This window comes from Lampropedia hyalina DSM 16112, assembly GCF_900129055.1.
Classification (GTDB): Bacteria; Pseudomonadota; Gammaproteobacteria; order Burkholderiales; family Burkholderiaceae_C; genus Lampropedia; species Lampropedia hyalina.
In genome coordinates this window covers 1-42,325 of sequence record NZ_FQUZ01000029.1, presented here as the reverse complement: position 1 = coordinate 42,325, position 42,325 = coordinate 1, and the positions used below count along the sequence as shown (strand labels likewise).

Here is a 42,325-nt window from a genome sequence, read left to right as displayed (position 1 = left end):
GCCAGCGTTCAATCTGAGCCAGGATCAAACTCTATAGTTCGATCTTGTTAAACTCACTCAAAACGGAATTGAAGTGGATTTGTAAATCATAAGACTTACACACTTCATGTTCTGTTCATGAGCGTTTGGCTTTCCATATATAATGGTTGCCAGGCATCTCTGCCTTTGTTCCTAAGAACTTGAGCAATTACCAAACGCCCACGCTTATCGGCTGTATGTTTTTAACGAACACCAAAGAAAACAAACTATCTAATCCGTCTTCTTTTTTAAGAACCTCACCGCGATCAGTGAAGCCCTCTACTATAACACAACTTTCAGAAGCTTTTGAAAATAATTTGAAGAATTTTTGCAAGCTCTTCAAATCAACTCTCAACCCCTCGGCACATCAGCTTAAAGCCAAACTGCCAAACAAGACTTCGAAGCGTCTTCACACTTCTTCTGTCCCGCGAAAGATCGATACTATACCACGGGTTTTCGGTAGTAGATCAGAAATTTTTCAAATTTTGAAAATTTCTTCTCTCCCTGTGCGTCAGCAGGGTGCCGATTGTACCCGCAGCAATGATGAGCCCTATGCCAATGAACGTGAAAATATCAACCGCCTTGGCAAATACCAGCCAGCCCGCGAAAGTGGCAAAGGGTAGTTGGATGTACAGATAAGGGGTCAGCACGCTGGCAGGTGCGTACTGGTAGGCACTGACCAGCAGGATATGACCGCAGCTGGCTGCAACGGCCCCCAGTGCCAGGACGCTCCACATGAGAGCAGATGCGTCCACACTCCAATAACGGGGCAACAGGATGCTCAAGACGATAACCCCCAGAAGCCCGCTGTAGAAATGAGTGCTCAAAGGGGTGTCCTTGGATGCCAGTCGGGAAGTGACGATCAGAAAAAAGGTGTTGCTGACCAATGCGCCCAGCGGATACAACAGCATCCATGAAATGGTGTGGCTTCCGGGCCGGATGACGGTGATCGTTCCGGCCACAGAAACCGCCAGCAAAACCCAGCGAAGTGGGCGAACTGCTTCACGGGACAGGAAGGCGACCAGTACGGAGACGACGACGGGGGTCATCATCATGACGGCAGCAAATTCACCTACCGACACATGGCGCAGACTGAGGAATGCAAAAATGCTGGTCAGGACAAACAGCAGGCCACGAAATATCTGCAATCCCGGTTCTTTGGCTTTGGGCAGCAATCGCCCTTCCAGCCGGTATACGGCCACTGCGCTGAAGGCGGTCTGGATGCAATAGCGTACCCAGAGGGCCATGACCACAGGAATGGCAGTAGCGACATACTGCATGCTGGTATCCAGCATGGCAAAGAATGCAGTTGCCAGAACAGTCATGCCAATGCCTCTGAGAGAGGGATTGGCAGCAAGGATTGGGGGCATATATTTGGAGGGAGAAGCGGGCAGATGCCGCAGGTGAATTCTCATCCAAAAGTTTCTGCGGCGCACTCATGCGCAGTCAATCACTCCCAAACTGCTACACATTCCGGCGGCAATGCAGGTAGGCTTCCAACGTCCACGCGCGATTCCTTTGGGCAGTGAAAATCACTGCCTCGGGAGGCTTTCAGGCCAAAGTATGTGGCCTGGGCAGCATAGTGACTGTACTCGGATGGTTGCTGACTGCCGGTAACTACTTCAATGGCCGTTCCGCCACACTCCTTGAATACGCAAAGCAATGCGTATTCCTGCATATCGGTCAGCCGATAGCGGGCAGGGTGGGCAATCACTGCCAGACCGCCTGCACCAGCAATCCAACCTACTGCGTCTTGCAGACTGGCCCATTGGTGGGGCACATAACCGGGACGGCCTGGCACAAGGTATTTCTGAAATACCGCGTGGATGGTGGGGCAGATGCCCTGCTGCACGAGGTAACGGGCAAAGTGGGCGCGCGAGACGGTTTCCGGGTGGCTGGCAAACCGCATGGCTCCTTGCCAAGCATCAGGAATTCCTGCCACTTCCAGCGCGGATGCCATCGCCTGGCCTCGTTGCCAACGGCCCCGGCGAATGTGCTCCAGGCCTTGTTGCAAGGGCAGGTTTTGAATATCCACCCCCAAGCCCACGATATGGATGCTTTTGCCAAGAAAGGATGCTGATATTTCCACGCCTGTGAGGTAGGACAAACCCAGGGCCACGGCTGCATTTTGTGCGCTGACCTGACCATCGAGGGTGTCATGGTCGGTCAGCGACCAAAGGGTGACACCGTTTCGATGGGCACGACTCGCCAAGGCTTCGGGAGTCAATGTGCCGTCCGAAAACACCGAATGGGAATGCAGGTCAGCATTCATGTGAGCACAATCCCTGTTCTACATGGACATACCGGCAATCCTCCCGTAGAAAAAGCATCATGAAGTGGTTTTTCCAGCATCGCCCTGTGGGGGCAGTAGACGAGGGCGGCCGTTTTCGTCAATCGCCACATAAGTGACCAGTGCCTCAGTGACCTTGACATATTCCTGTTGGCGGTGGATGTGTTCTGCAAAAACTTCCACCAGCACCTGAATGGATGTGCGGCCGATTCTGGTGATCTTCGAGTAGAAAGAAAGCACGTCACCAACATGCACCGGCTGTTTGAATACGAATTCATTGACAGCTACCGTGGACATACGTCCGCCAGCATAACGAGTGGGCAGCACGGAAGCAGCAATATCGACTTGTGCCATGACCCAACCACCAAAGATGTCACCATTGAAATTTTGATCCTTGGGCATGGGCATGACTTTGAGCACCAGTTCCATATCGACAGGCAGTTGTACGCACTGATGAATATAGTGTTATTCTTTGTCTTGCATATTTCACACCCTAGGGAAGGTCTGCAAAACCCGTTGCGCCGCCCACATCCCGCCACTGGGCGCATCGCCGCGTTGGATTTTGCGGTCAATAGCCCCGCTATTGACCGCAAAATCCGCCTTGCGCTGCATCCCATTGGCGGGCGCGGGCTTACCGCAAGAGTTTTGCAGACCTTCCCTAGTAGAAAATGCAGTTTCGCCCCAGGCTTTTGTCCAGTGTGCCCGCCCGCACTTGGTGTGTGGCTCACAGCACACTGAGCGGGCATTCTCACGACCAAGGAGCTTGCAATGAAAAAACACATTTTGGCATTGAGCATCACCATTCTGGCCGGCGGTGCCGCCTATGCACAGAGTGGTGACACACTGGCAAAGATCAAGAACAGCGGAGAAGTCACACTCGGCGTTCGGGAGTCTTCAGGTCTGGGCTACACACTGGGCAACGGCGTGTATGTGGGCTTCCACACCGAGATGGGCGAAAACATCATCAAGGACCTCGAAAAGACCGTGGGCCGCCCCCTGAAGATCAAGTACCAGCCCGTGACATCCCAAAACCGCATTCCACTGGTGACCAATGGCAGTGTCGATCTGGAATGCGGCTCCACCACCAACAACACCGCACGCCAGCGTGAAGTGGACTTCGCCTACACCACCTATGTGGAAGAAGTGCGCATGGCCGCCAAAGCCAACTCGGGCATTGCCTCTGTGGCCGATCTGAATGGCAAAAACGTGGCCGTGACCACCGGCACCACTTCGGTGCAGACACTGCGCCGCAACAAACGGGCGGAAAACATCAACTTCCGTGAAGTCATGGGCAAGGATCATGCGGACAGTTTCCTGCTGCTGGAGACTGGACGGGCCGATGTATTCGTGATGGACGGCTCGATTCTGGCGGCGAATATCTCGAAGTCTCGCAATCCAGCCGACTTCAAGATCGTCGGCGAAGTGCTGAATGTGGAGCCGATTGCCTGTATGTTGCGCAAGAATGACGGAGCATTCAAAGCTGCTGTGAACGAGAGCATCAAGCGTCAGATTGCCGATGGCACACTGGAAGTGCTGTGGGACAAATGGTTCCTGAAACCCACTCCACCGGCCAATACCGTCATTGGCCTGCCGCTTTCGGAAGCCACCAAAGCCGCATGGGCCAACCCGAATGACAAGCCCATGGAAGCCTATGTGATCGACTGAGTGCATCACCGGCATTCACCGTGGAGGGCGTGGCATTGCCCTCGTGCAAGCCATGTCCTCCACAGCCCATGCCAGTCCCTGCGGCAGTCATTGGCATGAAGCATGCTTTCATGCGCTGGCACACTCAAAGGCCCACTGGCAACATCCACAAGCCTTCAGACTCGCACACGGAAAGGACTCCAAAATGAACTGGGATTGGCAGTTTTTCTGCCAGGACACGCTGGACATGCACGTCGTGCAAGGCTGTTTTGGCAAAGATGGCGAGATCACCTATCTGGACTGGATGCTGTCGGCCTGGGGCTGGACGGTATCGGTGGCCCTGCTGGCCCTGGTGCTGGCCCTGGTGGTCGGGTCGGTGATTGGCATTCTGCGCACCCTGCCCGGCAGCCGCTTCTGGGCGACCTTCGGCACAACCTGGGTGGAAGTGTTCCGCAACATTCCGCTGTTGGTACAGATTTTTCTCTGGTACCACGTTCTGCCTGCCTTCATCCCCGTGTTGCAGGGACTGCCGGGGTTTGTGCTGGTGGTGCTGGCACTGGGCTTCTTCACCTCCGCCCGCATTGCCGAACAGGTGCGCTCCGGCATCGAGGCACTACCGCGTGGCCAGCGGTATGCAGGCATGGCACTGGGCTTTACCACGGCACAGTATTACCGCTATGTGCTGTTGCCCATGGCCTACCGCATCATCATTCCGCCGCTGACCAGCGAATCGATGAACGTGTTCAAGAATTCTTCTGTGGCTTTTGCCGTTTCGGTGGCGGAACTGACCATGTTCGCCATGCAGGCACAGGAAGAGACCGCGCGTGGCGTGGAAGTCTATCTGGCAGTGACCGCACTCTACATCCTGTCGGCATTCGTCATCAACCGCATCATGGCCCTGATCGAGAAGCGCACCCGGGTGCCGGGCTTCATCGCGGGTGCATCGGGAGGGCATTGACATGGATTTCGACTTCTCCTTCTACACCTGGAGCCTGATCAGTGATTACGTCTGGAAAGGACTGGTGTTCAGTGTCTGGCTGACCGTCATCGCCACGGCGGGCGGCATATTCTTCGGCACCTTGCTGGCCCTGATGCGGCTTTCCGGGCAGAAATGGCTGGCCGTTCCTGCCACCATCTATGTGAACGGCATGCGCAGCATTCCACTGGTGATGGTGCTGCTGTGGTTCTTCTTGCTGGCTCCCATCATCACCGGGCGACCGGTGGGCGCAGAACTGTCGGCCATCATCACCTTCATTGCATTCGAAGCAGCATACTTCAGCGAAATCATGCGGGCAGGCATTCAGTCCATTCCGCGTGGCCAGGTTTTCGCGGGCAATGCACTCGGCATGAGCTACAGCCAGAACATGCGCTTGGTGATCTTGCCGCAGGCTTTGCGCAATATGCTACCCGTGTTGCTGACACAGACCATCATCCTGTTTCAGGACACCTCGCTGGTGTATGCCATCGGTGCGTATGACATGCTCAAAGGCTTCGAGACTGCCGGCAAGAACTTTGGCCGCCCGATGGAGGCCTATGTGGCGGCTGCGGCCATCTACTTCGTCATCTGCTTTGGTCTATCGTGGCTGGTCAAGCGGCTGCATCGCAAAATTGCCATCATCCGCTGAACGCAATGGAAGGAAAACATCATGATCGAACTGAAGAATGTCTCCAAATGGTATGGCCAGGTACAAGTGCTCAACAATTGCAGCACCCGCATCGAAAAAGGTGAAGTGGTGGTGGTGGCTGGCCCCTCGGGTTCGGGCAAATCCACACTCATCAAAACCATCAACGCGCTGGAGCCATTCCAGAAGGGGGAAATCTGGGTCGATGGTGTGCCCGTCCACGACCCCAAGACCAACCTGCCCAAGCTGCGCAGTCGCGTGGGCATGGTGTTTCAGCACTTTGAGTTGTTCCCACACCTGACCGTCACCGAAAACCTGACGATTGCGCAAATCAAGGTGCTGGGCCGCAGCAAAAGCGACGCCCTGGCGCACGGCCTGAAATACCTGGAGCGCGTAGGTCTGCTGGCACACAAGGACAAGTTCCCCGGCCAGCTCTCGGGTGGCCAGCAACAGCGCGTGGCCATTGCCCGCGCCCTGAGCATGGACCCCATCGTCATGCTGTTCGACGAGCCCACCTCCGCACTCGACCCCGAAATGGTGGGCGAAGTGCTGGATGTCATGGTGGGCCTGGCCAACGAAGGCATGACCATGATGGTTGTGACGCACGAAATGGGCTTTGCCCGCAAGGTTGGCAGCCGGGTCATTTTCATGGATGTAGGCGGCAAGATTCTGGAGGACTGCTCCACCGAGGAATTCTTCGGCCACCCCGATGGCCGCCAGCCCCGCACCAAGGAATTCCTGCACAAAATCTTGCAGCACTGATGAGGGCGTGTCTGCGACAATCGGCTGCCATGAATACACTGACCCTCACCCGCCCCGATGACTGGCACCTGCACTTGCGCGATGGTGTCTTCCTGCAAACCACGGTAGCCCATGCCGCACAGCAGTTTGGCCGTGCCATCGTCATGCCCAACCTGCGCCCACCTGTCACCACTGTGGAGCAGGCACTGGCATACAAGGAACGGATTCTGGCCGCCATTCCCGCAGGCATGCAGTTCGAGCCACTGCCGACGCTGTACCTCACCGACAACCTGGCCCCAGCCGAAATCGTCAAGGCGCGCCAGGCAGGTATTCTGGCCTGCAAGCTTTACCCCGCTGGAGCCACCACCAACAGCGATGCCGGGGTCACCAGCCTGCAAAAAATTCATCCGGTGCTCGAAGCCATGCAGGCCCAGGGCATGATTTTGCTGGTACACGGCGAAGTCACCGATCCGGCCATCGACCTGTTCGACCGTGAAGCCGTCTTCATCGATCAGCAACTGATACCACTGCGGCGCGACTTCCCGGAACTGAAAATCGTGATGGAGCACATCACCACCCGCGAAGCCGCCCAATACGTCACCCAGGCCGATGACCGACTGGCTGCCACCATCACCGCCCACCATCTGCTCTACAACCGCAATGCCATCTTCACCGGCGGCATCCGACCCCATTACTACTGCCTGCCGGTACTCAAACGCGAAACCCACCGCCAGGCTTTGGTGGAGGCCGCCACATCCGGCAACGCCAAGTTCTTTCTGGGCACCGACAGCGCGCCCCATGCCGCCCACCTGAAGGAACATGCCAGCGGTTGCGCAGGCTGCTACACCGCCCATGCTGCGCTGGAACTGTATGCCCAGGCATTTGAAGCGGCGAATGCGCTGGAACAACTCGAAGCCTTTGCCAGCTTCAACGGCCCGGACTTCTACAACCTGCCACGCAACACCAACACCGTGCACCTGGAAAAACAGCCCTGGGTCGTACCAGAAAGCTACTCCTACGGCGAAGCCCAGCTCAAACCGCTGTGCGCCGGGGAAACATTGTCATGGAAGCTGGTTTCCTGACCTTGCCAGCATCTGCACTTCAATAAGCATCCATATCCCCCCGCGCCAGATTCTCGAAGCGCGTCTGATTCTTCTGAAAATACAGGTTGATGGCTCCGGTGGGGCCATTGCGCTGCTTGCCGATGATGATCTCGGCCTGGTTCGGGTACTTGCTGTTCTCGCGGTTGTAGTAATCGTCGCGGTAAATGAACATGATGAGGTCGGCATCCTGCTCGATGGCCCCCGATTCACGCAGGTCGCTCATCATCGGACGCTTGTCCGTGCGGGTCTCCACACTGCGGTTGAGCTGCGACAGGGCGATCACCGGGCAGGCCAGCTCCTTGGCCAGCATCTTCAAGCCGCGCGAAATCTCCCCCAGCGTGGTGGCCCGGTTTTCTTCCGCCCCCGAACCGGAGCCACTCATCAGTTGCAGGTAATCCACCACAATCAGCCCCAGCTTGCCGCACTGCCGCGCCAGCCGCCGGGCATTGGCCCGCAGTTCGGTGGGAGTCAGCCCTGGGGTTTCATCAATGTGCAGGTTCACCGTGCGCAGGCGTTCGATGGCCTCGGTCAGGCGCGGCCATTCCTCATCGGTGAGCTTGCCGGTGCGCAGACGGGTCTGGTCGATGCGGCCAATCGAACCCACAATCCGCACCGCCAGTTGCGCCGCGCCCATTTCCATCGAGAAGATGGCCACCGGCATCTGCTCATGCAGGGCCACATGCTCGGCGATGTTGATGGCAAAGGCCGTTTTCCCCATGGAAGGGCGTGCCGCCAGCACGATCAGATCGCCGCCCTGCAAGCCCGAGGTCATGCGATCCAGATCGATGAAGCCGGTGGGCACGCCAGTGATGTCGTTGGGGTTGCCCGCCATCTCCTCGACGCGATCGAGCAAGTCCACCACCAGCCGCTCCATCGGCTGGAAGCCCTGCTTCATGCGGGCACTCTCCTGGGCAATCGCAAAGACCTTCTGTTCGGCTTCATCCAGAATCTGCCCAACCTCACGACCACGCGGACTGAAGGCAGAAGCCGCGATTTCATCGCTGGCCGTGATGAGCTTGCGCAGTACCGCCCGCTCCCGGATGATCTCGGCATAGCGGCGGATGTTGGCCGCGCTGGGCACATACTGGGCCAGCATGTTCAGGTAGGCAACGCCCCCCACTTCCTCGGCCTTGCCAATGCTGCGCAGTTGCTCGAACACGGTGATGACATCGGCGGGCTTGCCCGCATCGATGAGAGTCATCATCGCCGTGAAAATGTGCTGGTGTTCGCTGCGGTAGAAATCGGACTGACGCACCAGATCGGACACCCGCTCCCAGCCCTGGTTGTCCAGCAACAGGCCGCCCAGCACGCTCTGCTCGGCCTCGACGGATTGCGGCGGCAGGCGCAGATCGGCAATCTGTGGGTCACTGCTGGGGGCAAAGTGACCTGCCACAGCCTCGGTTGCTTCAAAAGCGGGATGCAAGGTATCGGGGTTCATGGAAAGTGAGCCAATGTAGAGAGGATTTCAGGCCACACCCGCAAGCCATCTGGGATACGGTGCAGAAACGTTCAAGGTTATCACCGGACTGCCCCAACGGCAGGAACACGGGAAAGAAAAAAACCGCCTGTCAAAAGGCGGTTTTTTCAGGGAATCAGCGAGGATGGCCGATCAGACACCATACGGAACCATATCGGAAAGACCCACCATCCACACCATTCAGGCCAATGGCATCAGGCAGTTTCGCCGAACACAGCCACCTGAATTTCCACGTCCACATCGGTATGCAACGCCACAACCACTGTGGTGTCGCCCACGGTCTTGATCGGGCCATTGGGCAAACGCACTTGCGACTTGTGAACTTCAAAGCCTTGCTTGACCAGCTCGGCAGCGATGTCGTGGTTGGTCACGGAACCAAACAGACGGCCATCGACACCGGCTTTCTGGGAGATGCGCACCACTGCGCCATTGAGCTTCTCGCCAGCAGCCTGGGCCTGGGCCAGCTTCTCGGCAGCAGCCTTTTCCAGCTCGGCACGACGGGCCTCGAACTCGGCCTTGGCCTGCACCGTGGCGCGACGGGCACGGCCTGTAGGAATCAGGAAGTTACGGGCATAACCGTCCTTGACGGTCACGATATCGCCCAGGTTGCCCAGATTGACGACTTTATCCAGAAGAATGATTTGCATGTGATGGCTCCCTGTCAGATTTTGTGCTGGTCTGTGTAAGGCAGCAGAGCCAGGAAACGCGCACGCTTGATGGCCGTGTTCAACTGGCGTTGGTAAATGGCGCGAGTGCCGGTCAGGCGTGCGGGGATGATCTTGCCGTTTTCGGCAATGAAATCACGCAGGGTATCGACATCCTTGTAGTCGATCTCTTCCACGCCTGCCACCGTGAAGCGGCAGAAACGCTTGCGCTTGAACAGCAGGTTCTGGTTGTTGCGCTTGGGGCGACGGTCTTTGTTGAAACGTTTGGGTCCAGCCATGATTGGCTCCTGAAATCGAAATAAAAAACGACCAACTTGCTTGGGCCTGCACCTTGTTCACAAGGCACAACGCAGGCTCGGGCAAGCCAAGAAAGTGAAAGAGCGTCAGGCCCGATCCTGGGTCTGGGTCTGCTCGGCAGCCTGGGCGGACTTGCGGGCTTCTTCGCGCTCAACAGCCTTGAGCATCAGCGAAGGAGTGGTTTCCGCCTTGTCTTTCTTCACGGTCAGTTGGCGCAGCACGGCATCGTTGAAACGGAAAGCGTGCTCCAGTTCGTCCATGACGGTCTGGCTGGCTTCGATGTTCAGCAGCAGATAATGTGCCTTCACCAGTTTGTTGATAGGGTAGGCCAATTGGCGACGACCCCAGTCTTCTTCACGGTGGATGGCACCGCCGCCCTCGGTGATGAGGGTCTTGTAGCGATCCAGCATGGCTGGAACCTGCTCGCTTTGATCCGGGTGGATGAGCAGGATGATTTCATAGTGACGCATGAATACTCCCTTGTGGAATGAAATGCCACGGCCGCGTCAACAGCCCTTGTGGCAAGGAAACCAGCAATTATATCCTGCCAACTGCTTGGCAAACAAGCACATTATCGATAGACCCATCACCCCAGCTCTTCCCAGGTCTGATGGTTACAGACCACATTTCCAGTCCACTCTCTGCCAAATTTGGCAGAACATCGTAAAAACCCCTACACCAATGCAATTGAGGCTCATTAATATAGGACTTCGCCATTTCTACTCTGTATCACTGAAAGGATTCGTCCATGCTGAAAACGATTGTGAGCTTTTTTCTGGCATTGTTTGCCACTGCACTTTTTGCTGCCACCGATGCCAACCAAGCCAGCGCAGAAGAACTGACCCGCATCAAAGGCATCGGCCCCGCCACGGCGGAACGCATCATCGACGAAAGAGAGAAAGCCCCCTTTCAGAATTGGGATGATTTCATTCAACGCGTCAAAGGCGTGGGAGTCAGCAAAGCCACCACGCTGTCGGCATCAGGTTTGACCGTGCAAGGACAAGCTTATGCTCCAGCTGCTGCACCAGCCCCTGCTCCCGCCACCCCTGCGGCGGAAACAGCCCCATCTGCTGCAAGCAATACCACAAACCCAAAGAAATGATGATGCAGCGGACTGCACATCAAGCATGAAGGAAAGACCTGCACAAACCTCGTGTGATTGACCGTTTTTGCAGGCCTTTTCTCATCATCCAAGAACGTGTTTACGATCTCGGCGCGAGTGCTGTTGTACCTCAAGAACCATAGCTGCAAGGCGAAAACCGCAGTCGGGCTGGTGGCCCGGCGAGGATTTTCAACGCCGCAGATGCGCCTCTTGAGGGGCAACCCATAGGGTATGGCGTAGCCATACAGCTTCGCGCAGAGATCGTAAACACGTTCCAAGTCAGCGCGACCCGGCAGGTTGCAATCGCAGTTGCCCTGAATGGGCCAATTCGGCACTGACATCGCGCTGCACGGATTGCGCACGCGGAACCAGTACCGCAGACCCTGTGGCCACCAGCATGTCCGATGGAATGCGGTTCACGCTGCGCAATACATCCTCGTGGATACCGAAGTGCTGTGCAATCTCTGTGGCGTTCATTGTGCGAGGGGTCTGCCACACCGTCCAGCTCGCCAGCTTGCCATTGCGGTGGCGACGCAGATTGTTTTTGTAGGTTTGCGCATTGTCCCAAGGCAATAACACCTCCTTGGTTGCTGCCGCAAAAATCACCGGCCCGTTGTGTGCAGGATTCAATGAACGAAAATCCTGTACGGAAATGCCTGCCAGCCGCGCCACCAGATCGACATCCATGTCGCGCTGAACATCCACAGTTTCAAAATAGGGATGGTTTCCGATTTCCGCCAGATCAACCCCATACTTGCTGGGATTGCTCACAATCTCCTTCAATGCTTGCAGTTTGGGGATGTACATGCGGGTTTCTTCAGGCATGGACAAATCCAGGTATTGCGTACCCAGCCCCTTGTCCTGATTGCTGGTGCGGGCACGCGACACATTGCCTTGCCCCCAGTTGTAAGCAGCCAACGCAAGATGCCAGTCGCCAAAACGATTGTGAAGTTGCTCCAGATAATCCAGTGCTGCACGGGTCGATGCCAATACGTCACGTCGGTCATCCCGGAACACGTTCTGCCTCAAATCCAGCGATGCGCCAGTGGCTGGCATGAACTGCCACATGCCAGCCGCCTTCGCATGGGAAACCGCTTCAGGATTGAAGGCACTCTCCACAAAAGGCAGCAAGGCCAACTCCGTGGGCATATTGCGCCGCTCCAGCTCTTCAACAATGTGAAACAGATACTTGCTGGAACGCGCAGTCATGCGCTGGAGGTATCCAGGGCTGCGCACGTACCAACGAATGCGATCTTCCACCTGCTGGGTCTGCAAGTCAGACATGGCAAAGCCCTGCCGAATACGCCCCCACAAATCTTCCGGCGGTTGCAATCCAGGCACCAACGAAGACTCCAAACGAACCGATGCAATCGGGCTCAATCCTGTCCGTGCAGACTGTGCCTCCAGTCCCGCCCTCTGCCGCTGGGCAGTCGAAGCTGGATGGGCAGGTGCACGACTGACCTTGCCAGTGGAAATCGTCGTCGCCAAGGTCAGTGAAGCCGGCTGCGACACCGCATCGGCCCGCACGGGAGCAGCCCGATCCGTAGTGCTGCTTTTCTCCTCAGGCGTAGACACAGTCTGGCAGGCAGACAGCACCGAGACGGCCAGCAGGCATGAAAACAGCCTGGCAGGCCGACGCAAAAAGGAATCCGACATACAAAAATCCAGGTTACTAAAAATTGTTTTTCCATTCACGCAGGGCGGCAAAAACAGCCATATCATCGTATGGCATGGAGCTACTGAAACGCTCTGATACACGATCCCGCACCGAAGGCCAATGGATTCGCAAAAAAGGATTCACCTGCAATTCCCGTTCCAGCGAGGAAGGCAATGTGGGCAAGCCCCGATCACGCAGAGATCGACAATGCAACAAATAGTTGCTTGACGCATCATTGTCCGGCTCCACCACGAGGGCAAAACGCAGATTCTCCAGCGTGTACTCATGACCACCATACACCAGCGTTTCCGGTGCAAGTCTCATCAATTTCTGCAACGAGTGCAGCATTTGCTCTGCAGAGCCTTCAAGCAAGCGGCCACAACCTGCCGAAAAAAGGGTATCTCCACAAAACAACAGCGGAGCGTCCAGACGCTCCCGATTGGAACCCGTGCAATCCGCATGGAACGCAATGTGTCCCTGGGTATGGCCAGGCACATCCAACACAGCAAAATGCACTCCCAACACATCCAGCACATCGCCCTCGGCCAAGCCCTCGAACGGCACCGGAAGACGCTCCCGTGATGGACCATACACTGCCAAATTCCTGAACACCTGCTGCAATGCAGCAATGCCCCCGGTATGATCGTGGTGGTGGTGAGTCACCAGCACAGCCTGCAACGCCAGATTCTGCTGCTCCAGCGCATGCAAAACCGGCCTGGCTTCACCAGGATCAATGACCAGTGCATTTTGCCCATCGTGCAAAAGCCAGATGTAGTTATCATGGAGTGCAGCAACGGCCTGAATTTGGAGTTTGGCATTCATGACCTCTGCGATTATAAATTTGGATGACTGGTTCACCAATACCCCAGCAGGACGCTATGCCTTGGCTTGGCAACAACAGCAATATGATGAAGTCGTGCCGAACATCTTCGGTCAGTGTGCCCTGCAACTTGGCACACCCAGCATTGGGGGCTTGCACCACAGCCGCATCCTCCACGCCTGGGTGACAAGCCAGAATCCTGACGCCACCACCAAGCCACCTGATCCCCCTGGCACATCGACATCTTTTCCGGCACTGGTCGCGCATACAGAAGCACTGCCATTTGCCACAGAGCAATTCGATCTGGTTCTGTTACCCCACACACTGGAGGCCAACAAGCGACCTCACTACACCTTGCAGGAAGCGAACCGCATACTTCGCCCTGAAGGCCGCCTGATCATCAGTGGCTTCAATCCGCTTCGAATCTGGGGAGTTCGTCCTGGCCATCATGAATTGCATTGGGGATCATCCGTTAGCCCCTTGCAGGTTCGCAATTGGCTGCGCCCATTGGGCTACGAAATCAACCGCCTGCATACAGGATGCTGCCTGCCAGGTTTTCAACGGGCCAGCTGGATTAGGCACTTACAATGGATAGATCATTTTGTTACATCCAGGTGGTGTGTATGGGGAGGAATTTATTTTTTAGTGGCAACCAAACATGTACATGGCTCTAAAATTCTTGGATTATCTCAATTGCATCATAAACCCTGTATCGCATCTGTCACAGCCTAAAAAACACTATTTCAACCAACTTTACATCATTTATTAAAAACAACGAGCAAAACATCCATTCAATATGAAGTTAAATTTCACCACAACTCCATTCGTTCTCTCGCTCTCTGCAAAACCAGCTATTTTGCAAACATCCTGAAGGAAATATTGATGGCAAGCGAAGATATCAGCAAAAAAAAATCAGTTCCGACTCCCATCGTACCCAGCATTGCGCGTGCATTGATTGCGGCACAGAAACTCACGGAACAACAGGTTCTGCAAATTCTGCAACAAATGCAGAAAGAAAAAAAAGAGTTCATTGATATCGCCCTAGAAGAAAAATTTCTCAGTGCAGGCGACTTGGCGCAAACCATTTCAGAAGTTTTTGATGTCCCTTACCTTGACCTCTCTGCCGTCGATGCCCTGCGACTCCCACAAAATTTACTTGAACATAAACTCTGTCTTTCCTATCGAGTCGTGGTACTGGGAAAGCGTCCCAATCGCCTGATTGTGGCTTCAGCAGACCCCACCAACCGGGATGTAGCTGAAAAAATAAAATTTGCTACCCAGACACCTGTGGAATGGGTCGTGGTCGAGCTTCCGAAAATCACAGCCATCCTAGACAGTATCGGGAAATCCTATGCGCAGGATGCACCATCGGATGACTTTGAATTCGGTGAGCTTGCTATAGCAACATCCAACCAGGAAGAGGAAGATTCGGACCAAGTCGATGCGGATGATGCCCCGGTGGTACGGTTTCTACAAAAAATGATTGTCGATGCCTACAAAATGGGAGCATCCGACCTTCACTTCGAACCTTACGAATTCAATTACCGCATCAGGTTTCGGATAGACGGGGAGCTACAGGAACATGCCAATCCTCCTGTAGCCATCAAAGAGAAACTGGCTTCACGCATCAAAGTTATTTCACGCCTTGATATTTCTGAAAAAAGAATTCCTCAAGATGGAAGAATGAAAATGAAAATCGGTGGAAAATCGATTGATTTTCGTGTCAGTACACTACCCACCTTATTCGGAGAAAAAATTGTTATTCGTATATTGGACTCCAGCAGTGCCAAAGTCGGAATTGATGCGCTAGGATATGAACCCATCGAAAAAAATCGTTTGCTCACTGCCATCGAACGCCCTTATGGAATGGTCCTGGTTACCGGACCCACAGGCTCAGGCAAAACCGTATCTCTATACACATGCTTGAATATTTTGAATAAACCTGGGGTCAATATTTCCACAGCAGAAGATCCGTCTGAAATCAATCTCCCTGGTGTCAATCAAGTGAATGTCAATGAAAAATCGGGATTGACCTTTGCAGCAGCATTGAAATCTTTTTTACGTCAGGATCCCGACATCATCATGGTTGGTGAAATTCGAGACCTTGAAACAGCCGACATTGCGATCAAAGCTGCACAAACAGGTCACATGGTTCTATCTACTCTACACACCAATGATGCACCAACCACACTGACCCGTCTACGAAATATGGGAATCGCACCATTCAATATTGCATCCAGTGTCATTCTGATCACAGCACAACGGTTGGCCCGTAGACTTTGCAAAGAATGCAAAGAAGTCGCAGATATTCCAATGGAAGCATTGATTGATGCAGGGTTTGATTACGAAGATCTGGATGGCAGCTGGGCTCCATATAAAGCAGTAGGCTGCTCAGCCTGTAACAACGGCTATAAAGGGCGCGTCGGTATCTATCAGGTCATGCCCATCAGTGAAGAAATACAGCGTATCATCTTACGCGATGGATCTTCAATCGAAATCGAAAAACAAGCCATCAAGGAAGGGGTACGTACCTTGCGGCAATCAGGCTTGCAAAAAATAAAGGCTGGCACTACTTCATTGGAAGAAGTTCTGGCTGTTACCAACGCATAAATACCATTTAAATCCCAGGACCCCATACCATGGCCACCCTCAGTTCAAAAACATCCAATAAAGTCAAAGACTATCTTTATCAATGGGAAGGAAAAGACCGCAATGGCCGCACGATAAGAGGAGAAATGAATGCTGCTGGAGAAAACCAGGTTCGCTCTAGTTTACGCCGTCAAGGAATCTTGGCAAACAAAATCAAACGCCAACGACTGAAAACCGGAAAAAAAATAAAAGGCCGAGACATTGCCATATTCACACGGCAACTTTCCACCATGATGCGTGCCGGCGTTCCACTGCTACAAGCATTCGATATTGTTGCAAAAGGCAACCCAAACCCAAGTGTGACCCGTTTGCTTAACAATATCAAGGCAGATGTGGAAACCGGCAGCTCCTTGAGTGCCGCCTTTCGAAAATATCCTCTTTATTTTGACAATCTATATTGTAATTTGGTGGAAGCAGGAGAAGCGGCAGGTATTCTGGAAGACTTATTGGATCGTCTTGCTACATATATGGAAAAAATGGAAGCCATCAAGTCAAAAATCAAATCAGCCTTGATGTATCCAGTAGCAGTCATGATTGTGGCTGCTCTGGTTTTGACCGTTATTATGTTGTTTGTGATTCCTGCCTTCAAAGAAGTTTTCAGTAGTTTTGGCTCTGATCTCCCTGCTCCAACCACATTGGTCATTAATATGAGTGACTTTATTGTCAAATGGTTCTGGTTGATTGCGATTATTTTGGGAGCTGGTGGATACTTTATCTTTCAGGCATGGCGCAGAAGCGAGAAGATTCAAAATATGGTTGATAGAGCCATGTTGAGATTACCCGTTTTTGGTGAACTCGTCAATATGTCCAGTGTGGCACGCTGGACTCGTACCATGTCCACCATGTTTGCAGCAGGTGTGCCTTTGGTTGAATCACTGGATGCCGTCGGTGGAGCATCTGGAAACTATGTTTATCAAACTGCGACGGAGACAATCCAGAAGGAAGTAGCAACAGGTATCAGTCTCACAACCGCCATGACCAATGCCAATGTATTTCCAATGATGGTGATACAGATGGCCGCAATTGGCGAGGAGTCTGGTGCACTGGACCATATGCTTGGAAAAGCCGCTGACTTTTATGAGGCAGAAGTGGATACCAAGGTGGAAGGACTTTCTTCTTTGCTGGAACCCATCATCATCGTGGTGCTTGGTACGTTGATTGGTGGCCTTGTGGTTGCCATGTATCTCCCTATCTTCAAGCTCGGTCAGGTGGTTTAACGTGTCACAAATTCTGGCTGAACCATTGGTTTTTGGTTTTTTTGGCTTACTGATTGGCAGTTTTCTCAACGTGGTCATTTACAGACTTCCTGTTATGCTGCATCGCAACTGGCAGGAAGAAAGCATCCATTTTCTGAAAAGCGAAGGCATCGCCGTTCAATCTCCAGACGATAACTCTATAAAAATATCTCATAAACAGCCATTCAATCTGATGACGCCACGTTCACGGTGTCAGAATTGTGGCCATGCTATTTCTCCATGGGAAAACATACCGGTTTTCAGCTATCTGCTATTGGGAGGGAAGTGCTCTTCCTGTAAAGCTAAAATAAGCATACGTTATCCTTTGATTGAACTCACAACTGCAATCAGTTTCATGTTCTGTGGCTACCAATGGGGCATCGGACTGGAAGCAATTGCATGGTGCTTCTTTTTTTCCTGCTTGATTACTCTCATCATGATCGACTGGGATACCACACTGCTTCCCGACAATATTACGCTTCCATTGTTATGGGCTGGTTTATTGCTTTCATTGACGGGGATAATTGACACCAGGCTGGAAGATGCTTTATGGGGTGCAATGTTTGGCTATCTTTCGTTATGGTCTGTCTACTGGGTTTTCAAACTACTCACCAAGAAAGAAGGTATGGGCCATGGGGATTTCAAGTTTTTGGCAGCCTTGGGAGCATGGCTTGGATTCCAGGCCATCTTGCCCATATTGCTGGCATCCTCAGTGATTGGTGCCGGATTTGGTATTTTTCTGAAAATCCGCAATCACCTTCGTGAAGGGGGTTATATGCCTTATGGCCCATTTCTTGGTGGAGCAGGGATATTCGTGACAGTAACAGGAACCCAATGGTTCTACCAATTTCCATAACAGATGTCCTTTTTTCTTGAAAAAAACAATCTACCCTGCTGGGGTTTGACAGGTGGAATTGGCAGTGGCAAAAGCACCGTCGCCAAGATATGGATAAAGCTTCAAAATATATCATTAATTGATATTGACTCCATATCCCATTCCTTAACAGCCCCGGGAGGGGATGCCATCGATGCGATTGCGAAAAATTTCGGCTGCGAGTTCATAGAACAGGATACCCATTCATTGAATCGCACCAAAATGCGACAATATGTTTTTGGAAATTCTGAAGCACGTCAGAAGCTGGAATCGATTATTCATCCCTTGATTCATCAGAAAGTCCAGCAAGCGGTGACCGATTCAGCCCAACATGGTTACGATGCTGCTTTGCTGGATATTCCATTATTGGTTGAATCCGGTTTCTGGCAACATCAGCTGGATGCCGTGATTGTGGTGGATTGTTCAGTCGCCACCCAGATTCAGCGAGTCCAGGCCCGGAACCAACTCAGCATAGAAGCAATTGAAGCCATTATTGCGGCCCAGGCCACCCGGGAACAGCGTTTGGCAATGGCCGATGTGGTCATTGACAATGGCGAGACTGTGACATTGGCTTCGCTGGAAGCAGCTGTCCAATCTGCGATTGCATGCTTGACGCAACGCTTTCAAATCCCCTTCAAATCATGAAAATGGCGATCCTGATACGGTCTTCATCCAACAATGAAGGCTGTATTTCAGAGGATGCCGATCAACTTCACTTCAAATATGACGGGATGTCCTGCCAGAGGATGATTGAAATCGAACAAGACTGCGCCATCTTCACGCACTTGCAAGGCGACACCAGTGAAGCCACGCTGGCCCTCGGACACCGGGAACTGCACTACATCACCCAAGACGTATTCCTGATCAGGATCGCCCATCTCATCCAGCAATGTACGGGCCACCCATTGCAGCAGTTCCGGTTTTTTTTCACCAAATGCCTCGCTTTGGGCCAGTTCGATGGTGGTGTGAGTGCCTTCTGGCAATCCGATTAAACGATCTTCCAGAGCGGGGGAAAGCTGGCCTCCCCCAAGCGACAATGTGGAAGGCTGACCTCCAAATGTACTGACGATCTCCCCCGCAGGGCCTGCGAGTCGGTAATGCAATGTCAAGAATGAACCTGGTTGGACAACAGGAAGAGAAGATGCAGACATGAAACACAAGCTTTCTTGTGGAGTATGTAAAAAGGGAATGCCAGATACTTGCCGCGTTGAGGCAAAGACCAGTATGCACAACCGACCAATACGGAGTCAGCCTCAATCAAGAACGAGGTCGATCATCAGCATCTGAATTGCACGTAAGACATGCAATTCTCTGCATTTTCACGAATTTTCTTCGTTTTCCAGGCGTTTGCTCTTCCAGTACACCTCTCCTGCACCATGGTGCAGATTGAGGTAACGCGCCAATACGAAGAGCAGATCAGACAAACGATTGAGGTATTTGCGGGGCACGCCATGCATGCTTTCCAACTGCTCGACTGCGACCACACTGCGTTCTGCTCGCCGCGCCACAGTACGGCACACATGAGCCTGTGACGCTGCACGCGTGCCAGCAGGAAGAATGAATTCCCTCAGGCTGGGCAAGTCTGCATTGAGTGCCTGCACCGCTGTTTCCAGATCCAGCAGGGCTTCCTCCTGTATCAATTGATATCCGGGCATGGATAACTCCCCGCCCAGATTGAACAATTGATGTTGTATCTGCTGCAAAAGCAACTGGGTGTTTTCTGGCAAGGGTTCCGTCAGCAAGAGGCCTATGTGAGAGTTGAGTTCGTCCACATCACCAATTGCTTGGATACGCAAGGAATTTTTTGCCACGCGTGTGTTGTTGCCTAAGCCGGTCGTGCCATCGTCCCCAGTGCGGGTGGTGATTTTGGACAATCGATTTCCCATTCGTGCCTCCTTGAAAAGCCGCTTATTGTGCCGCAAAGTGACGTTTTACACAGACAAAAAATTTGCCTTTATTTTAATCTTATAGTTTATTTAAAAATATAGTAGTCATAGTAGAGTCTCGCATGAATTGTGAATAAGAAGTTTTTTTTGTTAAAAAACATCTACTTATGATTTTGAAAACTCATGAATAAGTGTGCTTTTGGTCTTGCTGGAAATGTGCATAACTTTTGCATTTGACTTGTTGTTGTGTATAAATTGCATTTTTTCTTTATGTTATCAACAGGCTTGCGCACATGGGTGATGAGGCGAAGAGATTGCCAACGGTAAAATGGCGGGATGAAACATGTGAACACCCCTTTGGATGGTTTTGATGCTGCCCGTGCCTGTCGCTTGGGAAGGCAGGCCGTGCAGACTGAAATTCAGGAACTGGAAGCGGTGTTGTCGCGTCTGGATGATGGCTTTGCCCAGGCCGTTCATCTGCTGTGGCAATCCACTGGCAGGGTGGTGGTCATGGGTATGGGCAAAAGCGGGCACATTGGCCGCAAGATTGCAGCCACCCTTTCTTCCACGGGAACACCGGCCATGTTCGTGCATCCGGCAGAAGCCAGTCATGGTGATCTGGGTATGGTGACGCGTGAAGATGTAGTGCTGGCTATTTCCAACAGTGGTGAGACGCAGGAGTTGATTGATATTTTGCCGGTGCTCAAGCGGTTGGGCAGTCCGTTGATTGCGCTGACCGGAAAAGCCACTTCCACGTTGGCCCGGTATGCGGATATCGTGCTTGACAGCCGCGTCAGCAAGGAGGCTGATCCGCTCAACCTGGCTCCTACGGCAAGCACTACGGTGCAACTGGCATTGGGTGATGCCTTGGCGGTGGCACTATTGGATGCCAAGGGTTTTCAGCCCGCTGATTTTGCCCGCTCCCATCCAGGAGGGGCACTGGGGAGGCGTTTACTGACGCATGTCCGGGATGTGATGCGCACGGGGGATGCGGTACCCCAGGTGACAGCGGATGCCGGTTTTGCCGAATTGATGGCACAGATGAGCAGCAAGGGAATTGGAGCAACGGCGGTGGTGGATGCGCAGCGGCACTTGCTGGGAATTTTCACGGACGGTGATCTGCGTCGGCATCTGGAGCTTGGGCGTGACTTGCGCCAGTTGCGGGCACAGGATTTGATGCATCCGTATCCCAAGACGGTTCAGGCCGATGCCATGGCTACCCAGGCAGCCGAGTTGATGGAACGCTACCGTATCACCAGCCTGTTGATTACCGATAGCAGCAATGTGTTGATTGGGGCCCTCCATGTGGGTGATCTGATGCGTGCAAAGGTGATCTGACATGCCTGCCATACCCATTGCCGAGCGTTTTTGCCATGAGTTGCTCCAGCAGGCCCAGTCCATCAAGGTGGCTTTTCTGGATGTGGACGGTGTATTGACCGATGGTGGTCTCTATATTGGTGCCGATGGTGAGGGCTTCAAGCGTTTTCACACTTTGGATGGCCATGGATTGAAACTGTTGCGCCAGGCAGGCATCGAGCCAGTGGTGATTACGGGGCGGGACAGTGCGGCTTTGCGCCATCGTCTCGCAGCATTGGGCATACGGCATGCAGTTTATGGTACGGAGCAGAAATTGCCTGCTGCTGTACAGATGTTGCAGGTATTGGGGCTGGACTGGGAGCAGGCCGCCGGCATGGGCGATGATTGGCCCGACTTGCCGGTATTGCAGCGTTGTCGTTTGGCCGTGGCCCCGCCGCTGGCCCATGCAGAAGTGCACCATGTCGCCCATTACGTCACCCGGGCAGGTGGAGGGCAGGGTGCGGTGCGTGAATTTTGTGATCTGTTGCTCATGGCCACTGGCCACTATGGTGCATTCTTGCAGCAGGCCCAGTTTTCCTCTTGATCCGGCATACCATGAAGTTTTCCCCGCGCAGTCTGAACTATGGGATGGACAAATTCTCCGTCTATCTGCCCCTGTTTGTCATGGCACTGTTGGCGTTGGCCACCTTCTGGCTGGCCCGCAATGCCCCGACTTTCGTACAGGAAGCACAGGTTGATCTGACCAGTACCGATCCTGACTATGCGATGCGGGATTTTGCAGTGCGTACCTATGCCGGATCGGGAAATCTGATGGTACAAATCCACGGAGAAAGTGGGCAGCATTACCCAGTGAGAGATTTGCTGGAAGTGCACCGCATCCGTGTCCGTTTCGTGGCCGATAACGGGCGTGTCACCACTGCGAGTGCCCAGACTGGCACCAGCAATGGCAAGGGAACGGAAATGAGCCTGAGGGGCAATGCCGTGGTGGTTCAGGAGCCATTGGCCCAGTCGCCCCGATTGGAGTTTCAGGGGGAGGAGCTGCTGTTGTGGCCCGAGGAAAGCCGGGTGCAATCGAATCTGCCAGTGACCCTGCTGCGTGGTGCCGACCGCATGAGTGGCGACACTTTGTATTACGACAAGAATCGACAGCAGATCGAGATCAAGGGGCGTGTACGCACCACACTTCAACCCTGAGAGGTGTTTTCTGCTGATTCACTGGATAGGTAACGTTTGCGCTTGTTGGGCTTGAGATGGTGCAGGTCGATGGCCGCCAGGCCGTCGATGCAGTCAGAAAATTCCCGATCCACGTGGAATGCACCAAACTGCACCCCACCTGCCTCGCACAATTCCACATACTGTTTGTAGAGTGGCGGAATGGAGCATCCCGATTGCGCCAGTTCGGCCTTGAGATGGGCCAAGCCTGCCTTGTAATCGAGTGATTCCCATGGGGTAGGGGCCTGTGTGGTGTGGCTGCCGAAAGGTGTGCGTGCGTTGGCCCAGGTGAACGGACTGGGAAAATAGTGCTGATAAAAGCCCACCAGCAGTGCCTGTGCCTGTGGCGGATAGCGGTTGCTGATGCTGACCGGGCCAAACAAATAGCGCACTTGCGGGTATTTCTGCAGGTAGGCTCCGATGCCGCGCCACAACATATCCAGTCCGTTCTGTCGCCAGTAACGGGGCTGGACGAAGCTGCGCCCCAGCTCGACGCCCTGGCTCAGATACTCCTGGGCACTGGCGTGGTATTCGAACAGGGTATGGCTGTAGAGGGGCTGCACACTGGCAGACAGGTCGAAGTTCGCTGGCACCGCGTCGCTGTGGTCGGCGCAGCCCAGCACGCGGCGCAGGCGGTAGGCTCCCACCAGTTCCAGCGCATCATCGTCCCACAGCACAATGTGATCGTAGTGTTTGTCGAAGGTGTCGATGTCACGGCGTTTGCCGCTGCCTTCACCCACGGCCCGAAAGCTCACTTCCCGCAGTCGGCCAATTTCCCGCATGACGGGAGAATCCTCGCTGTATTGGTACAGCATGATGTGCAGACCTTCGCGGGTCTTGCCCAGACGTTCGCACTGGCGGATGGCCTTGCGCAGGAGCTGGCGATCTTCTGGAGGGGCAATGCTGCGCGCGCCATCCCGGAACAGGGCCTCTCCTTTTTTCTTGCCGATCTTGTAGACATGCCGCTTGAACAGCTTGATGCGTGCGCGCCCCTGCAATGGCAGCTTGTCGTAGGTCTCGAAGGCAATGGCATGGCCAATGTGGATGCGAACCGTGTTGTGGCTGTGCTTGAACATCTCGCGTACCAGCCACCAGGTGGACATCGGCTTGGACAGCACCGACAGCCCATAGAAAAACACCGAGTTGCGGGCGTGAATGAAGATGGGCAGGATGGGGGCCTGAGTCTTGGTGGCGAACCGCAGAAACCCCTGCTGCCATGGGCCGTCACGCACTCCCTTGGGGCTGATGCGCGAGACCTCGCCGGCGGGAAAGATAATGACAGCCCCTTCCTGCTGCAAGTGCTGTTCGATGGCACGGAGATTGCCGCGCACGGTCTGGTTGCCCATATTGTCCACGGGCAGCAGCAGGTTCTGCAATGGCTCCAGGTAGCTGAGCATATCGTTGGCTACCACCTTCACATCCCGGCGCACTTGCCCCACCATTTTCAGCAGGGCCAGCCCATCCAGACTGCCAATGGGGTGGTTGGCCACAATCACCACCTTGCCCCATGTCGGAATGCGTTCGCGTTCGCGGTCGCTCACCGCCACACCGAAATCGAAATGCTCCAGCACCTGTTCCACAAATTCAAAGCCCTTCAGGTGCGGGTAGCGTTGGGCGAATGTCTTGAACTCTGCTTCCTTGAACAGCATTTGCAGCAATGCCAGCAGGGAGCGATAGGCTTTGGGATTCTTGCGTGGCAGATCGGGAAAACGCGTGTGGATGACGTTTTCAATCGAGATCATGGCGGACAACTCCTGTCGGACTTTGCGAAAAAGTGCGCTGGCAGCCCGCTCTGGTTCCGCGCCGCGCAGGCGGACAGAATGCCAGGCCGTGCTTTCACCAGCCTTGCGCACTCTATGTGCTGCGTGTGACAGTTTGACGACCCAGGGAAGGTTTGCAAACTCCTTGTCCGTCGGGGGTTGTTGTGTGTGTGCAAAGGTTGAGGTGCTACGATAACAGCTATGAATACAACACATTTTGGCTTTGAATCGGTGGACGAAAAAGACAAGGCAGGCAAGGTGCGCCAGGTCTTTGACTCCGTGGCTCCAAAGTATGACCTGATGAACGACCTGATGTCCGGGGGCTTGCACCGCGCCTGGAAGGCCTATGCCGTGCTGGTGGCCAATCTGCGCGAAGGCGACAAGGCACTGGACATTGCCGGTGGAACCGGCGATCTGGCACTGGCCTTTGCCAGGAAAGTAGGGCGTACCGGCACGGTCGTGCATACCGACATCAACTTTGCCATGCTCCACACCGGGCGCGAACGGCTCATCAACAAGGGCGTGGTTCTGCCTACCACCGTGTGCGATGCCGAGCATTTGCCATTCGAGGATGGGACATTCGATCTCGTCAGCGTGGCGTTTGGCTTGCGCAACATGACGCACAAGGACAAGGCCCTGGCCGAAATGAACCGGGTGCTCCGGCCAGGCGGCAAACTGCTGGTGCTGGAATTCTCCAAGGTGGCCAAGCCCCTGGAAAAAGCCTACGACTGGTACTCGTTCAATATCCTGCCGCGTCTGGGCAAAGCCATTGCCAACGACGCCGACAGCTACCGCTATCTGGCCGAATCCATCCGTATGCACCCTGGGCAGGCAGAACTGAAGAAGATGATGCACGAAGCTGGCTTTGGGCATGTGGATTACCACAACCTGACCGCCGGTGTGGCGGCCTTGCATGTGGGCATCAAATGCTGAACCTTTGTATCTGCTGCCCCTCCATCCATCGTGTCTTTCGGCATGCCCAGCGTTTGCGACTGTAGCAGAGCAAAGACCGCTTATCGCTTGATGATGGAATGCAGTACGGATACAGATTGAACAGGAGAAGAAAATGCAATTGACGATGAAAAAATGGACGGCTTTGTTTTCCGCCATGTTGATGGTTTTGCTGATGGTGGTGCACATGGATGCCGATGCCCGCCGCATGGGCGGTGGCAAATCGGCAGGTCGCCAATCCAGCAATGTCACCCAGCGCGAAGCCACTCCCCCGGCCGCGCCCGGCCAGAATGCGGCCACCAACAATGCCACCCGCCAGCAGCCCAATGCGGCGGCCAATGCCGCCAATGCACGACCACGCAGCCCGATGATGGGCATGCTCGGTGGTCTGGCCGCTGGCCTGGGACTGGCATGGCTGGCCAGCAGCCTCGGATTCGGTGAGGAGTTTGGGGCCATCATGCTCATGATTCTGCTGGGCCTGGTGGTGGCGGCAGCCGTGGGCATGTTCCTGCGTTCGCGCAATCGCACGGCCGCACAAGGTGCGGGCCTGGGACTGGCCGGCGCATCGGCAGGGGCTGCACCCGGACGAGGCACTGATCCTACTGCCTACCGTGAAAGCCACACCTACAACCCCAAGAACGTCGGAAACGATGCCTCTGCCCGTCCGTTCGATCAGCAAGGCTATACGGCAGCAGCTCCCGCAGCGGGCGGCTCGATGATCGGCTCTGGCATTGGCTCGGCACTGGTGGGCAATCAGGGCTGGGGCATTCCGGCAGACTTTGACACTGCCGGCTTCCTGACGGCAGCCAAGCACCATTTCACCAGCTTGCAAAAAGCCTGGGATACCAGCGACCTCATCACGCTGCGAGCCATGATGACCGACGAAATGCTGTCCGAAATCCGCCAGCAACTGGCGGAACGGGATGCCAGCAGCAACGGCCAGCCCAATCACACCGAAGTCATTACCCTGGATGCCCATTTGCTGGGCATCGAGGAACTCAATGATGTGTACATGGCCAGCGTCGAGTTTTCCGGCCTGATTCAGGAAGACCCAGCCGAAGGCCCCACCGCATTCCGCGAGGTCTGGAACATGACCAAGCCCCGCAACGGTGGCTCCGGCTGGCTGGTGGCAGGCTTGCAGGCACTGCAATAAACATGGCGGGCCTGTTCCTCCGGATCGGATGACAGGCGATTTTGCTACGCAAAAGAGGCTCCTTCAGGAGCCTCTTTTGATGTGTAGCCAGCGTGAATCGTGCGGGCTTGTCCATGTCAGCATGCGAAAGTCCTTCAAATTCAACGGAATTTTTCAGGGAAAAGCAGACCTGAATAAAATCCAGGCATTGTTTTCAACCCAACCGGAAGGATTTCCCCATGAGTAACCCACGTTTTGATTTTCCCGCTGCGGGCGGTGCGCATTACGGCGCGACCGTTGGCACGCGCAATCGCGTGCTGCGCAACACCTACCTGCTGCTGGCCATTTCCATGGTTCCCACCGTGCTGGGGGCCTGGGTGGGCCTGAAGACCGGCATTTCCGCCTCCCTGAGTGGTTGGATGGGCCTGGTGGTGTTCTTTGCCGGAGCATTTGGCTTCATGTACGCCATCGAGCGCACCAAGCATTCCAGCGCAGGCGTGGCCGTGCTGCTGGCCTTCACCTTCTTCATGGGCGTGATGCTTTCGCGCATGTTGGGCTGGGTGCTGGGCATGGGCAATGGCACGCAACTCGTCATGATCGCCTTTGCCGGAACCGCCGGGGTGCTGGCGGTGATGTCTTCGCTGGCCACCGTCATCAAGCGCGATCTGTCGGGCGCAGGCAAATGGCTGTTCGTCGGCGCGCTGGTGCTGATCGTGGCCTCGCTCATCAACGCCTTCCTGATCGAATCCACCGCATTGATGGCCGCCCTCTCCACGGCCGTGATCGCGCTGTTCTCGTTCTGGCTGCTGTATGACCTCAAGCGCATCATTGATGGTGGCGAGACCAACTACATCAGTGCCACCCTGGGCGTGTACCTCAGCCTCTACAACATCTTCAGCAACCTGCTTGCACTGCTGGGCATTTTCGGTGGCGATGACTGATTGATCCGAGTTTCCTGATGGATGCAAAGCCTCCTTCGGGAGGCTTTTTTTCGGCAAAAAGAGCCTGCCGCTCACTGTCAGCGGCCATGCAGAGTGCGAATCGGTCAAAATACCGCACCGTTTCTGATTTTCCGGGTATTCCAACGTGACCGAATTCGTTCTTTCCATCCAGTCCCATGTGGCCTACGGCCATGCGGGCAATTCCGCAGCGGTATTTCCGTTGCAACGCCTGGGGCATGAAGTCTTGCCCGTCCACACCGTGCAGTTTTCCAACCACACGGGCTATGGAGCCTTCCGGGGGCAGGTGTTCGATGCCGCCCACATTCGCGACGTGCTGGCCGGGCTGGATGATCGAGGCATTCTGCCGCGCATCGGCGCGGTGCTTTCCGGCTACATGGGCGACAGCAGCATTGGCGATGTGATTCTGGAAGCCGTGGCCCGCATCAAGGCTGCGAACCCGGCCGCGCTCTACCTGTGCGACCCCGTGTTTGGCGATGTGGGACGCGGTGTGTTCGTGCGCCCAGGCATTCCCGAATACCACCGCAGCCACACCGTCAAGGCGGCAGACATCATCACGCCCAACCAGTTCGAGTTCGAGCAGATTTGCGACAGCACCATCACCTCGGTGGAGCAGGCCGTGGCACAGGCGCGGCAACTGGCGCAGGCCACGCACAAAACCGTCGTGGTTACCAGCCTCACCACCCCCGATGTGGGCGATACCCAACTGGGCACGCTGGCCGTCACGCCCGAACGCGCCTGGCTGGTCAGAACGCCGCAAATCCAGCTCACGCCCTTGCCCAATGGCATGGGCGATGCGTTCTCGGCCATTCTGCTGGGGCATCTGCTGCGGCGTGTCGCCCTGCCGCAGGCACTGGAGCTGGCCACGGCCAGCCTGTATGCCCTGGTCAAGCACACCCAGGCCGGATCGCGCGACCTGCCGCTGATCGAGGCGCAGCAGCAGATCGTCGAGCCAGCCGAGCGGTTCGAGGCCGTCGAGGTCTGAGCCGCTCTGACATTCCATCACCTTACCGAAAACGAGCCGACATGCTGTTGAGCAATACCGAATACATCCCCGGCCATGCCATCTCCCGCCATCTCGGGCTGGTGCAGGGCAGTACCGTGCGGGCCAAGCACGCCGGGCGTGACATCATGGCCAGCCTGAAGAACATTGTGGGTGGCGAACTCAAGGGCTACACCGAGTTGCTGAATGAATCGCGCCAGGAGGCACTGGATCGCATGCAGGAACAGGCCCGGCACATGGGCGCGAATGCCGTCATCAACATCCGCTTCAGCACCTCCAACATTGCCGCTGGGGCATCTGAAATTCTGGCCTATGGCACGGCCGTGGTGCTGGAGCAGCGCGTGCCGCCCGTGCCTGCCGGGCACTGATTGCATCCACAGGAGAAACCGGCATGGAATGGCTGTTTCAGATCGGCTTGTTTCTGGTCATGCTGCTGGCCGGACTGGTGATCGGCACGCTGCTGGAGCGGCGGCACTACCGCTCGATTGTGCAGCGCGAAAAGGCGTTTCGGCACATCAAGGTCTTCAACGAAAAGCGCACCCCCATTGAACTGGCCGGGCAGCCTTTCTACCTGGTGCAAGGCTCGGTGGTGGTCTCCAGCGACTACTTCAAAACCGTGGCCGCCGGGCTGAAAAGCCTGTTTGGTGGCCGTTTGACTAGCCTGGAATCGCTGCTGGATCGCGGTCGCCGCGAAGCCATTCTGCGCATGAAGGAACAGGCCCACCGCAAGGGTGCGAATGTCATCTTTGCCGTGCGACTGGAAACCGCGACCCTGCACGAACAGAATGGCCGTGGCATTGCCTGTGCCGAAGTGCTGGCCTACGGCACGGCCTGGAAAGTGCCCCGCAAGAGCCGCCCGGCGGAGCAGCCATAGGCTCCCATGCCCATCACGCCCGCCACATGCCCCAGTCGCGCAGGGCACCCAGCAGGGCTTCTGTGAACGCGGCATAGCCCTGCGCGTTGGCGTGAACCTGATCGGCGCGCAAACTGCTGTCCGACAGAATGCGCGACCACGTCCCTTCCAGCAGGGCGACAGGCAGATCGCTGGCAATATCGGCATACAGGCGGTGGTCTTTCAGCACCCCGGCTGCCGCCAGCAGATTCAATGCCGGCACGGCCACCAGCACCACCTGTGCCCCGGTGTCCAGGCATTGCTGGCAGATGGCGCGAATGTTCTGCTCGGCCACGCTGGCGGACTGGCGGCGCAGAAAATCGTTGCCGCCAATGCCCACAATCACCAGTCTCGGCTGGTGTGCCTGCAACAGGCCCGGCAGGCGTTGCAGGGCCTGTGCCGATGTATCGCCCGACACTCCCGCATTCGTCACATGCCAGCCAGTGGCCTCGGCCAGCCGGTGTGGATACGCCTGCGTTGCCGATGCACCCACCCCGTGCGTGAGCGAATCTCCCAATGCCAGCACCGATTCCCCTGCGGCAATCGCTTTACCTTGAGGGCCACTGGAGCGACAGGCCGCCAGCGACAGCCCGACCGACAGGGCCGCCGGAGTGGCCAGCAACTGACGAAGAAAGCGACGGCGGGGCAGGGGGGATGCCGGGGCAGTGGAATGAACGGATGGGTGCATGGTGGCGGTGTGGTGCAGGCTGTTAAGATGAACGAAGCAAAAGGTTTTCATAGGGAAGGTCTGCAAAAGCCGCCTTGCGCTGCTCCCATTGGCGGGCGCGTGCTCACAGCAAGAGTTTTGCAGACCTTCCCCAGTATTTTCCCCATTTCCACATACCACCATGAGCAAACGCATTTTGGTCATCCTTGGCCATCCCCACGGGGAAAGCCTGTGCGCGGCACTGGCGCAGGCCTATGTGCAAGGCGCGACTGAAGCCGGGCACGAGGTTCGCTTCGTCGATGTCGCGGCCCTGAACTTCGACCCCATCCTGCACCATGGCTACCGCCGCATCCAGGAGCTGGAGCCTGATCTGCTGGCCGTGCAGCAGTCCATCCTCTGGGCGCAGCATCTGGTGTTCGTCTATCCCATCTGGTGGGGGGCCATGCCCGCGTTGCTCAAGGGACTGATCGACCGCATTTTCCTGCCCGGATTTGCCTTCAAATACCGCGAAAATTCGGTATTCTGGGATCGCCTGCTGACCGGACGCAGTGCCCACCTCCTCACCACGATGGACACACCACCGTGGTATTTCCGCTGGGTGAACCGCATGCCCGGCCACAACCAGATGCGCCGCACCATTCTGGGCTTCTGCGGCATCAAGCCCATGAAAATCACCAATTTCAGCCCCGTGCGCTATGCCGATGAAAGCAAGCGCGCCCGCTGGCTGGAGCAGGTGCGGGGGCTGGGGCGCAAGGCATAGGGAAACGCTGAATAATTCCTCCCGGCCCCCGCATCCCCCTCTCGGGCGGTCTGCTGCGTTGGATTTGGGGGTCAATAGCACCACTATTGACCCCCAAAACCGCCTTGCCGCCCATCCCGACAGGGGGCACGGCGACTCGGGCGGAATGAATCAGCGTTTCCATAGGGGAAAAGTTCTGCGAATGTCTGTCACAGCGCAATCCATGGGCAAAAGATGGCATCGTCACGGCCTCAAACACCACGGCATTGTCACCCCGGCATGGGACAATCACGCTCCATGACGACCCCACAGCAGTACGTACAACAAAAGGCCGCCGAAGCTGGCAGCAGCTTCTATTACGCATTTCTTTTTCTGCCGCAGGACCGGCGCGCGGCCATCACGGCGTTCTATGCGTTCTGCCGCGAAATCGATGATGTGGTCGATGAAGTACATGATGCAGGCGTGGCCGCCACCAAGCTTGCGTGGTGGCGCAAGGAGGTCGTGCAGTCGTTTGCCGACCAGCCCAGCCACCCGGTGATGCAGGCACTCATGCCCTGCGCGTCTGGCTACGGCATCGAGGCCCGTCATCTGCTGGCGATCATCGAGGGCTGCGAGATGGACTTGCAGCAAAGCCGCTATCTAGACTATCCGGGCCTGCAACGATACTGCCATCTGGTCGCTGGCGTGGTGGGCGAGGTGTCGGCCCGAATCTTTGGCCAATCCCAGGACGGCACCACTGCCTATGCCCACACGCTGGGGCAGGCATTCCAGCTCACCAACATCATCCGTGACGTGGGCGAGGATGCCATGCGCGGGCGCATCTACTTGCCGGTCAATGAATTGCAGCAGTTCGATGTCAAGGCGCACGAAATCACCAACCGCCAGCATTCCGACCGCTTCGTCGCACTGATGCAGTTCCAGGCCCAGCGCGCCCACCAGCTCTACGACAAGGCACTCCAGTTGCTGCCCGAGGCCGACAAGCGCGGCCAGAAGCCGGGGCTGATGATGGCCAACATCTACCGCACCCTGTTGCGCGAGATCGAGCGCGAGCGTTTCCAGGTGCTGCACCAGCGCATCAAGCTCACCCCGCTGCGCAAGTTCTGGCTGGCATGGCAGGTGCAGGCCCTGGGGCGTATGCCGCGATGAAGGCCACCAGCGACTGCACGATGGGGCGAACACCCCGCCGTCTGGGCATCATCGGAGCGGGCTGGGCCGGGCTGGCGGCGGCGGTGGCGGCCACCCAGGCGGGCATGCAGGTGTCGCTGTGGGAGGCGGCGCGTCACCCCGGTGGCCGTGCCCGCACCGTCACCCTCGAAACCGGGCTGGACGCACCCTGCCAACTGGACAACGGCCAGCACATTCTGATCGGCGCGTACGGGCGCAGTCTGCGCCTGATGCAGCAGGTGGGGGTTGATCCAGAACAGATGCTGCTGCGCCTGCCGCTGGACCTGCGCGACAGCCAGGGTCAGGGGCTGGCGTTTGCCAACCTTCCTGCGCCCTGGGATGGCCTGCTGGGGGTGTGGCGTGCCAGCGGCTGGACGTGGTCGCAACGCTGGGCACTGCTGCGCCATCTGCTGCGGTGGCAGATGGCGGGCTTTCGTGCCCCGCCCCGGCAGACCGTGGCGCAACTGTGCCAGCACCTGCCCGCCGCGCTGCTCGATGGCTTCATCGAACCGCTGTGTGTGGCCGCGCTGAACACCCCGGTGCAGCAGGCCAGTGCCCAGGTGTTCCTGCGCGTGCTGCAAGACAGCATGCTGGGCGGCCCAGGCAGCTCCAACCTGTTGATTCCACGCGTCCCGTTGGGCGAACTGCTGGCAGAACCGGCGTGGCACTGGCTGGCCTTGCAGCAGGTGCGGCTTGCCAGTGGCCGCCGGGTACAACGGCTGGAGCCGCTGCTGGCCGCAGATGGCCAGAGCATTGCGGGCTGGCGCGTGGACGGGCGCGAGTGCGATGCCGTACTGCTGGCCACGCACAGTGCCGAAGCCCTGCGGCTGCTCTCGCAACTCACCCAGGAGCAACCTGCACTGGCGGCCCCACTGCAAGACTGGCTGCACACCACCGCGCAACTGGCACATGAACCCATTGCCACCGTGTATGTGCGGCTACAGGGGCATCCCCCTGACACGTCGCTGCTGCCGCGCCCCATGCTCATGCTGCATCCCACCGCCGAGCATCCTGCCCAGTTTGCATTCGACCGGCAGGCACTGACGGGCGATACCGGGCTGCTGGCACTGGTCACCAGCACCAGTCGGGGCAGTCGCCAGCATCTCGAAGCCCAGTGTCTGCAACAGGCCGCGCAACTGCTGAACCTGCCTGCTGACCGCCTCACTGCTGTGGGCACGGTCGTGGAAAAACGTGCCACCTTTGCCTGCACGGCGGGTCTGGCGCGCCCTGCCATGCAGCCCTTGCCCGGCCTAGGCAGCCTGCTGGTGTGTGGCGACTACATTGACGGCCCTTACCCCGGCACGCTGGAAGGGGCTGTGCGCAGTGGTGAAAACGCGGTGGCGGCTTGGCTGCAACCGACACCGCCAAACTGAAAGCTGTGTGGCAGATGAGGCGATTGGGTGCAAACAATTGAACAAATGGCCGCCAGCACCCTCTATACAAGGCACACTGGCAAAGCCTCCAGACCCGCCGTTTCATTCCACCTTGCATACACGCCGCCATGACCCCTATCAGCACAGCAGAAAGCCATGCCGATGCGCCCATCGCTTCCGCTCCCGATGCCCGAATCGAGGAGTTGGCCGAACAAATCGCCCATGCCACCCCGACCAACATCGTCCAGTCCATTCGCGCCCTCAAGGCCCCGGAACTGCAACAGGCGGCACAACTGCTGCAACAGCACTTTCTCTATGCCAATCTGATTCAGGCCACCACCAAGCAGCAAATCCTGACGGAAACCGGCCAGCAGTTTCTGCTGCCCGCCCACTTTGGCCGCAACCTCGATGCCCTCTACGACTGCCTGACCGACACCCTGCTGCATGCCGGTGAGCAGCCCGGTTTCATCGTCGTGCTCGAACACATTCCCACCAGCGAACGCTTCAACAAGGAAATGCGCGAACAACTGCTGGACGTGTTCCGCGATGCCGCAGAATTCTGGGCAGAAAAGAACATCCCGTTCCGCTGTTTCTATTCTTTCTACTGACCGGCCTGCCCGCCACTGGAGACCCATCGAATGCCACACCACGCCGCTGCATTGCCGTCCACTGCCGCCCACACTGATGAGCTGGAGCACCTGCTGAGCCGCCGCTCTGCCTGGCCCCTGAAGCAGCCCGGCCCCCAGGCACATGAACTCGCCGCCATTCTGCAAGCCGCTGCCGTGGCCCCCGACCACGCTGGTCTGTGCCCCTGGCGTTTCAAGGTCGTGCAGGGCGAACACCGTCAGTCATTGCTCCAGCAGGTACTGGCCCATCCGCTGGCGCAGACCGAAGCCGTGCGCGGCCTGCACGGCAAATACACGCTCAAGCTCACCACTGCACCCACTGTTATCGTGCTGGCCGCACACATCCAGCCACACCCCAAGGCCCCGGAGTTCGAGCAACTGCTGGCCGCCGGAGCCGCCGTCATGAACATGCTCCATGCCGCGCACCTGTTGGACTACAGTGGCTTCTGGAGCAGCACCCCCGAGCCGCTGGGCGGCATTCTGCGCGAAGTCATGCGGTTCGAGCCACACGACCAGATGATTGGATTGCTGAATCTGGGCACGCCCGCGACAAGCCAGCCTGACCCGGCCGCCAGACCCTCATGGCAGACTTATGCCGAGGTCTGGCAAGCTTAGGGAAGGTCTGCCTCGGTAGCGATACCCTCTGGTGATGTTGCATCCGTGCCGCATTCTGCGCACACCCCGTACAGGGTCAGATCGTGCGCCTGCACGGTGAAGCCCTGCGGGGCCAGATCGCCAAAGCCGCCAGCACAGCCGGGAATATCGAAAACCCGCTCGCATTCATTGCAGCGGAAATGGTGGTGGTGCTCACGCGCCCGGTGCGCCAGTTCGTAGTACAGGCGATCGCCTGGCAAGGGCACGGCGGTGATTTCGCCCACATCCACCATCGCCTTCAGGTTGCGGTACACGGTGGCAATGCCGAGGCGGGGCACATGCCGCTTGGCGATCTCCAGAATCTCGGGTGGAGTCATCGGGCGGCCTTCGGAGGCCAGCACCTCCCGAATGGCCGCACGCTGGCGCGTGGCACGCTCCCCGGCCAGACGGGGCGGCTCCTGCGGGGTGGGTTCGGGGTGCGAATGGGCGTGGCCGTGGTGGCAGTCATGGGAATGCGTCATGGGCGGATTGTGCCATTTCCGTGCCCACACACCAAGCCGAATACACCCTTGCCACAATCGCACTTACAATGGCCCGCATGACTTTGCAGACACTGTTTTCCCACGCCCGGCGCGGCAGCATCGCCTTGTTCATGACTGGTGTGCTCGGTATGGCCGCATGGGCGCAACTGGCCGAGCCATTGGCCCGTGCCAGCAACGCGCCACAGTTGAACCTGCCGCGTGTGGCACTCTCGGCCAATATGTTCCGTATCGATGCACAGGTGGCGCAGTCCCCGCAAGAGCGGCAGATCGGCCTGATGCACCGCCAGACCATGCCCGCGCACGAAGGCATGCTGTTCGTCTTTGAACAGGCCGAAATCCAGTGCTTCTGGATGAAAAACACCTTGCTGCCGCTGACTGCCGCCTTTCTGGCCGATGACGGCACCGTCGTCAATCTCGCCAACATGCAGCCCCTGAGCGAACAATCGCACTGTTCCACCCGCCCGGTACGTTATGTGCTGGAAATGAACCAGGGATGGTTTGGCGAACGCAACATCCAGGCTGGCACTGCCATACGCGGAGAAATTTTCTCCATTCCCCAGCCATCCCATTAAAAAACATGCTGCTTTCGGAAAGCAAGCCATTTTCCGTGTACAATGCGAAGCTTACGCGGCTGTAGCTCAGCTGGATAGAGTACTTGGCTACGAACCAAGGGGTCGTGGGTTCGATTCCTGCCAGCCGCACCATATTGAACGCCTTACTGTTTTTTGAACAGTAAGGCGTTTTCTTTTGGCAAACCGAAACAGCCTTGCTGGATGGTTTCGGTTTTCGCCAACGGTTGTCTAACGCTACTTGTCACATCCCGCACCGTAATTCCGGCGAAAGCCGGAATCCAGTGACGACGTTGGAAAAAAACCGATATTGCCCAATGGCACATGGGGGTACTGGATTCTGGCCTTCGCCGGAATGACGGCAGTTCGGGTGTCAAGGGCAGTTGAAATGGCCCCATGGGCAGCTCTCTCAATGGGCCTTCGCCGCAATCCAGTGGCTGCACTGAACCTGGGTTCAACCCCGCATCAGCTCTTCGATGGCATTGGCCTGCACGGGTACGTCGCGGGTCAGCAGGTCGCAGCCGGTGGCGGTAACCAGGGCATCGTCTTCGATGCGAATGCCAATGTGGTGGAAGGCTTCGGGCACGCCTTCGGCAGGACGCACATAGATGCCCGGTTCGATGGTCGTGACCATGCCGGGGCGCAGGATGCGCGAGGGGCGATCGAGCACGATCTCGCCAGACAGCGCGTCCTTGCGTGGCTGTCCCTGATCGGCTTCGCCCGGTTCGATGTAGCTGCCGCAATCGTGTACGTCCATGCCCAGCCAATGGCCGGTGCGGTGCATGTAGAACTGGAAGTAGTCGCGGTTGGCAATCACCTCATCCACGTTGCCGAGCTTGCGGCCATCCAGCAGCCCCAGGTCCAGCATGCCTTGCGCCAGCACGCGCACGGCGGCATCGTGGGCATCGTTGAAGCGCGCACCGGGGCGGGTGGCGGCAATGGCGGCCTGCTGGCTGGCCAGCACCAGATCGTACAGGTCGCGTTGCGGGCCGGTGAAGCGGCCATTGGCCGGGAACGTGCGGGTGATGTCGCTGGCGTAGCCGTCCAGCTCGCAGGCGGCATCGATCAGCACCAGTTCGCCCTCGCGTACCGGCGCGGCATCGGCACGGTAGTGCAGCACGCAGGCATTGGCTCCGGCGGCCACGATGCTGGTGTAGGCCGGGCCTTGTGCCCCATGTTCGCGGAAGGTGTGCAGCAGCTCGGCTTCCAGATGGTACTCGCGCACATCCTGCCCCTGCCGCAGCATCTGCGCCGACCGTTGCATGGCCCGCACATGGGCTTGCGCGCTGATCTGCCCGGCACGGCGCATCAGCGCGATTTCATGCGCATCCTTGACCAGTCGCAGTTCATCCAGAATCTGGCACAGATCGTTCTGTGCGGGGGGTGTCAGTACCCCGTAGCGACTGCGGGCACGCACCTTGCCCAGCCAGCCCTCGACCCGTGCGGCCAGCCCGTCGTGGGTGGCGAACGGATACCAGACGGCAGCATGGTTTTCCAGCAGGCGCGGCAGATGCGCGTCCAGATCGTGGCTGGAATACGCCCTGTCCACCCCCAGCTGGCGTACCGCTTCCTGCGGCCCCAGACGGTAGCCGTCCCAGATTTCGCGCTCCAGGTGCTTGGGCTGGCAGAACAGGGTGCTGTGGCCGCTGGAGTCGAGTACCAGCAGCGCATCGGGCTCGGTGAAGCCGCTCAGGTAGTAGAAATAACTGTCGTGGCGGAACGGAAAACCGCTGTCGCGGTTGCGCAGCCGTTCCACGGCCGTGGGGATGATGGCCACGCTGCTGCCGCGCCGCTCGATGGTGCGCATCTGCTCGGCCACCAGGGTGCGGCGTGGGTTGTAGAGAGAAGAAGAAAGGGGCATTGGGGGACTTTCACGGCGATACGACCGCAATCAAAAACCACAGCTTAGAACGAATGGCACTTACTTAAGCCTGTTTCCCGTCATTCCGGGCTTGACCCGGCAATCCAGTGACAAAGCAAGCCAAGATAAATGAACGTGTTTTTTCTCCATGTCGTCACTGGATTGCGGCCTTCGCCGCAATGACGGCGTTAAGTAAGCGGCATTCAGCTTAGAACCTGTCTACGCCCGCTGGTGCAGCACATCCCAGACCCCGTGCCCCAGCCGCAGGCCGCGCTGCTCGAACTTGGTCAGCGGGCGGTACCAGGGGCGGGGCGCGTAGCCATCGGCATCGGCCGCCGGGTCGCGGCGCAGCAGGGCTTCGGCACTGAGCACCTGCACCATCTGCTCGGCATATTCCTGCCAGTCGGTGGCGCAGTGCAGATAGCCGCCGGGCTGAAGGCGCAGGGCCAGCTCGTGCACCAGCGGTAGCTGGATCAGGCGGCGTTTGTGGTGGCGTTTCTTGTGCCAGGGGTCGGGGAAGAACACATGCACCCCGGCCAGCGATGCGGGCGCGATCATCTGCGCCAGCACCTGAACCGCATCGTGCTGGATGATGCGGATATTGCCGATCTGCTCCTCGCCAATGCGCTTGAGCAAGGCCCCTACGCCGGGCGTGTGGACTTCGCAGCAGAGGAAGTTCTCGTCGGGCCGCTGGCGGGCAATGTGCGCGGTGGCTTCGCCCATGCCGAAGCCGATTTCCAGCACGGTGGGCGCGTCGCGGCCAAAGACTTGTGCCAGATTCAGCACCGCAGGCTGGAACGGCAGAATGTAGCGGGTTCCCAGTGCATCCAGCGCGGCCTGCTGGCCAGTGGTGACGCGCCCGGTGCGCAGCACAAAACTGCGGATGGGGCGGTGGTGCGGCGTGTCGGTGGATGGCTGCTGTGCGTCGGCTGGCGCATCAGGCTTTTCAGGGGAAATGGGGGGAGTGGAGGTGGAGCTTGGCATGGTCACGATTGTGCCGCAAAGAATCTCTGCCCTGCCCATTGCTGCACCCACTGCGCCAGAGCCTGCGAAGGCGGCATGGCCTGCCCAGGCGATACCACCGGCGACAGCCCCAGCACACTGGCGGCCTGTTGCAGCACCTGTGCGGGCTGGCCCACATCGATGCTGGCCGCGCCGTTGCTTTTGGAGAGTTTCTCGCCCAGCGCGTCCAGAGCCAGCGGAATGTGCAGATACTGTGGCCGGGCATGCCCCAATGCCTGTTGCAGGCGAATCTGCCGGGCGGTGTTGTCCAGCAAATCCGCCCCGCGCACAATGTGCGTCACGCCCTGCGCGGCATCGTCGGTGACACAGGCCAGCTGGTAGCTCCACATGCCATCGCCACGCCACAGCGCGAAATCGCCCACTTCCTGCGCCACATCCTGCTGCTGCGGCCCCAGCCGCCGATCCTGCCAATGCAGCACGCCTGCCGTTGCACCCGACGGCAGCCGGTCGGTGCGAAACCGCCATGCCCGCACCGGCTCCACATCTGCCCGGTCGCGGCATGTGCCCGGATACGGCAAGGTGGTGAAGCGCGAGCGCGTCGCCCCCCGCGCCTGCCAGACGGCTTCGATCTCCTTGCGGCTGCACTGGCACGCATAGGCCATGCCCTGCGCCCGCAAGGCATCCAGTGCCTGCTGGTAGGCGGCATGGCGGTGGGATTGCCACAGCGGCGGCGCGTCCGGCTGCAAGCCCAGTGCCTGCAACTGGCGCAGAATCTCGTGGTCGGCTCCGGGCTGGCAGCGGTGCCGGTCGGTATCCTCGATGCGCACCAGCCACTGCTGGCGGTGGTTGCCATGCAGCAGCCCGTGCGCACGCGCATCCAGCCAACTCGCCAATGCCGCCACCACTGACCCCAGGTGCATCGGGCCAGTGGGCGAGGGGGCAAACCGCCCTGTGTAGCTGAGGGACATACGCTGGAATCCTCCATCTTGTAGAATCCTCCCCAGGGTGTCCGCTGCATGGTGCGGCAGGGCAGGTTCTTCGCGCTGGTCGGGCCGCCACGCGTGAAAGGCATGCCCTGATGACCCACCCGCAAACCGGGTATTCTCCCATTCCCCGCGCCCACGCACATACCCGCCGCCTGCTCGATGCCCTGCGGCGGCTCTCCCACGTCGAAGCCGTGGGCGGTGGCCTGCTGCTTTGGGCCGCTGCCGTGGCCCTGATCTGGGCGAATTCTCCCTGGGCCAGTCACTACCAGGCCCTCTGGCACCTGCCAGTGGGATTCACGCTGGGGCCGTGGCAGGCTGCGCCATCGCTGCATTTCTGGATCAACGATGGGCTGATGACCCTGTTCTTTCTGGTGGTGGGCATGGAAATCCGCCGCGAGATGCACGATGGCGCACTGCGCCAGATGCGCCAGGCGGCCCTGCCCGTGCTGGCCGCCGTAGGTGGCGTACTCGCTCCCGCCCTCATCTACACCCTGCTGAACCTGCCCGATGCCACCCGGCTGGCGGGCTGGGCCGTACCCACAGCCACCGACATTGCCTTTGCCATCGGCCTGCTGGCCTTGCTGGGGAAATCGATACCGCCCCATTTGCGGGTGTTTCTGCTCACATTGGCCATCATCGATGACCTCATCGCCGTGCTCATCATCGCGCTGTTCTATTCCGGCGGACTGGCGTGGGAAGGCTTTGCCGTGGTCGGTGCCGGTCTGTTGCTGACGCTGGGCCTGCAACGAACCGGCTTCGGTTCGGCCTGGGCCTATGTGCTGCCCGGAGCCATCGTCTGGGTCGGCATGTTGCTCACCGGGGCACACCCCACATTGGCCGGTGTGCTGCTGGGTCTGCTCACCCCCGTGCGTGCCCTGCCCACGCGCCAGCCACCGGCTCTGTGGCTGGCCCAGACCAGCGCGGCCATCCAGAACCTGGCAGCCCAGGCCGAAACCCTGTCGCAACCACTGCGCGATATGCGGCTGGCACAGCGCGAACTTCTGCCGCCTGCCGTGCGCGTGCCGCAAAGCCTGCACCCCTGGGTGGTGTTTGGCATCATGCCGCTGTTCGCACTGGCCAATGCCGGAGTGGGGCTGGGGAATCTCGACCTTTCGCAGACCGATACCCTGCGCATCACCCTTGGCGTGCTGATCGCGCTGGTGCTGGGCAAGCCGCTGGGCGTGTTGCTCACCTGCGGGTTGCTGGTACGACTGGGCTGGTGCCGATTGCCACCGGGCGTATCCTGGGCAGGCATCGGCTTGATTGGCCTGCTGGCGGGTGTGGGCTTCACCATGTCGATTTTCATTGCCATGCTGGCCTTTGCCGATCCGGGCTACCAGAACGCGGCCAAGCTGGGCGTGCTGCTGGGTTCGCTCGCTTCGGCCCTGCTCGGACTGGCCTGGGGGCTGTGGTATGTGCGTGGTTTGCGTAGCCGCGCTGCCGGATAGGGCAGGAGGCCATTCATGGCGATGGCGACTGGTTCACGGTACGCAAGGGAAGGTCTGCAAAACCCGTTGCGCCGCCCGCATCCCGCCACTGGGCGCATCGCCGCGTTGGCTTTTGCGGTCAATAGCCCCGCTATTGACCGCAAAAGCCGCCTTGCGCTGCATCCCACTGGCGGGCGCGGGCTTACCGCAAGGGTTTTGCAGACCTTCCCAAGAAAACCGGCAATGGCGTGAGTCGCGCATCGGCGGGTGCCGCCTCGCTGGCTTCCATGATGCGTTGCAGGCGTTGGGCTGTATCGGGGTGCGTGCTCAGCCACTCAGGCGCACGATGGGCCAGACCGGGTCGTTGCAGCATGGCCCGAAAAAAACCATCTGCGCCGCGCACATGGCCGTAATGGCGTTGCAGGGCACGCAAGGCCGCTGCATCGGCCGCGCGTTCCTGCTGGCGCGAAAACTCCAACCGCGACAAAGCCGCCGAAGTCTGGCTGATGACCGAATCACTGCCACTGCCCAGCAAGGCCTGCAAGCTCAACGACACCAGCAGCCCACTGCCGGCCGACACCAGCGGATCGCGGTGCTGCACATGGGCAATCTCGTGCGCCAGCACCATGGCCAGCGCATTCTCGCTCTCCAGCACATCCACCAGCCCCTGAAACACCGTCACATGCCCGCCCAGCGTGGCAAAGGCATTCGGCGTGGCATCGGCACTCCAATGCACCTGCACACGCATACCCGGCGGCAAATCCATCCGCGCCGCCAGCGCATCGGCCAGCTCCTGCAAATACCGCTGTGGCGCGCCCGGAACCTCGGCGGCCAGACGGCTGGCCACCGGCTGCGCCAGACGCTGTGCTCCCACGCAAACGGAACCCAGGGCAACAACCAGCGCGACCCCAGATACACGGCCACCACGAACACCACTACCCCCAGCACCAACGCCAGACTGAGCGACACGAACTCGCGCAATGGCGAAGCCCGCCCCACATTCATCCGATTGCACGAGAAACCCCGTTGTTCAGGGCGGGGAGGGATAGCGCGGCACTCGCAGAGTGCCCCTGTCTCGCTTCCTTTCTATGGGAGCTATCTTTTAGTGAAACAATACCAGCGTGGACATCAAACGCGCCTACCGATTTCGGTTCTACCCCACGCCCGAGCAAGCATCGACGCTTGCCCGCACGTTCGGCTGTGCCCGCTTTGCCTACAACCACATGCTGCGCCTGCGCTCCGATGCCTGGATGCAGCGGCAAGAGCGTGTCGGGTATCACGCCATGTCTGCGGCCCTGACTGCCCTGAAAAAGCAGCCCGAATACGCTTGCTCAACGAAGTCTCCAGCGTGCCGGTGCAGCAGGCTTTGCGGCATCTGCAAACCGCCTTTGGCCATTTCTTCGCCAAGCGTGCCCGCTACCCGCAGTTCAGGCGCAAGGACGGTAAACAGTCTGCCGAATACACCACCAGCGCATTTCGCTGGGACGGCTCGGCCTTGAAGCTGGCGA

General features: G+C 57.8%; 45 protein-coding genes, 1 tRNA gene and 2 pseudogenes. 30 read left to right on the top strand and 18 right to left on the bottom strand.

Annotated elements, in window-relative coordinates; translation table 11 throughout:
- Positions 1-485 precede the first annotated feature (485 nt).
- From BUE21_RS11340 to BUE21_RS11330, 3 genes are read right to left on the bottom strand one after another with little or no spacing between them, the layout of a single operon-like run.
- Positions 486-1,433 (bottom strand): DMT family transporter, encoded by a 948-nt coding sequence (locus BUE21_RS11340; protein ID WP_084523221.1) that lies wholly within the window; start codon positions 1,431-1,433, stop codon positions 486-488.
- Between the two features lie 35 nt (positions 1,434-1,468).
- Positions 1,469-2,290 (bottom strand): PHP domain-containing protein, encoded by an 822-nt coding sequence (locus BUE21_RS11335; RefSeq protein WP_073356777.1) that lies wholly within the window; start codon positions 2,288-2,290, stop codon positions 1,469-1,471.
- A 57-nt stretch (positions 2,291-2,347) separates the two neighbouring features.
- Positions 2,348-2,737, bottom strand: a complete 390-nt coding sequence (locus tag BUE21_RS11330) for an acyl-CoA thioesterase (protein ID WP_073356776.1) — start codon at positions 2,735-2,737, stop codon at positions 2,348-2,350.
- Between the two features lie 339 nt (positions 2,738-3,076).
- Here BUE21_RS11330 and BUE21_RS11325 point away from each other — a divergent pair, with 339 nt between their 5' ends.
- From BUE21_RS11325 to pyrC, 5 genes are all read left to right on the top strand, one after another.
- Positions 3,077-3,973: a transporter substrate-binding domain-containing protein gene (locus BUE21_RS11325; RefSeq protein WP_073356775.1), complete on the top strand. Its 897-nt coding sequence runs from the start codon at positions 3,077-3,079 to the stop codon at positions 3,971-3,973.
- 184 nt (positions 3,974-4,157) lie between these two features.
- The gene (locus BUE21_RS11320; RefSeq protein ID WP_073356774.1) at positions 4,158-4,910 is read left to right on the top strand and encodes an amino acid ABC transporter permease; all 753 of its coding nucleotides are present in this window, start codon (positions 4,158-4,160) and stop codon (positions 4,908-4,910) included.
- 1 nt (position 4,911) lies between these two features.
- Positions 4,912-5,577: an amino acid ABC transporter permease gene (locus BUE21_RS11315; RefSeq protein WP_073356773.1), complete on the top strand. Its 666-nt coding sequence runs from the start codon at positions 4,912-4,914 to the stop codon at positions 5,575-5,577.
- Between the two features lie 21 nt (positions 5,578-5,598).
- Complete coding sequence (locus tag BUE21_RS11310; protein ID WP_073356772.1) at positions 5,599-6,336, top strand: amino acid ABC transporter ATP-binding protein; 738 nt, start codon at positions 5,599-5,601, stop codon at positions 6,334-6,336.
- Entirely contained in the window at positions 6,336-7,397 is a 1,062-nt protein-coding gene (gene pyrC / locus BUE21_RS11305; RefSeq protein ID WP_073356771.1) for a dihydroorotase, read from the top strand. Before BUE21_RS11310 ends, pyrC begins: the two co-directional genes overlap by 1 nt.
- A gap of 19 nt (positions 7,398-7,416) precedes the next feature.
- Here the strand turns inward: pyrC and dnaB are convergent, their stop codons facing one another.
- The 4 genes from dnaB to rpsF all read right to left on the bottom strand — a co-directional run bounded on the left by dnaB (position 7,417) and on the right by rpsF (position 10,327).
- Positions 7,417-8,856, bottom strand: coding sequence for a replicative DNA helicase (dnaB, locus tag BUE21_RS11300; protein WP_073356770.1), 1,440 nt, complete (start codon positions 8,854-8,856; stop codon positions 7,417-7,419).
- Positions 8,857-9,089: 233 nt separating this feature from the next.
- Positions 9,090-9,542 carry a 50S ribosomal protein L9 gene (gene rplI / locus BUE21_RS11295; RefSeq protein WP_073356769.1) on the bottom strand — a complete coding sequence of 151 codons (453 nt, stop codon included), beginning with the start codon at positions 9,540-9,542 and terminating at the stop codon, positions 9,090-9,092.
- A 14-nt stretch (positions 9,543-9,556) separates the two neighbouring features.
- Positions 9,557-9,838, bottom strand: a complete 282-nt coding sequence (gene rpsR / locus BUE21_RS11290) for a 30S ribosomal protein S18 (RefSeq protein WP_073356768.1) — start codon at positions 9,836-9,838, stop codon at positions 9,557-9,559.
- A gap of 105 nt (positions 9,839-9,943) precedes the next feature.
- On the bottom strand, positions 9,944-10,327 hold the full coding sequence (rpsF, locus tag BUE21_RS11285) for a 30S ribosomal protein S6 (RefSeq protein WP_073356767.1): 384 nt from the start codon (positions 10,325-10,327) through the stop codon (positions 9,944-9,946).
- A gap of 278 nt (positions 10,328-10,605) precedes the next feature.
- On the opposite strand from rpsF, the gene BUE21_RS11280 reads away from it, so the two are divergent.
- Positions 10,606-10,959, top strand: coding sequence for a ComEA family DNA-binding protein (locus tag BUE21_RS11280; protein ID WP_073356766.1), 354 nt, complete (start codon positions 10,606-10,608; stop codon positions 10,957-10,959).
- Between the two features lie 279 nt (positions 10,960-11,238).
- Here the strand turns inward: BUE21_RS11280 and BUE21_RS11275 are convergent, their stop codons facing one another.
- Together BUE21_RS11275 and gloB are read right to left on the bottom strand one after the other, a co-directional pair.
- The gene (locus BUE21_RS11275; protein WP_073356765.1) at positions 11,239-12,243 is read right to left on the bottom strand and encodes a transglycosylase SLT domain-containing protein; all 1,005 of its coding nucleotides are present in this window, start codon (positions 12,241-12,243) and stop codon (positions 11,239-11,241) included.
- 388 nt (positions 12,244-12,631) lie between these two features.
- Positions 12,632-13,438 (bottom strand): hydroxyacylglutathione hydrolase, encoded by an 807-nt coding sequence (gloB, locus tag BUE21_RS11270; RefSeq protein WP_073356764.1) that lies wholly within the window; start codon positions 13,436-13,438, stop codon positions 12,632-12,634.
- On the opposite strand from gloB, the gene BUE21_RS11265 reads away from it, so the two are divergent.
- The 5 genes from BUE21_RS11265 (at position 13,437) to coaE (ending at position 18,839) form a co-directional block, all read left to right on the top strand.
- Complete coding sequence (locus BUE21_RS11265) at positions 13,437-14,168, top strand: class I SAM-dependent methyltransferase (RefSeq protein WP_073356763.1); 732 nt, start codon at positions 13,437-13,439, stop codon at positions 14,166-14,168. The genes gloB and BUE21_RS11265 overlap by 2 nt on opposite strands.
- A gap of 150 nt (positions 14,169-14,318) precedes the next feature.
- A complete protein-coding gene (pilB, locus tag BUE21_RS11260) occupies positions 14,319-16,046 on the top strand; it encodes a type IV-A pilus assembly ATPase PilB (RefSeq protein WP_073356762.1) in 1,728 nt (575 codons plus the stop codon).
- 29 nt (positions 16,047-16,075) lie between these two features.
- Positions 16,076-17,302 carry a type II secretion system F family protein gene (locus tag BUE21_RS11255; protein ID WP_073356761.1) on the top strand — a complete coding sequence of 409 codons (1,227 nt, stop codon included), beginning with the start codon at positions 16,076-16,078 and terminating at the stop codon, positions 17,300-17,302.
- Between the two features lies 1 nt (position 17,303).
- Positions 17,304-18,176 (top strand): prepilin peptidase, encoded by an 873-nt coding sequence (locus tag BUE21_RS11250; protein WP_073356760.1) that lies wholly within the window; start codon positions 17,304-17,306, stop codon positions 18,174-18,176.
- A 3-nt stretch (positions 18,177-18,179) separates the two neighbouring features.
- A complete protein-coding gene (gene coaE / locus BUE21_RS11245; protein ID WP_073356759.1) occupies positions 18,180-18,839 on the top strand; it encodes a dephospho-CoA kinase in 660 nt (219 codons plus the stop codon).
- Positions 18,840-18,886: 47 nt separating this feature from the next.
- Here the strand turns inward: coaE and BUE21_RS11240 are convergent, their stop codons facing one another.
- Both BUE21_RS11240 and BUE21_RS11235 read right to left on the bottom strand, forming a co-directional pair.
- Positions 18,887-19,345: an FKBP-type peptidyl-prolyl cis-trans isomerase gene (locus BUE21_RS11240; protein ID WP_073356758.1), complete on the bottom strand. Its 459-nt coding sequence runs from the start codon at positions 19,343-19,345 to the stop codon at positions 18,887-18,889.
- A gap of 168 nt (positions 19,346-19,513) precedes the next feature.
- The gene (locus tag BUE21_RS11235; RefSeq protein WP_073356757.1) at positions 19,514-20,080 is read right to left on the bottom strand and encodes a cob(I)yrinic acid a,c-diamide adenosyltransferase; all 567 of its coding nucleotides are present in this window, start codon (positions 20,078-20,080) and stop codon (positions 19,514-19,516) included.
- Between the two features lie 336 nt (positions 20,081-20,416).
- On the opposite strand from BUE21_RS11235, the gene BUE21_RS11230 reads away from it, so the two are divergent.
- The 3 genes from BUE21_RS11230 to lptC are packed head-to-tail and all read left to right on the top strand — an operon-like array spanning position 20,417 to position 22,591.
- Positions 20,417-21,418, top strand: a complete 1,002-nt coding sequence (locus BUE21_RS11230) for a KpsF/GutQ family sugar-phosphate isomerase (RefSeq protein WP_073356756.1) — start codon at positions 20,417-20,419, stop codon at positions 21,416-21,418.
- A 1-nt stretch (position 21,419) separates the two neighbouring features.
- A complete protein-coding gene (locus BUE21_RS11225) occupies positions 21,420-21,980 on the top strand; it encodes a KdsC family phosphatase (protein ID WP_073356755.1) in 561 nt (186 codons plus the stop codon).
- Between the two features lie 11 nt (positions 21,981-21,991).
- A complete protein-coding gene (gene lptC / locus BUE21_RS11220) occupies positions 21,992-22,591 on the top strand; it encodes an LPS export ABC transporter periplasmic protein LptC (RefSeq protein WP_084523215.1) in 600 nt (199 codons plus the stop codon).
- Here lptC and BUE21_RS11215 read toward each other — a convergent pair.
- Positions 22,582-24,351 (bottom strand): bifunctional ornithine lipid synthase OlsF, encoded by a 1,770-nt coding sequence (locus BUE21_RS11215; RefSeq protein WP_073356754.1) that lies wholly within the window; start codon positions 24,349-24,351, stop codon positions 22,582-22,584. The genes lptC and BUE21_RS11215 overlap by 10 nt on opposite strands.
- A 219-nt stretch (positions 24,352-24,570) precedes the next feature.
- Here BUE21_RS11215 and ubiE point away from each other — a divergent pair, with 219 nt between their 5' ends.
- The 6 genes from ubiE to BUE21_RS11185 all read left to right on the top strand — a co-directional run bounded on the left by ubiE (position 24,571) and on the right by BUE21_RS11185 (position 29,288).
- On the top strand, positions 24,571-25,302 hold the full coding sequence (ubiE, locus tag BUE21_RS11210) for a bifunctional demethylmenaquinone methyltransferase/2-methoxy-6-polyprenyl-1,4-benzoquinol methylase UbiE (protein WP_073356753.1): 732 nt from the start codon (positions 24,571-24,573) through the stop codon (positions 25,300-25,302).
- Between the two features lie 145 nt (positions 25,303-25,447).
- A complete protein-coding gene (locus tag BUE21_RS11205) occupies positions 25,448-26,473 on the top strand; it encodes a Tim44 domain-containing protein (RefSeq protein WP_073356752.1) in 1,026 nt (341 codons plus the stop codon).
- Positions 26,474-26,691: 218 nt separating this feature from the next.
- Positions 26,692-27,393, top strand: a complete 702-nt coding sequence (locus BUE21_RS11200; RefSeq protein ID WP_073356751.1) for a Bax inhibitor-1 family protein — start codon at positions 26,692-26,694, stop codon at positions 27,391-27,393.
- Positions 27,394-27,538: 145 nt separating this feature from the next.
- Positions 27,539-28,396 (top strand): pyridoxal kinase PdxY, encoded by an 858-nt coding sequence (pdxY, locus tag BUE21_RS11195; protein WP_073356750.1) that lies wholly within the window; start codon positions 27,539-27,541, stop codon positions 28,394-28,396.
- Positions 28,397-28,437: 41 nt separating this feature from the next.
- Positions 28,438-28,782, top strand: a complete 345-nt coding sequence (locus tag BUE21_RS11190) for a YbjQ family protein (protein WP_073356749.1) — start codon at positions 28,438-28,440, stop codon at positions 28,780-28,782.
- A 23-nt stretch (positions 28,783-28,805) separates the two neighbouring features.
- The gene (locus tag BUE21_RS11185; protein WP_073356748.1) at positions 28,806-29,288 is read left to right on the top strand and encodes a YbjQ family protein; all 483 of its coding nucleotides are present in this window, start codon (positions 28,806-28,808) and stop codon (positions 29,286-29,288) included.
- 13 nt (positions 29,289-29,301) lie between these two features.
- Here BUE21_RS11185 and BUE21_RS11180 read toward each other — a convergent pair whose 3' ends face one another.
- Positions 29,302-29,994 (bottom strand): GDSL-type esterase/lipase family protein, encoded by a 693-nt coding sequence (locus tag BUE21_RS11180; protein ID WP_084523223.1) that lies wholly within the window; start codon positions 29,992-29,994, stop codon positions 29,302-29,304.
- 160 nt (positions 29,995-30,154) lie between these two features.
- Between BUE21_RS11180 and BUE21_RS11175 the strand changes: the two genes are divergently transcribed.
- From BUE21_RS11175 to BUE21_RS11155, 5 genes are all read left to right on the top strand, one after another.
- Positions 30,155-30,733, top strand: a complete 579-nt coding sequence (locus BUE21_RS11175) for an NAD(P)H-dependent oxidoreductase (RefSeq protein ID WP_073356747.1) — start codon at positions 30,155-30,157, stop codon at positions 30,731-30,733.
- A 276-nt stretch (positions 30,734-31,009) separates the two neighbouring features.
- The gene (hpnD, locus tag BUE21_RS11170; RefSeq protein WP_073356746.1) at positions 31,010-31,858 is read left to right on the top strand and encodes a presqualene diphosphate synthase HpnD; all 849 of its coding nucleotides are present in this window, start codon (positions 31,010-31,012) and stop codon (positions 31,856-31,858) included.
- 20 nt (positions 31,859-31,878) lie between these two features.
- Entirely contained in the window at positions 31,879-33,249 is a 1,371-nt protein-coding gene (gene hpnE / locus BUE21_RS11165) for a hydroxysqualene dehydroxylase HpnE (RefSeq protein ID WP_073356782.1), read from the top strand.
- Positions 33,250-33,377: 128 nt separating this feature from the next.
- Positions 33,378-33,857: a barstar family protein gene (locus BUE21_RS11160; protein ID WP_084523211.1), complete on the top strand. Its 480-nt coding sequence runs from the start codon at positions 33,378-33,380 to the stop codon at positions 33,855-33,857.
- Between the two features lie 30 nt (positions 33,858-33,887).
- On the top strand, positions 33,888-34,490 hold the full coding sequence (locus BUE21_RS11155; protein ID WP_073356745.1) for a nitroreductase family protein: 603 nt from the start codon (positions 33,888-33,890) through the stop codon (positions 34,488-34,490).
- On the opposite strand, the gene BUE21_RS11150 is transcribed toward BUE21_RS11155, so the two are convergent.
- Entirely contained in the window at positions 34,487-34,990 is a 504-nt protein-coding gene (locus BUE21_RS11150; protein WP_084523209.1) for a Fur family transcriptional regulator, read from the bottom strand. The two genes, BUE21_RS11155 and BUE21_RS11150, sit on opposite strands and share 4 nt — an antisense overlap.
- 77 nt (positions 34,991-35,067) lie before the next feature.
- On the opposite strand from BUE21_RS11150, the gene BUE21_RS11145 reads away from it, so the two are divergent.
- Both BUE21_RS11145 and BUE21_RS11140 read left to right on the top strand, forming a co-directional pair.
- Entirely contained in the window at positions 35,068-35,583 is a 516-nt protein-coding gene (locus BUE21_RS11145; protein ID WP_073356779.1) for a DUF192 domain-containing protein, read from the top strand.
- 55 nt (positions 35,584-35,638) lie between these two features.
- A tRNA-Arg gene (locus BUE21_RS11140) sits at positions 35,639-35,715 on the top strand.
- A gap of 319 nt (positions 35,716-36,034) precedes the next feature.
- Here BUE21_RS11140 and BUE21_RS11135 read toward each other — a convergent pair.
- The 3 genes from BUE21_RS11135 to gluQRS all read right to left on the bottom strand — a co-directional run bounded on the left by BUE21_RS11135 (position 36,035) and on the right by gluQRS (position 39,372).
- Positions 36,035-37,441, bottom strand: a complete 1,407-nt coding sequence (locus BUE21_RS11135; RefSeq protein ID WP_073356744.1) for an aminopeptidase P N-terminal domain-containing protein — start codon at positions 37,439-37,441, stop codon at positions 36,035-36,037.
- A gap of 219 nt (positions 37,442-37,660) precedes the next feature.
- Entirely contained in the window at positions 37,661-38,425 is a 765-nt protein-coding gene (gene trmB, locus BUE21_RS11130; protein WP_073356743.1) for a tRNA (guanosine(46)-N7)-methyltransferase TrmB, read from the bottom strand.
- Positions 38,426-38,427: 2 nt separating this feature from the next.
- A complete protein-coding gene (gene gluQRS / locus BUE21_RS11125) occupies positions 38,428-39,372 on the bottom strand; it encodes a tRNA glutamyl-Q(34) synthetase GluQRS (protein WP_073356742.1) in 945 nt (314 codons plus the stop codon).
- Positions 39,373-39,482: 110 nt separating this feature from the next.
- Here gluQRS and nhaA point away from each other — a divergent pair, with 110 nt between their 5' ends.
- On the top strand, positions 39,483-40,838 hold the full coding sequence (gene nhaA, locus BUE21_RS11120; RefSeq protein WP_073356741.1) for a Na+/H+ antiporter NhaA: 1,356 nt from the start codon (positions 39,483-39,485) through the stop codon (positions 40,836-40,838).
- 181 nt (positions 40,839-41,019) lie between these two features.
- Here the strand turns inward: nhaA and BUE21_RS11115 are convergent, their stop codons facing one another.
- Complete coding sequence (locus BUE21_RS11115) at positions 41,020-41,691, bottom strand: M48 family metallopeptidase (RefSeq protein ID WP_073356740.1); 672 nt, start codon at positions 41,689-41,691, stop codon at positions 41,020-41,022.
- 247 nt (positions 41,692-41,938) lie between these two features.
- Between BUE21_RS11115 and BUE21_RS15040 the strand changes: the two are divergent.
- Both BUE21_RS15040 and BUE21_RS15035 read left to right on the top strand, forming a co-directional pair.
- Positions 41,939-42,019, top strand: a pseudogene (locus tag BUE21_RS15040) (helix-turn-helix domain-containing protein); the annotation flags it as partial.
- Between the two features lie 125 nt (positions 42,020-42,144).
- A pseudogene (locus BUE21_RS15035) lies at positions 42,145-42,325 on the top strand (RNA-guided endonuclease TnpB family protein); the annotation flags it as partial.

Coding starts and splice junctions, on each gene's coding strand:
- trmB (WP_073356743.1), bottom strand. CDS start 38,425: ATGCCAAGCTCCACCTCCACTCCCCCCATTTCCCCTGAAAAGCCTGAT.
- BUE21_RS11150 (WP_084523209.1), bottom strand. CDS start 34,990: ATGACGCATTCCCATGACTGCCACCACGGCCACGCCCATTCGCACCCC.
- BUE21_RS11190 (WP_073356749.1), top strand. CDS start 28,438: ATGCTGTTGAGCAATACCGAATACATCCCCGGCCATGCCATCTCCCGC.
- lptC (WP_084523215.1), top strand. CDS start 21,992: ATGAAGTTTTCCCCGCGCAGTCTGAACTATGGGATGGACAAATTCTCC.
- BUE21_RS11160 (WP_084523211.1), top strand. CDS start 33,378: ATGACCCCTATCAGCACAGCAGAAAGCCATGCCGATGCGCCCATCGCT.
- gluQRS (WP_073356742.1), bottom strand. CDS start 39,372: ATGTCCCTCAGCTACACAGGGCGGTTTGCCCCCTCGCCCACTGGCCCG.
- BUE21_RS11275 (WP_073356765.1), bottom strand. CDS start 12,243: ATGTCTGACTTGCAGACCCAGCAGGTGGAAGATCGCATTCGTTGGTAC.
- BUE21_RS11135 (WP_073356744.1), bottom strand. CDS start 37,441: ATGCCCCTTTCTTCTTCTCTCTACAACCCACGCCGCACCCTGGTGGCC.
- ubiE (WP_073356753.1), top strand. CDS start 24,571: ATGAATACAACACATTTTGGCTTTGAATCGGTGGACGAAAAAGACAAG.
- BUE21_RS11155 (WP_073356745.1), top strand. CDS start 33,888: ATGCCACACCACGCCGCTGCATTGCCGTCCACTGCCGCCCACACTGAT.
- rpsF (WP_073356767.1), bottom strand. CDS start 10,327: ATGCGTCACTATGAAATCATCCTGCTCATCCACCCGGATCAAAGCGAG.
- BUE21_RS11230 (WP_073356756.1), top strand. CDS start 20,417: ATGAAACATGTGAACACCCCTTTGGATGGTTTTGATGCTGCCCGTGCC.
- pyrC (WP_073356771.1), top strand. CDS start 6,336: ATGAGGGCGTGTCTGCGACAATCGGCTGCCATGAATACACTGACCCTC.
- rpsR (WP_073356768.1), bottom strand. CDS start 9,838: ATGGCTGGACCCAAACGTTTCAACAAAGACCGTCGCCCCAAGCGCAAC.
- BUE21_RS11265 (WP_073356763.1), top strand. CDS start 13,437: ATGACCTCTGCGATTATAAATTTGGATGACTGGTTCACCAATACCCCA.
- gloB (WP_073356764.1), bottom strand. CDS start 13,438: ATGAATGCCAAACTCCAAATTCAGGCCGTTGCTGCACTCCATGATAAC.
- BUE21_RS11330 (WP_073356776.1), bottom strand. CDS start 2,737: ATGGAACTGGTGCTCAAAGTCATGCCCATGCCCAAGGATCAAAATTTC.
- coaE (WP_073356759.1), top strand. CDS start 18,180: ATGTCCTTTTTTCTTGAAAAAAACAATCTACCCTGCTGGGGTTTGACA.
- BUE21_RS11205 (WP_073356752.1), top strand. CDS start 25,448: ATGAAAAAATGGACGGCTTTGTTTTCCGCCATGTTGATGGTTTTGCTG.
- BUE21_RS11280 (WP_073356766.1), top strand. CDS start 10,606: ATGCTGAAAACGATTGTGAGCTTTTTTCTGGCATTGTTTGCCACTGCA.
- hpnE (WP_073356782.1), top strand. CDS start 31,879: ATGGGGCGAACACCCCGCCGTCTGGGCATCATCGGAGCGGGCTGGGCC.
- BUE21_RS11320 (WP_073356774.1), top strand. CDS start 4,158: ATGAACTGGGATTGGCAGTTTTTCTGCCAGGACACGCTGGACATGCAC.
- BUE21_RS11200 (WP_073356751.1), top strand. CDS start 26,692: ATGAGTAACCCACGTTTTGATTTTCCCGCTGCGGGCGGTGCGCATTAC.
- BUE21_RS11225 (WP_073356755.1), top strand. CDS start 21,420: ATGCCTGCCATACCCATTGCCGAGCGTTTTTGCCATGAGTTGCTCCAG.
- hpnD (WP_073356746.1), top strand. CDS start 31,010: ATGACGACCCCACAGCAGTACGTACAACAAAAGGCCGCCGAAGCTGGC.
- BUE21_RS11235 (WP_073356757.1), bottom strand. CDS start 20,080: ATGGGAAATCGATTGTCCAAAATCACCACCCGCACTGGGGACGATGGC.
- BUE21_RS11240 (WP_073356758.1), bottom strand. CDS start 19,345: ATGTCTGCATCTTCTCTTCCTGTTGTCCAACCAGGTTCATTCTTGACA.
- BUE21_RS11325 (WP_073356775.1), top strand. CDS start 3,077: ATGAAAAAACACATTTTGGCATTGAGCATCACCATTCTGGCCGGCGGT.
- BUE21_RS11215 (WP_073356754.1), bottom strand. CDS start 24,351: ATGATCTCGATTGAAAACGTCATCCACACGCGTTTTCCCGATCTGCCA.
- BUE21_RS11180 (WP_084523223.1), bottom strand. CDS start 29,994: ATGCACCCATCCGTTCATTCCACTGCCCCGGCATCCCCCCTGCCCCGC.
- BUE21_RS11255 (WP_073356761.1), top strand. CDS start 16,076: ATGGCCACCCTCAGTTCAAAAACATCCAATAAAGTCAAAGACTATCTT.
- BUE21_RS11310 (WP_073356772.1), top strand. CDS start 5,599: ATGATCGAACTGAAGAATGTCTCCAAATGGTATGGCCAGGTACAAGTG.
- nhaA (WP_073356741.1), top strand. CDS start 39,483: ATGACCCACCCGCAAACCGGGTATTCTCCCATTCCCCGCGCCCACGCA.
- dnaB (WP_073356770.1), bottom strand. CDS start 8,856: ATGAACCCCGATACCTTGCATCCCGCTTTTGAAGCAACCGAGGCTGTG.
- BUE21_RS11185 (WP_073356748.1), top strand. CDS start 28,806: ATGGAATGGCTGTTTCAGATCGGCTTGTTTCTGGTCATGCTGCTGGCC.
- BUE21_RS11340 (WP_084523221.1), bottom strand. CDS start 1,433: ATGAGAATTCACCTGCGGCATCTGCCCGCTTCTCCCTCCAAATATATG.
- pilB (WP_073356762.1), top strand. CDS start 14,319: ATGGCAAGCGAAGATATCAGCAAAAAAAAATCAGTTCCGACTCCCATC.
- BUE21_RS11175 (WP_073356747.1), top strand. CDS start 30,155: ATGAGCAAACGCATTTTGGTCATCCTTGGCCATCCCCACGGGGAAAGC.
- BUE21_RS11145 (WP_073356779.1), top strand. CDS start 35,068: ATGACTTTGCAGACACTGTTTTCCCACGCCCGGCGCGGCAGCATCGCC.
- BUE21_RS11315 (WP_073356773.1), top strand. CDS start 4,912: ATGGATTTCGACTTCTCCTTCTACACCTGGAGCCTGATCAGTGATTAC.
- rplI (WP_073356769.1), bottom strand. CDS start 9,542: ATGCAAATCATTCTTCTGGATAAAGTCGTCAATCTGGGCAACCTGGGC.
- BUE21_RS11335 (WP_073356777.1), bottom strand. CDS start 2,290: ATGAATGCTGACCTGCATTCCCATTCGGTGTTTTCGGACGGCACATTG.